At 53.1% G+C, this 57,671-nt stretch carries 42 protein-coding genes and 1 pseudogene; 17 read left to right on the top strand and 26 right to left on the bottom strand.

Features of this window, described 5'->3' with window-relative positions:
* Positions 1-289 precede the first annotated feature (289 nt).
* Together AC2FJ6_RS10995 and AC2FJ6_RS11000 are read left to right on the top strand one after the other, a co-directional pair.
* Positions 290-910, top strand: coding sequence for a DUF1326 domain-containing protein (locus AC2FJ6_RS10995; RefSeq protein ID WP_496669000.1), 621 nt, complete (start codon positions 290-292; stop codon positions 908-910).
* Between the two features lie 28 nt (positions 911-938).
* Positions 939-1,709 carry a DUF2182 domain-containing protein gene (locus tag AC2FJ6_RS11000; RefSeq protein ID WP_496669002.1) on the top strand — a complete coding sequence of 257 codons (771 nt, stop codon included), beginning with the start codon at positions 939-941 and terminating at the stop codon, positions 1,707-1,709.
* 181 nt (positions 1,710-1,890) lie between these two features.
* Here the strand turns inward: AC2FJ6_RS11000 and AC2FJ6_RS11005 are convergent, their stop codons facing one another.
* Both AC2FJ6_RS11005 and AC2FJ6_RS11010 read right to left on the bottom strand, forming a co-directional pair.
* A complete protein-coding gene (locus AC2FJ6_RS11005; protein ID WP_496669241.1) occupies positions 1,891-3,621 on the bottom strand; it encodes an adenylate/guanylate cyclase domain-containing protein in 1,731 nt (576 codons plus the stop codon).
* A gap of 183 nt (positions 3,622-3,804) precedes the next feature.
* On the bottom strand, positions 3,805-4,425 hold the full coding sequence (locus tag AC2FJ6_RS11010) for a class I SAM-dependent methyltransferase (protein WP_170558291.1): 621 nt from the start codon (positions 4,423-4,425) through the stop codon (positions 3,805-3,807).
* A gap of 424 nt (positions 4,426-4,849) precedes the next feature.
* On the opposite strand from AC2FJ6_RS11010, the gene AC2FJ6_RS11015 reads away from it, so the two are divergent.
* Genes AC2FJ6_RS11015 through AC2FJ6_RS11035 form a run of 5 tightly spaced genes read left to right on the top strand, consistent with a single transcriptional unit; the run spans position 4,850 to position 9,357 of the window.
* Complete coding sequence (locus AC2FJ6_RS11015; protein WP_170774081.1) at positions 4,850-5,983, top strand: ABC transporter substrate-binding protein; 1,134 nt, start codon at positions 4,850-4,852, stop codon at positions 5,981-5,983.
* 50 nt (positions 5,984-6,033) lie between these two features.
* Complete coding sequence (locus tag AC2FJ6_RS11020) at positions 6,034-6,954, top strand: branched-chain amino acid ABC transporter permease (RefSeq protein ID WP_170774079.1); 921 nt, start codon at positions 6,034-6,036, stop codon at positions 6,952-6,954.
* Positions 6,951-7,928, top strand: coding sequence for a branched-chain amino acid ABC transporter permease (locus tag AC2FJ6_RS11025; protein ID WP_170774077.1), 978 nt, complete (start codon positions 6,951-6,953; stop codon positions 7,926-7,928). The genes AC2FJ6_RS11020 and AC2FJ6_RS11025 overlap by 4 nt, the downstream gene beginning before the upstream one ends.
* Entirely contained in the window at positions 7,925-8,674 is a 750-nt protein-coding gene (locus AC2FJ6_RS11030) for an ABC transporter ATP-binding protein (RefSeq protein ID WP_170787782.1), read from the top strand. Before AC2FJ6_RS11025 ends, AC2FJ6_RS11030 begins: the two co-directional genes overlap by 4 nt.
* Positions 8,671-9,357: an ABC transporter ATP-binding protein gene (locus tag AC2FJ6_RS11035; RefSeq protein ID WP_170774073.1), complete on the top strand. Its 687-nt coding sequence runs from the start codon at positions 8,671-8,673 to the stop codon at positions 9,355-9,357. Before AC2FJ6_RS11030 ends, AC2FJ6_RS11035 begins: the two co-directional genes overlap by 4 nt.
* Before the next feature lie 349 nt (positions 9,358-9,706).
* On the opposite strand, the gene AC2FJ6_RS11040 is transcribed toward AC2FJ6_RS11035, so the two are convergent.
* Entirely contained in the window at positions 9,707-10,288 is a 582-nt protein-coding gene (locus tag AC2FJ6_RS11040) for a TetR/AcrR family transcriptional regulator (protein ID WP_170774072.1), read from the bottom strand.
* Between the two features lie 111 nt (positions 10,289-10,399).
* On the opposite strand from AC2FJ6_RS11040, the gene AC2FJ6_RS11045 reads away from it, so the two are divergent.
* The 4 genes from AC2FJ6_RS11045 (at position 10,400) to AC2FJ6_RS11060 (ending at position 14,443) form a co-directional block, all read left to right on the top strand.
* Positions 10,400-10,990 (top strand): YceI family protein, encoded by a 591-nt coding sequence (locus tag AC2FJ6_RS11045; RefSeq protein WP_170774070.1) that lies wholly within the window; start codon positions 10,400-10,402, stop codon positions 10,988-10,990.
* Positions 10,991-11,052: 62 nt separating this feature from the next.
* Positions 11,053-11,595, top strand: coding sequence for a luciferase domain-containing protein (locus tag AC2FJ6_RS11050; RefSeq protein WP_237216004.1), 543 nt, complete (start codon positions 11,053-11,055; stop codon positions 11,593-11,595).
* A 476-nt stretch (positions 11,596-12,071) separates the two neighbouring features.
* Positions 12,072-13,154 (top strand): alpha/beta fold hydrolase, encoded by a 1,083-nt coding sequence (locus AC2FJ6_RS11055; protein WP_496669004.1) that lies wholly within the window; start codon positions 12,072-12,074, stop codon positions 13,152-13,154.
* A gap of 851 nt (positions 13,155-14,005) precedes the next feature.
* Positions 14,006-14,443, top strand: coding sequence for a hypothetical protein (locus AC2FJ6_RS11060; RefSeq protein WP_237217286.1), 438 nt, complete (start codon positions 14,006-14,008; stop codon positions 14,441-14,443).
* A gap of 11 nt (positions 14,444-14,454) precedes the next feature.
* Here AC2FJ6_RS11060 and AC2FJ6_RS11065 read toward each other — a convergent pair whose 3' ends face one another.
* The 3 genes and pseudogenes from AC2FJ6_RS11065 to AC2FJ6_RS11075 form a co-directional block, all read right to left on the bottom strand.
* A complete protein-coding gene (locus tag AC2FJ6_RS11065) occupies positions 14,455-17,199 on the bottom strand; it encodes an AsmA family protein (RefSeq protein ID WP_170770720.1) in 2,745 nt (914 codons plus the stop codon).
* Between the two features lie 112 nt (positions 17,200-17,311).
* Positions 17,312-18,937, bottom strand: coding sequence for a L,D-transpeptidase family protein (locus AC2FJ6_RS11070; protein WP_331252090.1), 1,626 nt, complete (start codon positions 18,935-18,937; stop codon positions 17,312-17,314).
* Between the two features lie 129 nt (positions 18,938-19,066).
* Positions 19,067-19,234 (bottom strand): annotated as a pseudogene (locus AC2FJ6_RS11075) (helix-turn-helix domain-containing protein); the annotation flags it as partial.
* 529 nt (positions 19,235-19,763) lie between these two features.
* Between AC2FJ6_RS11075 and AC2FJ6_RS11080 the strand changes: the two are divergent.
* A complete protein-coding gene (locus AC2FJ6_RS11080) occupies positions 19,764-20,948 on the top strand; it encodes an alpha/beta hydrolase (protein ID WP_170770716.1) in 1,185 nt (394 codons plus the stop codon).
* Positions 20,949-21,235: 287 nt separating this feature from the next.
* Here AC2FJ6_RS11080 and AC2FJ6_RS11085 read toward each other — a convergent pair whose 3' ends face one another.
* The 6 genes from AC2FJ6_RS11085 to AC2FJ6_RS11110 all read right to left on the bottom strand — a co-directional run bounded on the left by AC2FJ6_RS11085 (position 21,236) and on the right by AC2FJ6_RS11110 (position 26,920).
* On the bottom strand, positions 21,236-21,781 hold the full coding sequence (locus tag AC2FJ6_RS11085; protein WP_496669006.1) for a hypothetical protein: 546 nt from the start codon (positions 21,779-21,781) through the stop codon (positions 21,236-21,238).
* A gap of 345 nt (positions 21,782-22,126) precedes the next feature.
* Positions 22,127-22,885: an SDR family NAD(P)-dependent oxidoreductase gene (locus tag AC2FJ6_RS11090; RefSeq protein ID WP_496669008.1), complete on the bottom strand. Its 759-nt coding sequence runs from the start codon at positions 22,883-22,885 to the stop codon at positions 22,127-22,129.
* An 18-nt stretch (positions 22,886-22,903) separates the two neighbouring features.
* Positions 22,904-23,725, bottom strand: coding sequence for an ABC transporter permease (locus AC2FJ6_RS11095; protein WP_170774018.1), 822 nt, complete (start codon positions 23,723-23,725; stop codon positions 22,904-22,906).
* Between the two features lie 7 nt (positions 23,726-23,732).
* Complete coding sequence (locus tag AC2FJ6_RS11100; RefSeq protein WP_093962199.1) at positions 23,733-24,584, bottom strand: ABC transporter permease; 852 nt, start codon at positions 24,582-24,584, stop codon at positions 23,733-23,735.
* 37 nt (positions 24,585-24,621) lie between these two features.
* A complete protein-coding gene (locus AC2FJ6_RS11105; RefSeq protein ID WP_093962198.1) occupies positions 24,622-25,785 on the bottom strand; it encodes an ABC transporter substrate-binding protein in 1,164 nt (387 codons plus the stop codon).
* Between the two features lie 34 nt (positions 25,786-25,819).
* Positions 25,820-26,920, bottom strand: coding sequence for an ABC transporter ATP-binding protein (locus AC2FJ6_RS11110; protein ID WP_237216008.1), 1,101 nt, complete (start codon positions 26,918-26,920; stop codon positions 25,820-25,822).
* A 153-nt stretch (positions 26,921-27,073) separates the two neighbouring features.
* Here AC2FJ6_RS11110 and AC2FJ6_RS11115 point away from each other — a divergent pair, with 153 nt between their 5' ends.
* The 3 genes from AC2FJ6_RS11115 to AC2FJ6_RS11125 all read left to right on the top strand — a co-directional run bounded on the left by AC2FJ6_RS11115 (position 27,074) and on the right by AC2FJ6_RS11125 (position 29,319).
* A complete protein-coding gene (locus AC2FJ6_RS11115) occupies positions 27,074-27,841 on the top strand; it encodes a helix-turn-helix transcriptional regulator (protein WP_331252126.1) in 768 nt (255 codons plus the stop codon).
* A complete protein-coding gene (locus AC2FJ6_RS11120) occupies positions 27,825-28,742 on the top strand; it encodes a LysR substrate-binding domain-containing protein (RefSeq protein ID WP_174819476.1) in 918 nt (305 codons plus the stop codon). The genes AC2FJ6_RS11115 and AC2FJ6_RS11120 overlap by 17 nt, the downstream gene beginning before the upstream one ends.
* Before the next feature lie 178 nt (positions 28,743-28,920).
* Positions 28,921-29,319 carry a site-specific integrase gene (locus AC2FJ6_RS11125; RefSeq protein ID WP_170774014.1) on the top strand — a complete coding sequence of 133 codons (399 nt, stop codon included), beginning with the start codon at positions 28,921-28,923 and terminating at the stop codon, positions 29,317-29,319.
* Positions 29,320-30,541: 1,222 nt separating this feature from the next.
* Here AC2FJ6_RS11125 and AC2FJ6_RS11130 read toward each other — a convergent pair.
* From AC2FJ6_RS11130 to AC2FJ6_RS11140, 3 genes are all read right to left on the bottom strand, one after another.
* Entirely contained in the window at positions 30,542-31,780 is a 1,239-nt protein-coding gene (locus AC2FJ6_RS11130; RefSeq protein ID WP_496669010.1) for a hypothetical protein, read from the bottom strand.
* A gap of 255 nt (positions 31,781-32,035) precedes the next feature.
* A complete protein-coding gene (locus AC2FJ6_RS11135; RefSeq protein ID WP_496669012.1) occupies positions 32,036-32,752 on the bottom strand; it encodes a hypothetical protein in 717 nt (238 codons plus the stop codon).
* 192 nt (positions 32,753-32,944) lie between these two features.
* A complete protein-coding gene (locus AC2FJ6_RS11140; protein ID WP_496669015.1) occupies positions 32,945-33,628 on the bottom strand; it encodes a DUF6946 family protein in 684 nt (227 codons plus the stop codon).
* 81 nt (positions 33,629-33,709) lie between these two features.
* Between AC2FJ6_RS11140 and AC2FJ6_RS11145 the strand changes: the two genes are divergently transcribed.
* Entirely contained in the window at positions 33,710-34,186 is a 477-nt protein-coding gene (locus AC2FJ6_RS11145) for a DUF7255 family protein (protein WP_496669017.1), read from the top strand.
* Positions 34,187-34,632: 446 nt separating this feature from the next.
* Here the strand turns inward: AC2FJ6_RS11145 and AC2FJ6_RS11150 are convergent, their stop codons facing one another.
* The 10 genes from AC2FJ6_RS11150 to AC2FJ6_RS11195 form a co-directional block, all read right to left on the bottom strand.
* Positions 34,633-37,245, bottom strand: coding sequence for an ATP-binding domain-containing protein (locus AC2FJ6_RS11150; RefSeq protein ID WP_496669020.1), 2,613 nt, complete (start codon positions 37,243-37,245; stop codon positions 34,633-34,635).
* Positions 37,246-37,489: 244 nt separating this feature from the next.
* The gene (locus AC2FJ6_RS11155) at positions 37,490-40,795 is read right to left on the bottom strand and encodes a TM0106 family RecB-like putative nuclease (protein WP_496669023.1); all 3,306 of its coding nucleotides are present in this window, start codon (positions 40,793-40,795) and stop codon (positions 37,490-37,492) included.
* Complete coding sequence (locus AC2FJ6_RS11160) at positions 40,792-43,401, bottom strand: AAA family ATPase (RefSeq protein WP_496669026.1); 2,610 nt, start codon at positions 43,399-43,401, stop codon at positions 40,792-40,794. Before AC2FJ6_RS11160 ends, AC2FJ6_RS11155 begins: the two co-directional genes overlap by 4 nt.
* Positions 43,402-43,404: 3 nt before the next feature.
* Positions 43,405-44,532: a metallophosphoesterase family protein gene (locus tag AC2FJ6_RS11165; RefSeq protein ID WP_481668117.1), complete on the bottom strand. Its 1,128-nt coding sequence runs from the start codon at positions 44,530-44,532 to the stop codon at positions 43,405-43,407.
* A 143-nt stretch (positions 44,533-44,675) separates the two neighbouring features.
* A complete protein-coding gene (locus AC2FJ6_RS11170) occupies positions 44,676-45,656 on the bottom strand; it encodes a helix-turn-helix transcriptional regulator (RefSeq protein WP_170385636.1) in 981 nt (326 codons plus the stop codon).
* Positions 45,657-45,723: 67 nt separating this feature from the next.
* On the bottom strand, positions 45,724-47,661 hold the full coding sequence (locus AC2FJ6_RS11175) for a DUF262 domain-containing protein (RefSeq protein WP_496669029.1): 1,938 nt from the start codon (positions 47,659-47,661) through the stop codon (positions 45,724-45,726).
* Positions 47,662-47,671: 10 nt separating this feature from the next.
* A complete protein-coding gene (locus AC2FJ6_RS11180; protein WP_481668119.1) occupies positions 47,672-48,940 on the bottom strand; it encodes a Wadjet anti-phage system protein JetD domain-containing protein in 1,269 nt (422 codons plus the stop codon).
* Positions 48,937-52,539, bottom strand: a complete 3,603-nt coding sequence (locus AC2FJ6_RS11185; protein ID WP_496669032.1) for an SbcC/MukB-like Walker B domain-containing protein — start codon at positions 52,537-52,539, stop codon at positions 48,937-48,939. The genes AC2FJ6_RS11180 and AC2FJ6_RS11185 overlap by 4 nt, the downstream gene beginning before the upstream one ends.
* Positions 52,532-53,383: a DUF4194 domain-containing protein gene (locus tag AC2FJ6_RS11190; protein ID WP_496669035.1), complete on the bottom strand. Its 852-nt coding sequence runs from the start codon at positions 53,381-53,383 to the stop codon at positions 52,532-52,534. The genes AC2FJ6_RS11185 and AC2FJ6_RS11190 overlap by 8 nt, the downstream gene beginning before the upstream one ends.
* Positions 53,380-54,720, bottom strand: coding sequence for a Wadjet anti-phage system protein JetA family protein (locus AC2FJ6_RS11195; RefSeq protein ID WP_496669037.1), 1,341 nt, complete (start codon positions 54,718-54,720; stop codon positions 53,380-53,382). The genes AC2FJ6_RS11190 and AC2FJ6_RS11195 overlap by 4 nt, the downstream gene beginning before the upstream one ends.
* A 510-nt stretch (positions 54,721-55,230) precedes the next feature.
* Here AC2FJ6_RS11195 and AC2FJ6_RS11200 point away from each other — a divergent pair.
* The gene (locus AC2FJ6_RS11200; protein ID WP_170385617.1) at positions 55,231-56,817 is read left to right on the top strand and encodes a site-specific integrase; all 1,587 of its coding nucleotides are present in this window, start codon (positions 55,231-55,233) and stop codon (positions 56,815-56,817) included.
* Between the two features lie 326 nt (positions 56,818-57,143).
* Here AC2FJ6_RS11200 and AC2FJ6_RS11205 read toward each other — a convergent pair whose 3' ends face one another.
* Positions 57,144-57,515, bottom strand: coding sequence for a cupin domain-containing protein (locus AC2FJ6_RS11205; protein WP_496669040.1), 372 nt, complete (start codon positions 57,513-57,515; stop codon positions 57,144-57,146).
* Between the last annotated feature and the right edge of the window lie 156 nt (positions 57,516-57,671).

A 57,671-nucleotide genomic window follows, 5' to 3' on the forward strand; every position in this document is an offset into this window, starting at 1 on the left:
TAATCACGCGAACCGGATGAGCCAGATCCTCTCTTAGGTCAGACCGCCAACTGGCCCAAAACCTCTGATGACGGACAACCCAATGATATTTCGGTATGGATCGCTTGGTGACGAATGGCGGCATTGTTGCGAAGGACCGGCTTGGGCTGCCAACCAGCTAATCATGTAAGCTGTAGGGATAGGCAGCTCTGTGCCCTGAGGAGACATAGTTAACCTTCTGGTTGATTGGTGAAAAGCAGCCTTTCTGCTAAAATACAGCCGTGGAAAACGTGGGATGGGAGGAGAAATCATGTCTTGGAATGTTTCAGGTGAACTCGTCGAAACTTGCAATTGCAACATGCTTTGCCCATGCTGGTTCGGACAAGCTGACCTCATGCTCTTGGACCAAGGGTATTGCGCGACTTCCCTGTTGATACGCATTCGCGAGGGCTCTCATGAAGGCGTGGACCTTTCTGGCCAAAACGCGATTGTCTCATTGCATTTCCCCGGGCCGACACTGTTCGACGCCAACGGCACCGGGCGAGTGTACATTGACGAAAACGCCAGCGATGCGCAGGCGGCGGCATTGGAGACTATCTTGCGGGGTGCGTCCGGCGGCGGCATGGAGGTGCCGGCAAGCCTGTTGTCGACCTGGCTTCCGACCAAACGCGCCGGGATCAGCGTGACCGAGGCCGATGGCGAAATAACTGCAAGCGTGGCAGGTGTGGGCGAGATGAAATCCCGTCGTCTGGTCAATGACCTCGGCAACAAGATGAAACTGCAGAACGCCGCGTTCAGCCTGGCCTTCGGGCATGAAGGGCATGAAGGTGATCTGGCCCCCAGTGAAGGAACCACCTGGAACGACGCGGATATGCCCGTGACCTGGGCGGGCCGGTCGGGTGTGGTCGGACAAGTCGCTTGGGCCGGCTGAGGCCGGGCCGGATCGTCAGGCCGTCATAATGAATGCTGTAGGAGTTGCACGACGAGATCGGGCGCTGGTGCTGGCAGCGCTAGCCGCGCTCACGGCGCTGGCGTGGGCCTATACAATTTACCTCGGGCTTGGTTCGTCCTCGATGACGATGGTTGGCGACATGGCCATGCCGATGATGATGCAGTGGTCCGTCGCGGATTTTGTCTTCATGCTTGTCATGTGGGCGGTAATGATGTTCGCGATGATGCTGCCTTCAGTTACACCCGCCGTAATGATCTACGAGCGGGTCCGCGCGAAGCGGGAGGAGGCAGGGCGACCCTTCGTGCCAACGGGCAGCTTCGTGGCGGGGTATCTGTTGGTTTGGCTGGTATTCTCGCTGGCGGCGACGGTATTGAATTGGTGGCTGCACACGGGTGGCGAGCTTTCATCCATGATGGGGAGGGTTGCGCCGACTGTGGGCGGCGTGATGTTGATACTTGCCGGGTTGCATCAATGGACGCCACTCAAGAACGCTTGCCTAGAGCATTGCCGCTCGCCCATGAGTTTTCTGACGGCTCATTGGCACGAGGGAACCCTGGGTGCCGCGAAGATGGGGCTTCACCACGGGGCCTACTGTCTTGGCTGCTGCTGGATTCTGATGGTGCTGTTGTTTGTGTTGGGCGTCATGAACCTGCCGTGGGTTGCCGTACTTACAATCGTAGTGTTGGCGGAAAAGACGTTGCCATTCGGGCGGTTTCTGAGCCGAGGATTGGGCTTGGTTTTGATTGCCTGGGGCGGGTGGCTGATCACGATTGCCTGAGGAAACATTGGTGTATTCACAGGCTGGATAAAGGCCACCGCAGAGCGATCTTCAACACGTCACCGGACAAGCAATTTCTGCGGGAGTTTAAGTCCCGCTCCGAATCCTTTGCGGTCATTCGGCTTGACCTGACGCAAGCATTCAAGACAAGCGGCAAAGCAACGGCCGATCACAGGAAAAATCAGGCGGGGATACCTGCCTTTGCAAGCCCTGCAAGGTAAAGTTCCATTTGATCGTCCCGCTTCAGATAGAACAGCTTATTTTTTGCGAATGACCGCGAGAATTTCGGCTCTTCCACCATTAGGTTATGCACCATCTTGGCCAGATCTTTGTCCCGCCCGAGATTGGCAAGCGCCACGACTGCATGCGCGGTGGCCCAGTATTGGCAATTTGGCACATCGCGAGCCCGCTCTGCCCAGTCCAGAGCTTTCTCGAACTGGTGATCGAAAAGCAGAGTCAGCGCGCCATAGCTCAGAAAGGCCCAAAGCTGTGGATGGTTAGGGCTCATCTCCACGGCTTTCTCGAAATTGGCAATCGCCTCTTCGTATCGTCCCTCATAGGAAAGTGAGTCTCCCAATCCGCAATATGCTGGAGCCAGCGTCGGGTTCAATTTGATTGCAGTTTCATTCTCAGCCAGCGCGCTGCGGTATTCCCGGCGGGCCAGTTGGACTCTGCCCATCAGCATGTAGAGCAGCGCATTCTGGTTATCCATTGAAACGGCGGTGCGTGCGGCAGCCAGCGCTTCGTCCATAAGGGCAGAATCCGGTTCCGTGTCCCAATACACCATCCCGAGAATCGTGGCATAGGCCCACCAGGCATGTGCCTCGGGAAAACTGGGGTCCAGTTCGCGGCTTTGGAGAAACAACCTCTGAGCTTCACGGTTGCTTACGGCAGTAAACTTGTAAAAGTGCGCAAGCCCAAGATGATAGCAGTCCCAGGCATGGGGGTTTCGGCGCGGCGTATCTTCTAACTTGCGCCGGATCGCATTTCCGACCTCGGGTTCCAGTCTGCCAACAATTGTTTCCGTGATCTCGTCCTGAACATCGAAGATGTCTTCCAACTGACGGTCATATTTTTCCGCCCACACGTGGTTGCCAGTCGATGCGTCAATCAGCTGAACCGTGACTCGAATGCGCGCGCCCGCTTTCCTGACCGAGCCTTCGACAACGTAGTCGGCGTCCAAGTCATCGGCGAGCTGCCGAACATTCGGGGATTTTCCCTTGTAGGCAAAGGTCGTGTTGCGCGCGACGACCTCGAGCCAGTGGTGTTTCGACAGAGCCGTAATTATGTCTTCGGACAACCCGTCCGAAAAATATTCCTGTTCAGGGTCGCCTGAAATGTTGTCAAATGGTAATACGGCGATCGCAGTTCCGTCAGGGGACCCGGGCGGTTCAGAATCATAAAGCGGATCTACAGACTCGGCGTCCCCCCACCACCAGACTGGCACCGGTCGATCAATGTTCTTAAGCTCACGGTTTTCTCCGCCTTGGAACGCGCAAGCCGTTTTGCTGTCCAGGCATTCATAGGCGGAGCCGGAGATGAGAACCTGCCCGGCTTCGGCAAGCGCTTCCAAACGAGCGGCGACGTTAACGCCGTTACCAAATACATCATCCTCCTCGAAAACGACTTCACCTGTGTGTATCCCAATTCTCAACTTCAGTGTATTCTCGCTGGCCAAAGAGTTCTGAATGGCGACAGCACAGGTCACAGCGTCAGAGACTGATGGAAACTCGACTATCCAACCATCCCCCATGCATTTCACTAAATTGCCGCGATGCGCGACTACAGAAGGGTCAAAAAGCCCAGATCGAAGCTCTCGCAACGCACTGAGCGTTCCGCTTTGATCCGAGTTCATAAGGCGGGAATACCCAACCAAATCGGCTGCTAGTATGGCGGTCAGCCTGCGTTTCAGAGGTCATCCTCCTCCGAGCAAAGTGCAATTATCAAAGATTATCATGCGCAGGCTTGGAAAGAAACCGAAGGGCGACTTCGTCAGCAAGACGGCCGCCGGATGATTAAAGTTGCAGCGAAGGCATGAGCAAGGCCATTGGACGTCACAGTCGTGCCGAAGCGCATTAGCAGCGCAACAGCAGCGCTACTGGCCCACGCGTAACAAGCTGAATTGGAAGGACTGAGAGCTTCCCCAAGGAGTATGGTGTGTGTGCTTCCGATGCGTGACCAGGGAAATACGATCGCCTAATACCTCACATAGCCCCTCTGGATCATAGCGAACGATTGGCAAACCGCTGCACTTCTTTGGACCGTCGAGCGCAAACGTTGCGATAATCGCATGGCTACCTGGGAGAAGGCAGCGGTACAACTGGTCCCGGTAGGCGGAACGGTCGTCCGCATCGACAAGGAAATGAAATACGGCGCGATCGTGCCATAGATCATAGCTTCTCTCCGGGCTCCAGGTTGTGACATCGGCTGCGATCCATTCAATCTGCTCGCCTACGGCGCCAAGTTGTCCACGAGATCGATCAAGCGCAGCTTTGGATACATCGAGCACAGAAACGTCGCTCAGTCCTCTTTCGATCAGGCGTTCTGCGAAGTGTGAAGTGCCTCCGCCTATGTCTATCACAGAGGAGGCATTATCGACGCCGACCACGTCGCAGAGCTCCAACGAGATCGAGGGATCATCCTGATGCCAACTCAGCTGGGTATCGTCTTTCTCGCGGTAGACCTCCTCCCAGTGGCTCACTCTCTCGTCTGCCATGATGTCTCCACTTGATCCCGTCAGGTGGTGATCATGTAACTTTACGTCAATGACTGCAACGTCCCGCAAGGCAGACATTTAGTTGCGTTCAAGGAACATCTGCATCAAGCTGGCGGGATACTTTTTGACTGTAAAAGTTGTCTCCGTGTGGCTACGCGGAAATTTAGTAAACAGCAACTTACGATCAAGGATCATGGGCTCCAATTTAGCTGCCGCCTCGCAATACGGCCCCAAAATCTGCGAATCTAGGTACTAAAAACCAATTTAAAAGTTAGAGATTCAATGCTTGCACTGGACATTGCCTTTCTGAACAGGAAAGCATCTCAATAAATACTGTTTGCGAAAGCGGTCCTTGCTGTTGCAACTTCAAACACGGCCGGGCAAATGCATCCGGTGTCAGTAGAAAACAACATGGGGGGAACTTATGACGTATAAATCGATTGCCATTGCCGCATCCATCGGGATGCTGGCCACAGGCGCATTCGCTGAGACCAAGATCGGTATGATTACTACTCTGTCTGGTGGCGGAGCCGGCTTGGGGATCGATGTGCGCGACGGTTTCATGCTGGGCATCAAGCAATCCGGGCGGGATGACATCGAAGTTGTCATCGAAGATGATCAGCGAAAACCCGATGTCGCCGTGCAGCTTGCTGACAAGATGATCCAATCCGAGAAAGTGGATATCCTGACGGGCATTATCTGGTCGAACCTCGCAATGGCGGTTGTTCCAGCGGCAACGGCCCAAGGTAAGTTCTATTTGTCGCCGAACGCGGGACCGTCGGCGCTGGCCGGTCAGGGCTGTCATGAAAATTACTTCAACGTCGCCTGGCAGAACGACAACCTGCACGAAGCAGCCGGCGCCTATGCCAATACAGCAGGGTACGGCAACAGCTTCATCCTCGCCCCGAACTATCCGGCAGGTAAGGACGCATTGACTGGGTACAAGCGGTTCTTCCAAGGCAATCTTGCCGGTGAGATTTATACCGAGCTTGGCCAAACGGATTATGCGGCCGAGATTGCTCAAATCCGTGCGTCTGGCGCAGACAGTGTCTTTTTCTTCCTTCCCGGTGGAATGGGGATTTCGTTTCTCAAGCAATACGCGGACAGCGGGGTTGATCTGCCCGTGGTGGGTCCGGCGTTTTCGTTTGATCAGGGCATTCTTCAAGCCGTCGGGCCCGCAGCACTTGGGATTGTTAATACCAGCCAATGGAACAAGGATATCAACAATCCAACAAATTCCGCATTCGTAGAAAGCTTTGTAGCCGAGTACGGGCGGCTTCCGTCTCTCTACGCAAGCCAGGGCTTTGACACGGCGCAGTTGATTGTTTCGGCGCTGGGATCGGCTGATGTCTCGGATCAAGACGCGTTCCGCGATGCATTGCGCGCCGCCGAGTTTGACAGCACGCGAGGCGACTTCGCATTTGGTCCAAACCACCATCCGATTCAGACTATCTATGCGCGCGAAGTCATTCAGGAAGGTGATGTATTCACCAACCGGATCATTGGTGTGGCGTTGGATAACCACTCGGACGCCTACGCGGCAGACTGTAAAATGTAATCGGAGGGCCGCGCCCAACTCCAGAGCGGCGGCCCGTTTTTGCTCGAACCGTGACTTTAATCCTTATTGCCGAGCAGATTCTGAATGGAATACAGTTCGGTTTCATGCTCTTTCTCATGGCAGCCGGCTTGACGCTGATCTTCGGCGTGATGGGCCTGATTAATCTTGCGCACGGATCGCTCTACATGGTCGGTGCTTTTGCGGCTGCGGCGGCCGCTGCGGCGACGGGGTCTTTCCTAGTGGCTGTTGCAGCCGCCATTGCTGCGGCGGCTATGGCCGGGGTCATCGTCGAATTGGCAGTCATTCGTCGGCTCTATGTCCGCGATCATCTCGAGCAAGTGCTTGCGACTTTTGCGCTGATACTGATTTTCTCCGAGGGGACGCGATGGATCTTCGGTTCATTCCCGCTGTTTCTCGATATTCCGAGCTATCTGTCCGGTCCCGTTTCATTGCCAGGCGGCATTCAGTATCCGCTATATCGCCTCGTACTCATCCTTGTAGGGCTTTTGGTGGCGGTTGGACTGTGGCTTTTCATCTCACGGACCCGCATTGGCATTCAGATTCGTGCCGGAGAAAATGACCGCGAAATGATTGCAGCACTCGGCGTTGATATTGGCAGCTTGTACACGTTTGTCTTCGCGCTCGGAGCGGCGCTCGCCGGATTAGCGGGCGCACTTGTAGGTGCCATCCAATCGGTCCAGATCGGAATGGGAGAGCCGATCCTGATCCTTGCTTTCGTCGTCATAGTGATCGGGGGCATCGGGTCCATTCGGGGGGCGCTTATCGGCAGTTTGCTGGTTGGACTGACCGATACCCTGGGCGGCATCTTCCTGCCAGAACTGTTCAAACTGCTCGTGGCGCCGGATGTTGCGACGTCGACTGGGTCGGCATTGGCTTCGATGTCAATTTACGTTCTTATGGCTGGCGTGCTGATCTGGAGACCCACCGGGTTGTTCGGGGCGCGCGCATGATCTCGGAAAAAGCACTAAACGCCATTCTCATGAGCCTGCTTTTTTGCGTGCCGCTTTGGGCTTGGGTCTCGGACGAACCCTTCACAATTACATTGGCGACCCGCGCGGTCATCTTCGCTCTGGCTGCGGTTGGTCTCAATGTCGCGCTTGGGCTAGGAGGACTCGTGAGCCTCGGACACGCGGTCTTCTTTGGGATTGGCGGCTATGCGATGGGTATTCTGGCGTTTCACGCGCAGACGTATTCGCCATTGATGGAATGGCCGTTCACGATTTCTGGAACCAAGCTCATGCCTGTGATCTGGTTGATGGCAATACTGTTTTCAGGTGCTGCCGCCTTTATTATCGGGCTTCTGTCGCTTCGAACTACCGGCGTTTATTTCATCATGATCACTCTGGCCTTCGGGCAGATGTTTTTTTTCTTCGCAATCAGCTGGCCCGCCTATGGCGGAGAAGACGGCCTTTCTATCTACATTCGAAATTCGTTCCCGGGGATGAACACGCTTGATCCCATTCAGTTCTTCGGAATCTGTTTTGCAATTCTGAGCCTAGTCCTTTTGCTAAACGTTCGGCTCGTAAAATCGCCCTTTGGGCTTGCGTTAAACGCTGCGCGGCAAAGTTCCGAGCGGGTGGAGGCCGTCGGGCTTGATCCGTTTCGGCTGAGACTCATCGCATTGGTGATTTCTGGCATGATCTGTGGGTTGGCGGGGGCGCTTTTTGCCGATCTTAATCGCTTCGTCAGTCCGACGATGTTCAGCTGGCAGATGTCGGGTGAACTGATCGTTTTCATAGTCCTCGGAGGGCTGGGCCGGACGTTTGGGCCGGTCGCGGGCGCGACTCTGTTCGTCGTACTCGAGCATGCGCTTGGAGGCATTGGCGAATACTTCCTATTCTTTCTTGGTTTGCTTTTGTTGGTGGTCGTCCTTTTCGCCCGCGGCGGCCTTTACGGCGTCATAACGGGAAGGGCCGACCGATGATGCGGCCCGTGTTGCAAGTTGAAGGTCTCACTCGACGCTTTGGCGCCCTGATTGCAAACGACGACGTGACGTTGGACCTGAGGCCCCGAGAAGTTCACGCCGTGATCGGCCCGAACGGGGCTGGTAAATCAACACTCATTGCTCAGATCTGCGGCGGCCTGAAGTCTGACGCGGGCTCGATTCGCCTTCTGGGCCAGGATATCACGCACGAGACTACGAAAAACCGGGCAAGGCTGGGGCTCGGACGCACCTTCCAGATTTCCTCTCTTGCGTCAGAGGACACCGTTTTGCAGAATGCCATGCTGGGCGCGCTTGGGGCCAAAAGCCGACCCTGGCAATTCTTCCTACCCGTTCTTGGCGACAAAAACCTGCGCGATCACGCAGAGAATGCTTTGCGTCGCGTGGACCTGATCGACTTTGCAGACAAGCGAACAGGTGAACTCAGCCATGGTCAGCGCCGCCAACTGGAAGTCGCAGTTGCGCTGACCCTTGAACCAAAGGTGTTCATACTGGACGAGCCAATGGCCGGTTTAAGCGCGGAAGGCACGCAGCTACTCACGGACCTGCTGCGCGACTTGCGAAATCAGGCCCCAATACTGCTTGTGGAACATGACATGGATGTCGTCTTCAAATTGGCTGACCGAATTACGGTTCTTGATTACGGGCGTGTGATTGCCACCGGTTCAGTCGAAGATATTCGCAAAAATCCAATAGTTCAGCGCGCTTATCTTGGAGAGAACCTATGAGCCTTCTTTCCATCTCCGGCCTAGTCGCAAGCTATGGCAAAAGCCAAGCCCTCTTTGGCGTTGATCTGACGATCGAAGCGGGCCAAGTCGTCGCTCTTATGGGGCGTAATGGCATGGGCAAGACAACCACCGTACGCGCTATTTGCAGAATGATCGGAAGCAAAGGCTCTATGGTTTTTGCCGGCACCGACATTCGCAGACTGGCGAGCCACCAAGTGGCAAGGTTGGGCATCGGCCTTGTCCCCGAAGGCCGACGCGCATTTCGCGATCTGACGGTGCGTGAGAATCTCATAGCTGTGTCCCGGCCTGGCCATTGGGATATAGACAAGGTCGTTGCGCTTTTCCCGCGTCTCAGCGAACGCGCCGACCAGCTTGCGGGCTCATTGTCAGGCGGGGAGCAGCAAATGCTGGTCATCGGGCGCGCGTTAGTTACCAATCCGCGCTTGCTCATTTTGGATGAGGCAACTGAGGGGCTTGCGCCAAACATCAGGCGTGAAATCTGGGTGACCGTGGAGCAATTAAAACGTGAATCTGGTCTTTCAATTCTGGTAATCGACAAATCGCTTAGCGAATTGCGAGCGGTCTGTGATCGAGCGACAATCCTTGAACGAGGCAGATCGATCTGGTCAGGCGCAATGGGCGATCTGGATAGTGAAGTCAGCCATCGGCATCTCGGCGTCTAGTTGGTACAAATACCCAAGCCTTGATGGCTAACACGCGGCCACCAAATCATTTTTGATGGCTCGACGCGAAATCAGAACAGTTGTCAAAAAGCGAACCGCATTACTTTCGTCGGGATGAGATGGCTGCTTTGTCCGCAGAGCGGTCATTGCTGCACCGTGCATCACTGTCGACAGTGCGCAGAATGCTGACTTTTCAAACTTCGGCGGACCATCATAGCAATCGTTTACCGAGACCTTTTGGAGCAACCGCTACTAGGAACCGGCTGGACAGGCTATTGATAATAACTTGCTGTCCTGTCGAAATCTCGCGCCAGTTGCAGGTCGCTTTGATTTCAAAGTCAGGCGATGGTCACTGTCCCGAATTGGTTTTCGCGATACTGCAAAGCAGATCGACATGTTTGTCCAACCATTCTTCGTTCAGCGCCTCGTGACGTATGAGCTTGCGGAAATAAGGTACTGCGACAGCTAGTTCTAAAAGCTGTTCAACCGGAACATCTGCGGCAATCTCACCTCGGTCTATTGCGGCTGCAAATACTGCTTCAACACTTGCGAACCTGTCTTTCATGAATTCAGTGATCACCAACCGCGCTTCTGCATCGGTGGACGCAGCAGCGACTACCTGAGGTGCAATTTGACCCCATGGTGTGTCATTCAAGGCTCCCATCAGTACGCTGAGTAACCAACGCAGGTCAGATCGCAGCGGGCCATCGGTTTTGGGCGGTATGTTCGGTGGTGTTGCGATGCGCCGGAATGCTGCATCACGCAGACTACGCGCATCTGGCCAGTGCCTGTAAAGAGTACTGCGCGAAATGCCCGTTGCCTTTGAAACTGCGCCATGAGTTACGTGCAGCACGCCTTCATCCATAAGTATCTTTTGCGCCGCATCAAGCGCCGCCTGTCGTGTGGCGATCAGCCTAGGATCTTCTTTCAATCACCTCTCCTATAGAACATTTTGTTGCATAGTAGAACTATTTGCTCTAAAAGCTTGGGCGGTCAAAACCTAAATCCCACAAACACGTCTTGTCAAAACGGGAGCGTATCAATGTTCAAAGTGGCAGCAACCCCGCTGGCGGTACTCTTATCGATGGGCGCGACAAACGCATTGTCCGAGAGTGGCACCTATGAGCTGGATCCTGGACATAGCCAGGTATTGTTCAGCTACGACCACATCGGTTTTTCAGAAACATTTGGAATGTTCTCAGGTTTTAGCGGTGAGATAGAGTTCAACGAAGATGATCCGTCATCATCATCTGTCTTAGTGTCTATGCCTGTAAAATCCATGATCACGGGCTGGGATGCCCGTTTGCAACACTTCATGTCCGATGACTTTTTTAGCGCGACTGACGGTGACGTGGTAACATTCGCCTCGACCAGCATTGAAGTCACCGGGGACAATACCGCGAATATTTCTGGCGACCTGACCATGAATGGCATCACCAAACCTGTTGTTTTGGAAACAACGCTTAACAAGTCAGCTCCATACCCGTTTGGCCCAAAAGAGGGCACGCCGACCCTAGGCCTGGCAGCCACGGCGACCATCGTGCGGTCTGAATTCGGACTTGGGGCATTTGCGCCAGCGGTGAGCGACGAGATAGAGCTCTTGATCAATATCGAAGCGTTAAAGGCTGAATGATGTGTGCAAGGGCACCGATACTGCGCTGAACGCTCATTCCTTGATTTTGGCGGATGGTCAACATGATGAATGAAATCCTGAGAGCATTGGCGGTTGCTGCAACGGCGGTGGCATTGACGTGCCCGTTGGCATCCGCACAAGAGCGCCCCTTGCCGGAGCGCACCTCACCCCGTCCTGAAACGACAAGCGGCGTACCGCATACTCAGATTGGTGTCGAAATTGATACCGACTTGGCCAAGCTATTGCTGGAGCGTGTTGCGCAACTCCCAGGGGTCACACTTGGCCCGACACGCATATCGCTACCCGGCGCGATTGGTTTTCAGCTTGATCCCGACATGCTGCTGTCTCAACCGAACTCTATCGTGGGTGGGTTTGAGTTTGCGCATATGCATCCTGATGGCAGCTTGCACGCGTCTCTGCATCCGGCAATCGCGCGACGGGCAATTGAGGCCGGCTGGGCCGTAGCTCACCCTTGGGCCAGGCAACGTCCTGGGTGGGGTGGCTTTGTCATGATATATACACCGACCACACCAGAAGAGTTGGATGTCGTCATCGATCTGGTAGAAAGCTCGTACACCTTCATCACCGGCAACACCTTGGGCTAAGCTCGAATTGCGCGAAAGTGTGCGGGGACGCCTGCTTCCTGTCAGAGAGCAGTTTCAGCCACCTAGTTTCTCGCAGTCATTTTTTTAAATAGTCGCCGTGGCGAAGCGCTCGATACCTTCAAGCCATTCACACTAATGGTAGCTGCCGTCCGCTTGTTAGATTTTGCAAAGCTCAGAGTCGAAGTTCCGCTTCGGGCTGCCGTCGGTCACAGATGAGAAGAACTACGGACTGACACCTTTAGAATTGATATTTCGAAGTGAACCTTAGTTAGCATCGCGAAATGCGTTAATCATTCACCTTAATTCTAGGTTTCGCCAGCCAGTAAGACATTTTGCTCGGCTGTGTGTTTCAACGCAAGTTTGGGAACTTGCAGGCTTTGCAAAATGTCCAGGCACAAGTTTTGGTCACAAAAATCTATTCGTCTGTTAATTTTGGTTCAGAGGAATTGGTTTAGCCATAAGGATCACATCGACTGATGAAGCGGAAAATTGCTGCGATCCTAAGCCTCGATGTCGTCGATTATACCAAGCGCATGTCAGAGGATGCTGAGACCACGCTGAACACTCTACAACGCATTTTGGACGATGTGATCAGACCATTGGTCCATGAAAACAAAGGACGAATATTCAAGCTGATGGGAGATGGTGCTTTGGTTGAGTTTGTTGCAGCCACAGATGCAATTAATGCTGCCAGCCAGATTTTCAATCAGATGAGAGATGAAGACGTAACACTTCGAGGAGGTCTCCACGTTGGTGACGTAATGCCAAATGGCACAGACTTGTTCGGAGAGGCCGTGAATGTTGCGTCGCGCCTTCAGTCCAGCGCGCATATTGGAAGTTGTCTCATCAGCAAGACAGCTGCTGAAGTTGCGGGAACTTCGCTGGCGGTTGCTTTGCGACCAGAAAGCTCGATACGGTTGAAGGGAATTCCAAATCCAGTGGAAGCCTACTCTATTGATTTAGATGGTGACAAAAGACGCGCAAAGAACAAGCTGCTGGCTAGCTCTCAAGACGTCCGCTTTGCAAAATCAAAAGACGGTACAACGCTTGCCTGGACATCCACTGGAAGTGGTAGAAAGTTGCTGGTCACACCAAACTGGCTTAGGCATCTGGAATACGATTGGACGATGAACACCATCGCCGGGTGGTTGCCGCTGCTTTCTGAAAATCACTGCCTTTATCGGTTTGATGGTAGAAACAATGGCTTGTCCCAGAGGGGCGTGCAGGATGTGTCTTTGAATCGGATCGTCGAAGATGTTGAGGCCGTACTGGACGCAGCCGGGATCGAAAAAGTTTCATTGTTTGGCGTTTCTTTTGGGGCAACCATTGCCGCGGCTTTTGCCGCAAATAATCCTGACCGTGTTTCGGGGTTGGTTCTACTAGGCGGATTTGCACAAGGAGTCGCGGTGCGTTCACAGCCCGGAATTGCCGCGCTTGGGCAAGCAATGATGGATATGAGTCTTGAAGGCTGGAACGATGAATACCCTTGTGCAAGAGACTTTATGGCGCAATCATTTGCTCCAACTGCAAGTCCGCATGACCAGCGCACTTATGCATAATTTATGAAAGTCGCAATGGACCATCAGGATTGGCTCAAGATTGGACCACTGGTCGCAGGGGTCGACGTAACCGATCTACTTCTGCGGATCACCTGTCCGGCTCTGGTTATGCACGCTAATCGAGACAGGATGCACAGTGTTGAACAAGGTAGGATTTTCGCCTCTGGCATCCAGAAGGCGCGCTTTATTGGCCTTGAGACAGCAAACAATACGATGCCAGAGTATGATCCTGCCTGGCCTAAAGCCCTAGTGGAAATAGAGTTTTTTTGAATTCAATTTGAGCAGTGTACGTTGTTCATCGCCAAAACTTTATTGTTCGAAGGTAAGTGGATGCCGTGCGCCCTTCGATTTTCGATACTGGAATTTAAAAACTCTAGGCTTCTTGTCATCGACCGCTTTGTCCTGATCTCGGAAATTGCAAAGTGTTGTTACGAATGTCCGGTTTGGGCAGACTGCGGTCCTTTGGAGTAAGAATGCGGATGGTTGCACAGTCCGCGTAGCAGTCATTCAAGCCGAGTGTTGCGAATAGCTGCTTTGAGCCCATTTTGACCGCTGCCGCGCGATGTCCCAATGACAGCAATGCGCAGAAAGCGGACTTTGCAAAGTGCAGCAGACTGTTCAAACCGGGCATTCCTTCCAATAGCAGCGTATACGGCTATGAGCAGGAAGCAGACTTCACTGTTGCGCACCAACAACTTGTGACCTGATTAAGCTTCTTCTGTATCGTTTGATTGATCTTCCTTGATCGGTAGGATGGGTAAACCTTCAAAACTAATCTGGGGTCAAAAATGTACAGGTATGTGCTGGGAACATTGGCTTTGTTTTGTGCAAGCTTACTTCATGCCGCCGGTATGGAACGATGGGGTGAATCCGGGGACTGGACAATCCTGATTGATCCCGAAAAGGGAAACGGCTGTCTCGCGTGGAAGCCCTTTGAAAATGACATGACCGTAGAAATCGGCGCAGCACCCAATCAGGCCGGCGGCTTTTTTGCCGCTTTTAATCCGGCCTGGGTTCATATCGAGGACGGTGCGACGGGCATCGTAAGGTTCGACTTTGGTGATGCGAAATTCGAAGGAGAAGCCGTGGGTGTCTACAAGAATGGAGTTCCCGGTGGCTACGCCTTTTTCGACAACCCGGCGTTTGTAACCGAGTTTGGAAAACGCCAGAGTGTTACGATTATTGGTGAAAGTGGGGCCGAGGTTGAACTCGATCTCAGCGGGTCTGCCAAAGCCATTGAGGCCGTTCTGACGTGTCAGGCCGAACAGCCGGAACCACTGAAAAACTAGGTAGCGTCCAATTATTGCAATTGATTGATGTCCGGCACACAAGGTTGCCTGTCGACAGGCATAGCATCAGCGCCTTCCGAAGCCTTGTTTCTGGACCCGCCCACATCTAGCTTGAACTTTGGCGACGAAAGCTGGCCAGTCACGTCAAAGGGCCAGGCGCTTCGGGATAGGGGTTTGCCGACGCGCCGCGGCTCAGCTCTGATCGCAATGCTATCGTTCAGCCAATCCACTTGTCCCCTGGCCACCAATTGAACTGATCCTGTTTCAATGACGATAGAGTTTGAACTGACCCGCCCAGCCTGAATATCAACCGGTGCAACCACGCAAGTGATATCGGTGTAACCTTGTCTGAACTCTTCTGAAAACAGCCACGGGAATATACCCAGCCCGGCCAACTCCAGCAGACTGGTGCTAATGTAACCTTGCGACATCGACAAAGACGCGTTGCCGCGCATCGAGTTGATGAAGGCCTTGCCCGAGGTGGTACTGCCAGAGACGTTAAAGTCACCGCTCAAACGGCCATAGGCATCAATACCTATTCCCAATTCATCAAGGATCTCACCGAACTCCCATCCTGAGGTCGATCCCGACAATGAAAGCCAATCAGGTGAGTCAATCAGATCCATGACCGCCCGCACGCTGAAGTTTCCGTCGCCATAAGTCATCTGAAGAGGTCCGAAATCCACGGTTCCTTCTTTGGCAGACAATTGGCTGGAAACTGATGTTATGCCTTGCTGGCCAACAATCTCCTTGAATTCGATCTGCACCTCGACGTCAGCTTCTCGTAGCACGCGTTGCACATCCAGAAGATCGGAAGGCTTCCCTTTTTCCTTTGGCAACACCAGGGGCTGAACGTCTGTTTCCTTCGGCAAAACCAAAGGCTGAACTTCGGCTTCAGGTTCTTTTGATGCTTCGCCTACCAGGCCTTTCAGTTGGTCCAGCACGGCGGTCAGGCTCTTAAGGTCGTTGAGATCGAGCGTCTCGCTCGTAATGTTGCCACGGACGACGGATGCACCTTCGGGAAACCGCGCATCCAAAGCCGCCAGAAGATCGGAAGACCCGGCTTTGAACCGGATTGCGGCATCAAAGTCTTCGCCCTGCCTGGAGGTTTCAGCATCGATAGCTAACGCTCCGATTTCGACAGGTTGCAAGTTGAGCGCGGTCAGAAACTGGGCACCGTCGTCGACATCCAGTTCCACGTCGAAATCGAGACCGGCTAGCCCTTTTAGCTCATTGACAGAAAGTGCGAGATCGAGTGCCCAGAGATCGGTGTCGTAAGTAGTCGCGTTAAATCTGTTGAGTGAAACCGGCCCGCCCGCATTGGATATGTTGAAATCTGCTTTGATGCCGCCGAACTGGTCAACATAATCTTCATCGAGGTTGGGCAAAATCAACTTGGCGGGCCCTTTTAGCAAACCATCGAAAGTCACGTCCTGAAGCTGAAGCAGATCGAGGATTTCACCTTCGGCTTTCAGGACAGGCTCGTCAATTGGCCCGGCTTGTAGCGCGATTCCCAGCATGGCGAGCCGGCCATCTGGCATGCGGCGAATGCTTTCGATTGAGGCTGGGCCGATTACGTCTAACCCCTGGTCGAACGCATTGGTCTGGAACAGCAACTTCTCGAATTCGAAGGAAGCCAGGGATCCGACCATATGCATTTCAAAGCCAGTAAACTTCAGTTCTTGGATACTTTTTGCTGCTGGCGGCGGCTGTCCTTCCGGATGAAGCCGTGCGTTGAAAAGCAGATCAACGCCCTGAGCGGTGTAGAGGTCATCTATTGAACCTTCAGCTTCGAGTTTTTGTCCATCCTCCAGGCTTACGGTAGTTGTAAACGCCTCGATCTTCAGGGCGTCCTGAGACACGAGCTCAGCCTGCAACTGGCCATTCCCTTCCAAAACGCGTTCCAACCCAATGACATCTAGAAAATCACCGAATTCACCGGTGTCCATCTCCAACACAGCTCGATAGCCACCACCTTCGTCTTCCGTGAAGGGCTCGCCATCATAGCTCACGGTCATTTCTCCAAAACTCGCTCGCGTCTTAAATGGCGCGTCATGGGGGTAGTCGCCTTCGATTTCGAAACCCTGACCGTTAACGGAGCCGGAACCAGAGACCTTTGTTCTTTGTCCATTATCTACTTGTTCGAGCGCGAGTGACTGAAGGTCAAACACAAACGAGAAGCCCGAGACCTTGTCGTCGATGTTTAACCCGATTGACGTGAAACTGACGTTCTTGTCGCTCAGGAAGTTCAAGATCCCACTGCTTTCGGTGTCGCTTTCATCGATACTATCAACGCTAGCGACGTCTTTTTGATCATCCGCTGATACAGGTTCCTCGGACACGGGCCTGGGTGTTGGCCTGCCTTTTCGCCAACTTGTCGTGCCGTCTGCGGCTGTAAGAAGATTTGCTTGGAGCCCTTTCACGACGAGGTTGTCAAAATACAGACGACCGTTGGTCAAGGCGACAATGTCCAGCTCCAGTTCCAGCAGGTTCAACTCTACAAGAGGTGACTCTGGCATTGTCTGGCTCGGGATAACCACGCCACCGACGTGAATGTAACTCGTGCGGCCAAGCGCGACGCTTACATCATCGTTGACAAGAAGTGGCCGACCAATTTGTTCCGAAAGAACTCTTTCCACAAGGCCGCGCCGCGTGTCCGAGAACATCGGAGCGGCAAGCAACAACCAGACAAAAGCGACGGCAGCGAAGGCTAGAAATGCAACAAGCCCAACTATTCTTACGAGCCAAACCCTCATGTGCTCCCCTATTGCAGCTCACACTGCTTCGAATTTCCGCCAATTGGAAGTCACCAATCCTACTGGCAATTTAGCACACTCAGAATTGCGTATCTCTTTGAGAATGACGTGTTCATCGGTCCAAAGCTTCAAGTATTCGAGCATCTCGTTCGTATGGATCCTCACGAAAATGTACGGCCCCATCTTCGACCCACGCAGTCCAATAGGTCAAAAGGACCGGCATGGGCTCGGGTAGGTTAACTCGCGTTGTCTTCCCGCTATCGAGAATGGATTGCATCTTTTGCCGGCTCCAGCCCGGCTCTCCCTCCATCAAAAGGCTGGCAAATTCGAACGGATACTCAAGACGCACGCAGCCGGAACTTAGGTTCCGCTCATTTCGGTCGAAAAGGCTGCGGTCGTTGGTATCATGCAAGTACACTGCGTATTTATTGGGAAACATGAACTTGACTAAACCTAACGCATTGTCTGGGCCCGGCTGCTGAACCAAAGTGACGCCGGGATTCTTTGCCCCCCAGTTCACAGCGTTGGCAGGAATTGTGTGACCGTCTTTGTTCCGAACTAAGTAGTTGTTGCGCGCCAGATAGGCAGGATCCTTGCGGATGCGCGAAAGCTTGTCTTTCCGAAAAATCGAGGCGGGAACGGTCCAAGTCGGATTGAATTCCATGTATTCAATCTCATCTCGGAACACTGGGGTTTTGCGGTAGGCTGAACCTGTGATTGATCGGGTGGTCCAAAGCGTCCCGCCAGATGTGACCAAGTAAGTACGAGCGCCTGCAATATTTACCAGCACGAACTCTTCGTCGATTTCCCGCATGAGCCAACGGCCTCGTTCCAGGCTGAGGCGCAACTTGTTTATGCGATCTTCGACAGGTTTGTTGAGAGACGCGAAAGTCTTACCACCAACGACGCCATCTGCTTCCAAGCCATGACGATTTTGAAAGGATTTAACCAACTGCACCAAGTAATCGTCATAAACCCAAGCTGGATCTATGCCGTTTTGCCTGATTTCTGGAAATTCATTTGTTCCATCGTAGCCTTCTGTCGCTAGCCTTTTTCGCAGTTCGGCGACGGCAGGATCCACCATTTCCGGCTTCAGAACTGTTTCTTCGGGGACTTTGTTCCAGCCTCCCTTTGATGCAATAGCTCTGTATTTGCGCAATGCATCAACGAGCATCGTATATTGCGCATTGTCGATATCGATGCGTTCAATCAAAGCGCTGAAGCCTTCACCTTGAAGAAATTGGTTCAATACAATGGAAGGGTCTTGTTGAATTACTGGTTTTGAGAAGTTCCAATCGTCGTCCAATGCGTTTGGATCGACTTTTCCAAAAACCAAATGATGCACGAGTTTTACTGCGGCGTCGGTTGCCAAAATGTCGAACAGGGCTTTATTTGAGGCATCGCCAGCCTGTGAGTCTTTGAAAGCGGATCGAAGCTCTTCTAGCTTGAAATCACTCGGCGTAAAGCCCTGATCAATTGCTCCATCCAACTCCTGAAATAGTTCGTCGACCAATTCAAAACTTGTCCAAGCTGGCGCAAATTCTCTGTCTGTATAGAAACGAGGCACAAGGATTCCTGCGTCCAAACTCTTACTGTTAGAAAGTGTGCCACTCGCATTCGTATTTGACCGTAGCAGCGCTTCTATCTGCTCCGAGACTTGGTCTGCTGCGCCTAAATTGGGGCATGTCATCAGCGTTGCAGTCAGTACAGTTGTTACCGCTGATCTAAGAACTTTCACCGTCCCCTCCTAAACAGCCAATCTATATGTGGGTGCTTTGAAAAAGGATACTCCAACATTTTGTATAATCAAATCGTAGTTTGTTGTTGTCAGGTTTTGCTGGCAAAGCGGACATACTTCACGGGCAAATCATCGACCATCTAGGTCGTGCCTTAACCGGCAAGGCGACGATCCAAACCAACGGCGACACGTTCGTGTAAACGCACTTAGGTTTTTGTAGCCCAAGTTCTTTCCAATCTTTGTTATGGAAAGGCGCCCCTCGGTCAACCATTGCTCCGCCTGACGCATTTTCGCGCTGCCTACGAGTTCTGCCCTGTGGTGTCGTGTCTTGTAAGTTCTCTTTGCAGCGTTTTAGAATGCAAACCGATGAATTTTGCAAACCCGTCCAAGCCGGGCCATGCGGAGTAGTCAATCACAGAGAATAAGTAGGCCAAGTCGAGCACTTTTTGAATGGGACTGTCCGCTTCCGTCGCCTCGTTTCGTTCAAATTTTGATTGCTGCATCAACCAAAACGCGGGGAACGACATACTAACCTATTATTGCGTTCTGTTGTCTTGGGTTTTTTTGGCTAAATGGCGAAGTCGAATGAACACTGAACGGACGGCGGCAAATATGTAATCGCACTGCTGGCTGCGACCGAATGCACAATCAGATCCGATTTGGCGAAGGTCAGGCATTTGAGAACTAGGGGTTGGCATGTGTTTGTTCCTTGTGTGACGTGAACACTGTGCCTTCGCAGGCGGGCGAATACTTGAAGAGAGCATCCAGATTTTCTTGAGAAAAATTAGGCCTTCTCGGATTGCCCACATTGAGTCATGCTTAGTCTATGAAGGTCACTTTCGGAGATTGCGCGGTCGATACTGATCGGCAGATGTTTTGGAAGTCAGGTAAATCCGTACGTCTTGAGCCGCAGGTTTTCGGCGTGTTGGAATACTTCTTGCGGAATCCAGAAATAGTAGTCTCGCGCGACGATCTTGTCGAAAATGTCTGGGATGGCAGGATTGTCTCAGATTCAACTATTTCAACCAGGATCAATGCGGTCAGACGGGCCATCGGCGACAACGATCGTGCGAACCGCATGCTCGAAACGCTGAGTAAGCGGGGGTATCGGTTCTCTGTTGAAGTCTCCAGCGTCGCGCGGACAAGCCCTGATACACCTAAACCACGCTCTGATCGCCAGATCAGCAAAGTTGCTCGATCCGCGGATGGCACTGTCATCGCCTACGCTACTAGCGGCGAAGGTCCACCTTTGATGAGGGCTGGGCAATTCCTGACGCATCTGAATATGGATTGGGAGAGTGAAGTCAGGCGACCGACGCTTGATCGCCTTGGCGCACATTTTTCTCTTACGCGATACGATCAAAGGGGCACCGGGCTTTCGGGAGCCTCCGCGACGGACTTCGCGCTTGAACGGCTGGTCGAGGACATGCTTGCTGTGGCCGAAGACGCTGGACTCGAACGCTTTCCGATCTGGGCGACTTCACAGGGGGTGCCTGTGTCGCTGGCATTCGCGGCCGCCTATCCTGAGCGCGTAAGCCGAATGGTTCTGTACGGTGGTTTTGTTCAGGGCCGCGCTGTCCGTGAGCCCGAACCCAACTCTGTTCAGGCGGATACCTTTCTTGACCTCATATCAGAAGGTTGGGGCAAGCCAAGCGGTGCATTTGGCAAGGCTTATGCGACGTTATTTATGCCCGAAGCATCGGCGGTACAGATTGATGACATGTGCAAGATGCAGTTGGCCTCTGCATCACCGGACACAGCGATCGAACTCAGGCGTTCGATAGACACCTTCGACGTATCAAACATCCTCGACCAAGTACGGGTGCCGGTCCTTGTAGTTCACACAACTGAAGACTCCGTCAATCCAGTAAGCCAATCTAGCTTGCTGGCCTCTTTGCTGCGAGATGCACAGTTGAGAATCGTGGAAGGTAGAAATCACGTACCTCTGCCAGGAACAGACGCATGGGAAACGATTATGCATGTATCGCTCGATTTCCTAAGGTCTGCTTAGTCCGCTTAGCAGACATTGAACGGAATCCTATGAATATCCACGTCAAGCCCAAAGCGACCATTGCTGAACCACGAGCCAAGGTCGGCTTGTCGGTAAGTAGGCAGAGACCAATGTATGACCTATGCCTCATCCCCTTTTGGGAAGGCTGATTTTCGCCGCCCTTCGACGCCCAGATTGAACCAATAATGCTAAGAGCCTTGGGGCGCCGGAAGCGGTGGGACGAGTTGTTTCATGGGTGGCGATATAACAATCACAAGATACGCCTGATGAAGCCGCGCTGTGGACACCTATTCTTCGATAATTCCCACAGTAAGACCTTCCGTGAATCTTAGAGCTACTCTGTCTCCCGGGCTAAGTTGCTCAACAAACTCACGGCCAACTTCTGTTTCAACCTCGATCATTTGTTCTGTGCCGCTGCTGTCCGTCACAGTAGCGATTGAATTCGCGGCGTCGAAGGAAACAAAAGTCAGAATTAACGTGACCATCGTTCCAGCGGCTACGCCCGGTGTTGATCCCTCTGCCGCCCGGCCTTCCAATTCAACCATACTGTCGACCTCGCCAGGGAATGCCATATTTGCAGCTACCCCCAGTGTGTAAACCGCTTTGACCTTGTCGCCTTCTTCAATTTGGTCGAAGTTTACGACTTCCGCTCCTGCAACAATGGTCTCTTCTTCGCCTGTCTCTGAGTTTTGCAGCACTATAAGCCGAGTGTCCGGGTCAACCGACTTAACTGTCGCATCGGCTTCGATGGTCACGCTGCGCTCAGCTGTTTGAGCAAAACTGAACGCAGGCATAATCAAGAAAAATGCAGAAACAAGAAGTTTAGTTAGCATGTCTTCTCCTAACGGGATTCATGGTGGAAGTCTGCAATTCAGCACACAGTTTTGCAGGATTGCCAAACGTTGCCACACCGCTACGCAGTTTCAATGATGTTTGTCGGTCAGTGTCACCGAAGACTGAAGTGCTCGAGCATCAGATTTCCGCCGGATAGCACACACGCATTTTAGAGTGATTGAGCGGAGAACGCTTATTCGACGGTGGCGACGTCTGTTTGGTCCGCAGAGCAGAAATTCGCCCAAACTCTACGAGCGACCGCTTCGAGCCCAAAGCGAACTTAAACGCGCTCGCAAAAAATGAAGTGCGGCGATAGACATTCTCTTCAGCGGTCTAACCCATCACTAAATGCATTCACCGCCATCGATAACCAAGGCCTGCCCCGTCATAAAAGCGGATTCATCTGAAGCTAAATAGACGATCCCGTGGCCAATCTCTTCAACTGTCGCCCACCGACTCATAGGGATCGCCTGCTCGATGTAGCTTTCCAGTTTGGCACGGCCACCCATCTGCTTTTCGAAGCCTGCATTGAAAGAGGTGTCTACAAATCCTGGACAAAGGGCATTAAAACGGATTGCGTGGACAGCGTAGTCGGCTGCCATCTGCCGGACCATCGCAACAGCTGCGTGCTTTGTAGTCGCATATGCAATCATACCCCGGTCGTATTGAACCCCAGAATTGGAGGCCGTGACGATCACGCTGCCTCCACCTTGTGATTTCATATGGGGGACGGCCGCACGCGCGGCAATGAAGTGAGCGCGGACATTCAATGCCCAAGAAGCATCCATTCCATCTGGTTCTACTTCTTCCAGCGTTCCTTCGATCTGCAACCCAGCATGAGAGTGCAACACGTCGAGCCGACCGAAGTTTTTTACTGCTTCGTCTATGGTTTTGGTAAGGGCATCGTCATCGGTTACATCAAGCTGTATGGCAGATGCTTGATTTCCCTGCGCAACGATCGCGGCCACTGTGGCTTCAGCAAGTGTTGCATCGCGATCCGTTACCATTACATGCGCACCCTCTTGTGCCATCGCCATTGAACCCGCCCGACCAATTCCTGATCCCGCGCCCGTCACGAGCGCGACTTTACCTGCAAGCCGCATGTCACTAGGCTCCTTTATTTAACTATTCGATTTTGAGGCGCCTTGGCGCAAAAGCAGTTGCGCTGCAACGAGCAACAAGAGCGACGCGCCCATAACCATAGTGCCGATGGCATTGATCTCGGGCGTTACGCCACGCCGGATGGATGAGAATATGTAGATTGGCAGGGTTGTTTCTGAGCCAGCTACGAAAAACGCGATGATGAAATCATCAAATGAGAAAGTGAAGCTGAGCAGGAAGCCCGCCAAAATTGCCGGTGCTATCAACGGCAGTGTCACCTGCCGAAAGGTGCCCCAGGGCGTCGCAAAGAGGTCCGCCGAAGCTTCCATCAGGGCACGGTCCATACCCGATAGCCTTGCACGTACGATGATTATGACCAGCGCCATTGTGAACATGGTGTGTGCGGCGACAAGCGTGGGCATCCCCATGGAAAGTTGCGGGGGATTTGCTCCATCGGGCCATAGGCTCGCGAGAAGCGGGTTTAGCCAGCCGAATACGGTAACTAGGGCAATGAGTGTCGCGATACCGATGACGATACCGGGTATCATTATCGCAACGTAAATCATCCCATCGAACAAAGTTCGGAGCCATCCCTTAACCCCTTGTAAAGCGATGGCCGCCATGGTTCCGAGAGTTGATGCAAGGCAAGCAGTTATGAATGCCGCAAGCAGACTGGTCTCGAGCGCGTCCATAACAAATGGGTTGTTGAGCGCCTTGCCATACCATTGGGTCGAGAAACCCATGAACTGGCTTGCGTGTCGCCCGGCATTGAAGCTGAAAAGCGCGATGATGCCGATTGGAATATATAGAAAAAGGTAGACGCAAATTGCGTATAAGCGCATCGGATCCTCACATCAGCGAGACATCTTCGCGCTGGCCACCCAGGCGCGAGATGAATTTCATGTAAATTGAGACAGTGACAAGCATTACGACAACCAGGGTCATTGCGACCGCCGATCCATACGCCCAGTTCCGAGACTGCAGGAACAGGTCCACTAACGCATTTCCGACGAAAAAGACCTTTCCGCCGCCCAAGATCGCTGGGATCAGAAATTCGCCCATCAGCAAGATGAAGACCAGCATGCAGCCAGTTGCGATACCAGGTACCGACAAAGGAAGTGTCACCTGACGGAACGTACGCCATGGGGTAGATCCGAGATCAGCCGATGCTTCCAGAAGGCGTTTATCCAGTTTGTCCAAACTTACAAAAATCGGGAAAACCATCAAAGGTAGATACCCATAGACAATACCGACAAGCACAGCGAACGGCGTATTTATCAGGCGGATATCATCTATGCCAATCGACTCCAGTAAAGCGGGCAAGCCACGCCCCCCAAGGATGAAAATCCAAGCGTATGACCGGATCAGGATCGATGTCCAGAACGGCACGATCACTAGGATCAACAGCGAAGTTCTCCACTTTGGTGAACAACGCACTGCAAGAAAGTAGGCGAGCGGGTAGGCAATTACCAACGCAGCGATAGTCCCCAGAGGTGCAAGGATCAAAGTGTTCTTAAACGCCGTCCATCGCGCAGGAAGGTTGGCATATTGTTCCAACGTGAACGCTGGAACGTAGCCTCCGGCGGCACCCCGTTCGCCAAAGGAAAAGACGAAGACGACCAGCAGAGGAAGGGCTAGCATTACCAAAAGCCATATTCCTGCTGGAGCCAGCAACAGTGCTTTTCTGCCTCGTTCGGTCATTTTGTCCTCGTCTTTCCGATATTGGCGGCCTTGCCGCTTAGGCCGACTTGAAGCGGGCGAGCAACTCGGCACGGTTTGGATCGGTTAGTGTAGCCGCCGCGCCGAACTCGAGTGCATTCAGAAGGTCAGCTGCCGGATAAAGGATCGGATCTTCCAGTAGTTCCTTCGGCAGCAACGCATTGGTGCGAGCATCAGCCGATGGATAGCCGTGAGCGAGGACTTCTTTCGCATTAACTTCCGGGTTCAGCAGGAAGTCGATCAAGGCATAAGCGGCATCCATATGGGGTGCGCCCTTAGGAATAGCGTAGTAGTCGGACCAGAGTTCACCGCCCTCAGTTCCCAGAACGTAGGCGATTTCAGGCATGTCGACATTCATCTGCTTGCCGTCACCTGTCCAGCACATCGTCATCCAGGCGTCACCGTTACGCATCGGTGGCTGATAATCCGACGAGATTGCAAACAGATGCGGTTTGGCATCCAGCAACAATTTCTCGGCATCCGCCAGTTCCTTCTCGTCGACCGAGTTGAAGGAGTAGCCGAAGTATTTCAGTGCATTACCGATGGTGGTGAGTTGGTAATCATGCACCATTGTCCGGCCTGAGTAACCTTCCATAGTAAGGTCCCAGAACTCTTTCCATGTGGTTGGAGTCGGAGCGCCGTCAAGCTTGCTGGTGTTCACTGCAAAGCCAGTCGTGCCCCAGTTTTTTGGGACCGCGTAAAGCTGGCCATCGACAGAACCGGCATCGGAAAAGCGCTGTTCGAATGAACCTGCGTCGTAGTTTGGCAGTTTGGACGTATCGAGCGGGATGATCAGATCTTCACCCACATACGTAGTGATCGTGTAGTTGGTTGGAACGAAAACGTCCCAGCCAGACCCTCCAGCCTGAAGTTTTGCCAACATCTCTTCGTTCGAGCCAAAAACATTGACCTGAACATGGGCGCCAGTGGCTTCCGTGAAGGCTTCGAAGTTCATCTCGTCATGGTAGTTCGGCCATGTGGCGAGGATCACTCGGTCGCCAATGTCCCCGGCAGCAAATGCCGGGCGTGGACGCAACCCAGGAATGGCCGTGCCCAGAACGGCCGTTGCCATCCCAAGACCTGTCACGCCTAAGAAATGTCGCCGTGTAACCGAACCCTTTTGGTACCGGCGAAGCTCTTCCATGAACTTTTGCTTGGAAATAGTCCCATTATCCTTGGTCATTGTGAACCTCTCTGTTGTTGGATTGCGGGATTTGTTATTTTTCCAGGATCAGCAGTGCGCCTTCGCCCCATGAAACAAAGGCCTGCTCTCCTGCATTGAACGTCCCCTCGTTCAATTCCGCTTGCCTTGGCACAAGTACATGGAAATCACCCAGTGCTTCATTGCGCGCAAGGTATTCTGTGTGCTCCCCAAGGAAGATCCGATTTTGAATGGTAACTGGCAGAGCGATTTCAGCTGTGGGTAGCGCGCGGGTCAGCGTGATCTGTTCAGGACGGATACTAACGCACACTTCCTGCCCTGCATCTATTGGAATCTCCGGAGTTCCGTGCACCTTTTGGCCACTCGCTAAACGCACAGTGATTTGGTCGGCTGCTGAGTCAGTCACAGTTGCATCAAAGAAATTAGAGGTGCCTACAAATCCAGCCACGTAGCGGCTGCGGGGCATGTCATAGAGTTCGCGTGGGCTGCCAACCTGCACAATACTGCCGCCTTCCATCACACAAATTCGGTCGGACATTGAAAGCGCTTCTTCTTGGTCGTGCGTGACGAGGACAAAAGTTATTCCCAGTTGTCGTTGCAGGTTCTGCAGTTCAAACTGCATTTCTTTTCGAAGCTTTCGATCCAGAGCAGCCATTGGTTCATCAAGCAGCAAAAGCTTGGGCTCGTTTACGATCGCACGCGCCAAAGCGACGCGTTGCTGCTGACCACCAGACATCTCCCAGATGCGACGTGGGCCAAACCCACCAAGACGGACAGTTTCCAGCGCTTGCTCAACCTTTGTCGCGATTGTTTGTTTGTCTACGCGTGGTCGTTGTTGGCGCAGGCCGTACGCGATGTTGTCGAACACGCTTAGGTGAGGAAAAAGAGCATAGTGCTGAAACACCATGTTGACTGGGCGATGGTGCGCATCCAAGTCGTTGACGACTTCTCCATCGAGCAACACCTGACCTTCGGTAGGCTTCTCGAAACCTGCCAACATTCTAAGCGCAGTGGTTTTGCCGCAACCAGATGGGCCTAAGAACGACAGGAACTCTCCTTTCCCAATGGAAAGATTCAGGTCTTTGGCGGCGACCACATTCCCGAAGGTCTTGGTCACTCCTCGGAGTTCCGCAATCGTCTGCATGGTGACGCTCATGTCAAAGCTCATATACTGCCGTATTCCTTTTGCTTGATTTTTTGGCATTTGTTGGCATACCACTCAAACAAGGAAAAAGTAACAATAACTCGGAATAACTGTATATACCACAATTGGGGTATAGAGGTGCTTTTCGAAAATCTGGAGCGGCGTGTGTACGATTGGATGGAAGAGGCCGGCAGGGTCGTGGAGAAGATCGGAACCCCAGAATTTCCATGTGCTTTGGCAGATGGCTTACGGCAGGTCGCACCATTTGATTTTACGGTGGTGTTTGGCCATGTCGGAACCGAAGCACCAATAGACCTTCACGACGATTTCCCCAAAAGCAAACGGCGTATTTTTGTTGAGGACTACCAAGCCGGGCCCTACGTACTTGATCCATTTTTTTTGGCCGCGACAAAACCAACAACACCGGGTCTGTACCGCATGCGCGATATCGCACCGGACAGGTTCTATCAGGGCGAATACTATCGCAGCTATTACAAAAGGACTGGGTTAGCAGAGGAGATTGGCTACTTTATCGATATCCCAGGCGCTGGGATGGTTGTGGTCTCGCTCATGCGAGCAGAGAAGCCTTTTTCCGCCAAGGAAATTCGGCATTTGCACGCTCTATGGCCGCTCGTTCGGGCAGCCTGTTGCAAACATTGGAGTGACTTTCCAACGATGGCCCGCGGCGCCGCAGCGAATGGCGTTAGTCGTCGCGTTGATCTAGCATTCCAGGCATTTGGCGATGGCGTTCTGACGCCACGAGAACGAGAAGTCGTTGAGTTCACATTGAAGGGCCATTCGGCAGAAGCTGTTGGCACAATTCTCGGCATCTCTCCAGGCACAGTCCGCATCCACAGACGCAACATTTACGCGAAACTTAGGATCAATTCGCAGGGTGAGCTTTTTTCAAAGTTCATTGAAAAGGCACTTTAAAAGGATCCGCCAATTGGAAGCGCTCATGGCAGTTTCTACAAATGGGTCGGTCACCGCTGCAGCTACGGATCTGGGGATAAGCCAGCCTGCGGTCAGCCGACTGCTTTCTGATCTGGAAAAATCGCTTGGCTTTCAACTTTTTGATCGCCGTGAAGGTCGCTTAGTGCCTTCGCAGGAAGTGCGTTATCTGCAACCCAGCGTAGAGCGTGTTTTGGAATTGATGAAGCAAATCTCGGATGTCAGTCAGGACATAACGAAGCGCAAAGCGGGACACATCCGCATCGCATGTTTGCCTGGGTTCGCCACCAGTCACCTTCCCAACGTCATCGCCGAGTTTTTAGAACATCGGCCAGGTGTAACAATGACGATCGAACCAGACAGACCGGAACGCATTCTCGAGTGGATGATCGGTGAGCAATATGATTTCGGAATCACAGATAGTTTTAACGGGCATCCGGCCGTCGAAAGCAGAGACATCGATGTCCGTACAGTTTGCGTGTTTCCTACCGGACATGAATTGGAAGAACTCTCCGAGGTGTCACCTACGGATCTTGCGAATGCCAAGATTATTCACACAAGGCGCGACAGCGACTTTTTTGGGAAACTTTCAAAAGCGTTTCAAAGCGCCAACGTCAAACTCAATTCCCACATCGAAGTCTGGCAGTTCGCGGCGGCTTGCGAATTAGCTGTAAAGGGTGTTGGGATTTCCGTGGTCAGCGAATTGGACGCCGTCCAATACGCAGACAACGGGTTGAGATACCGACCGTTCAAACCGCTCTTGTCACATACGCTTTCCCTTGTGCGTCCGATTTTGAAGCAACCGTCATTGGTGACGCTAGAGTTCATCGAGCAGTTCCAAGAGAGCTTAGCCCCATTCAAGGTAGGTAAACTCCATCACTGACTGTAGGGCGGCAAACGCCGATGTTCGCTACCAGTAAGCCGTACTTTTTCGATCTTCAAAGCTTGAAACCAATACTTGAGCATTTGGAATAACCCCCGAGATCGATCTCGGATTAACAATCAAAAACGGCGAAAAGCCGCGCCCGAAAAATCGGCCCTATGCCAACCGGCCTTGGACGGTGGAAGAACGCGCAGTTGTGCTGGATCGGGCCGCCCCGCACGTTCGAGTGGCGGTGGCGTTGATTATGAACACCGGCCTTGATCCGTCCGATGCGCTTAAGCTGGCCCGTCGCCAGATAGACGGCGACACGATCTGGGGCGTCAGGGGCAAGACGGGCCAGGAAGTTGCCGTTCCAATCGGTCAGACGCTGCAAGCGGCTCTGGATGCTGCGCCCAAGCACGACGCCGTGACCATCCTTGCCTCATCAAACAGAAAGCCTTGGACCTACAACGGCTTTTCGACGGTCTGGTACCGCTTCAAGAAAAAGCTGGAAGCTGAGGGCGCTGTGCAACCCGGCCTGACACTCAAGGGGGCTGCGGCATACCGTGGCCACGACACTGCGAGAAGCAGGGCTTGAGGAACGCCAGGTTGCGGACCTGCTGGGGCAAAAGACCCCATCTATGGCCCGTCACTATTCCGGGTCCGCCAACCTCGCGGACCGCAACCGGATCACGATGGAAGCACTAGAAAAGGAGAACGAACGCAGATCAAGAGTTGTCAAACCCTTCAAGAAAACTGTCAAACCCTGAAAGGTTCAAAATTGAATATTGAGAAAAATCAAGATCTTGAATGGTGCCGGGGGCGGAATCGAACCACCGACACGAGGATTTTCAATCCAATTACCTTGAATTCACTGTTCGTGCCCATGCCCCATGATTTATTGGCTGCATTACAAGTAACAATTTGAATTTAATAAGCTTTTAATGGAACCCTCCTTTCCTAGAGTGCCTACTTAGTGAAGAAAATTCGAGAAACTGCGACCGTGTCAACTTTTTTGTAAGTGGTACAGAAGTGGTACAGGATATCAGTCCGACAAACCAAATTGATCCTCGCTAGTGTTTGCAAACAACCAGTTTCCGAAACTGCACCAAATCACAGGGGGCGTTTCCCAGAAGTGGCGAAGGCGCAGCAAGCGAATGCCATCTGGTTTCTCCTTTGTGACACGATACATGGTCAATGGAGTGGCACAATCCTGTTGCAGGTTAATGAAGGCATTATCTCAATGAGAGCGAAAACCAGAGTGAAGCGTAGTGTCATGATCCACTCGAAATGGATGAGCCAACCACTTTGTTTTACTACTTCTGTTTTCAGCCGGCTTTAGACGCAACACTTCTCAAGCCACCCTTACGATCCAGGTTCGAGATCTGAATGCACACAATGATGTTGGATTCGTGTTAATACCCCCAATAGCACCCCCAGATTCAATTGCTAAAAATTTCAATAACTTAGCTCAAAAGTATGATTCCGCTTTTGGGAATCCAACCAAAGCGCCTGAAGTCAAAGTGTCCGAGCACAGCGTCTCAAATCAGATAAACCCAAACTTTGCTTCGGATATGGCGTCCGATCAATTTCGAGGGAAACGGTCGCTCAAAGGACCGAACTTTGTCGACATATTTTGCGATAGTACAGAAGTGGTACAGAAAGATGAGTTCGAATTTTCTGACGACTTCACCACTTACTCACGCTTCAGAAGCTAGGGTAAGGACCCATTGAATTCGGGTGCACTTCATGATTCTTCGCCCGAACACTGCGCCTTGAGACACTTTCTGCGCCCGCCGCTCTTCGTGCGGAATCAAATTTCAGTTGTGAATGCTCAGTGCTATATCCAAATCGTTAGCCATTATTTTTCCGTCAGCGATCAGAAACCTTAGGATTCGACACGACTTAACTGCGTGGTAGTCGTGATACTCGGCATATCGATCATTGCTCAGAATGAATGTCTGTTTGTCTTGCCCTGCCATCTTTAGGATATATTCATCTGCGGCTGTCCGCGTCGGAGCGGAGTGAGCAGTCACAGAAGACCCCAACTTCCCTTTGATCCCTTGGGTGTCGGTCCTAAGCATCGAACGAATTGATGCGTCGAAGACGACCGTAACTCTGATGCGATCACTCAACGCCGAAATTAGCGTCGAGATCGCCCGCAGACCTATAAAGGCTTGGCCTTCATAACAGACGTTATTTCCATCAATCAGCAGGTGACTTATTACGCGTTCAGATTTCTGGAGTTCTCCCCGGATCCGCCGTTCAAGTTTTGGAATATTATTCTCAAGACGGCGGATCTTCCAGTTGCGGTCACTGATGATCTTCCTTGGACTGCCTGCGCCGAACCTACTCTGACATTCCTCGTGGATCATTGCACGTTCGTAGCTATTGGGGGCCTTACTGAGTTCTTCGTCCAAATCCTGCGCAGCTACAACATCAGATTTCGCCGAGGCAAGATCAGACATCAAACGATCATACTCTTGTTTGTGGGGATGGATCTTCTCTTCAAGCTTCACAAGTTCTTCTTGAAGAGCTTCCCGATCTTCCTTGGCGCGTCTGATTTCTGCCTCGGCGCTTGAAAACCGTTGGCTGGCGACCAAGAGATCAAAGGCTTCGTGCCACGAAATCTGTGTCTTGGTAGTATCTATTTCGTTCCTAATCCTGATCAGTGAGTCCCGATTGAACTTTAATCGCACTTCGACTGCGCAGAGCTCTTTTTTCAGTCTCTTCGTTTCACTTCGTAGCTCTCTTTGCCCGTGACGAAAATACCCCCAGAAAACCACAGGGCTGACTTGTGTCGCGGAAATATTTTCGATTTTGCGTTCGAGTTTTTTCCTTTCTTCGTCGACGGTTGCTATCTGATGCGATAGTTTCGGAACTTTTGCTTCAAGATCTTGAAGCTTCTGTTTTTCGACTAATGGTATGAATGCCTCGTAGTCTTCTATTTCGCGCGCTATGGCTTGCTGCATATCTCGCAGGGTCTTCAGTTTATTCCCCAGATTGGAAATTCGGGCTCGACGTATTTCCAAGGGTTGAAACAGATCGTCTTGCTTCATGCCCCTTCCTTCAATCACGAGTTTGTTAGTGTACCAGGTAACGATGCGACGGAGACTGAGAAAGCTCAAGCGCTCAAAAAAATGGACGAAGCGTATGCATCATGCTGGAGACTACGAGTCTTCGACCCGGCGGATCGACTCGTGTGGGCTGAGGGCAAAGGCCAGCCTCGACTCTCCCAAGACGCTAGCTATGCCGCAATGCGCGAAACGGAATGCACAGCACTAAACACACATCGAAAAAAGGGCAGGACGGACCTACGCTGGCAGCCCATCATCGGTTCCGGGCGCGGCTTTCACCAGCAGAACACGCTTCTTGCGACCTAAACGGGTCACAAATACAACCTCCTCCGATCCGTCCTGGTTAACGACATACTTCAGGCGGCGGATCGAAAAGATCTGGCCGTCAACCGAAACTTCCATGCCGTCGTTTGATAGGGAGACGTTGCTTAACTCCTTTTCCAAATGCGCGAGGATTGTTTTCAAGGATTGCACTTCGAGTAGCCTTACCTCTTCCACAATTTGTGCGAGGGTGATTGGCTCAAGCCCGCCTTTCTCTCGCTCTTCGTTGAGCCTCCGCATTGTCTTCCGTGTAAAATAGTAGCCAAGCGTGGCGGTGATAGTCGCTGTGGCACCGGCAATCGCCCATCCCACTGGCGTCAGGCCAAGAAATGTTACTGCCGGCGCAATGCCCAAAGTACCTGCGACCCCGCCAAGGCCAACGGCAGTTAATGCCGATCCGACCCCGAGCGCTGCACTGGACGATAACGCGGTCAAAGTTCCCGTCGCCCCCAGAATACCCGCTGCTGATATAAGCCCAAGACTGCCCAGTAGTGTGCTATTGCCGAATACAAACGCTCCGATCCAAGTGCTGGAAATAGTACCTGCCAAGTACCCCGCCGCTCCAGTAGAAGCGATCCAAGCGCCTGAGGAATGAAGAACTGGTATTGCTACGGCGAAAACAGGCAAAGGCATGTGCGGCTCCAATTTTTTCTAACAATATTGAGAAGATGGGTATGCGCAGGCTGATGTTCAAGTTTTCGTGAAGTGCCTTCTCCAACTATGGCATGCGCTCCTCGTGCGGCGCAGATTTGGCGTTGCTCTCGTCAGCATGGTCGCTGAGGCGGCGCAAACCGCTTTTGGCCCAAGGCCGAGCACCAGCTAATCTTACTCGCTAAGAGCCGGTCTGTCAGCGCACCAACCCAAGAAAAGATCGACATCGGGTAGGTGTACTGGATCGGACAAAATACCAGGTTTCGCACACGGGACACCTAACCATTCTGAGAACGCTTCAAAGTCTTCAAACCATGCGTGGCGCGGATCGAACGAATGGACAAGCATGATGGCCTTCGAGACGCCGAAATTTCTGGCTTCGAGCAGCGCCGAAGCAGACCTGTGCAGGAGTTGGTAGCGCAGATTCCCAATAGCGGTGAAATCACCGCCAAGAAGGTCGACAAGACCCTCCAATCGAACCTGACGGTTCGGAGTGCCGTTGTTCCAATCCGAAACCACGTCGCCGAGAGTTTCATCGACTTTTCCCTCAACCCCCAAAATAAAGCTACCCCCCTCGGCTTTACAGAGGGCTAACAAGTCTGTTTGACTGGCTTTGCCGCGGCCAGGTATCTTGGTCTCGCGCTCAAAGTGCCCATCGACAAGCTTTGGATTTCTGAAGTCTTTTTGCGTCTCAAGTACGTTTCGAACTTGGTTCGGTATACCGTTGACATCCATCCAGCTGTGAGCCAATTCGTACGCCGAGCGCCCCTTTCGCCAGTGTTTTTCACCACCACCAAGGAATGGAATAATTTCTCCGGGCTTCTTTATAGCCGAGCCATTACAAAAGAATAAAGTCATGTGCCCATTTGGAATGTTGGTTGCCTTGCTTTGCAAGGGAAAATTTGACTAGGGTCGTTTATACCCAAAAGAGAAAATGCGTTGAAAGAAGCGCTTTCAAGCCAAGGCTCTGTTGGCAGGCGCAAACTGCGACACCTAACCGAAGAAGACATTTATGGTTCGGCTTACTTCGAGGTTGCTATAGACTCTTATCGGAGACTGGGTGGCGTAAATGCGGAATTTCCAGTCAACCCGCGGGCGACTTGGGATATTGAATTTGAAGGCGTTGCAATCGAACTCGACGAGCAGCTTCACTTCAACCGCTATCGTGCTCTGACCCTTTCTGAAGGTGTATATGGTGAACTAGAAAACTTTCCTTTAACCTCCTACCTGTCCTTCTGCTCGCGGCACGAAGAAGAATGCCTGCGCGCTGGCAAGCATGGAAAGAGATGGACAAACATGAGTTGCGAAAAGCAATTTAGTGCCTCGCCACCCAGGAGCTGTTTGAACGGCGCAGGGCCTGCACGATGGCGGCAGCGTGCTTTCAGCGGCGCTCGCATCTTCTGTTGCCTTGGCTAGGATGCCCTCTAGCGCGGGAATATCAGCGGATGCTCCAAGATTGTCGATTTTTAATTGAATCTCGACTAGATCCTCCGTGCAATCCTCTGTCGACCTCGATGGCTGGGCTAAACGAACTTTACAATACAAGTCCGCGGTCAAGATCCTCCCACCCTCCCTCCGTCAAAAGAAAGGGCAAAGACGGACGACTTTTGCGCCGCCCACAGCAGGTTCATCCCGCCGCTACTGTGGTCGACTTTCTCTCCGCCGTTCTCAGACATAGCGGTCGTAGTTCCGCTCACCTGTTAGCTCGCACTCGACTGCTTTGCCGCGAAGGTAGTTCACCATCCAACGTCGTGCCTTAACAATTTCCTGATACGTCCACATGTTCAACCGATTTCGCCATCGGTCCACGCGCATAGACAACAGCCTCCAGGTCAACGCCGGTCAGCGAAAAAGAAATTGGTCTAGTCCTTCCAAGTCGAAACGAAGCTGTCTCGCAGGTCCATAATCTCAGATGGCATTTTGTTGTTAGCCGCAAACCCCAGGAACGTTGCTGCTCGCGTGGAGCCGACGTAAAGATACCGTTGGAAAAGTTCAGGGACATCGTGGCGAAGTTGATCAACTCCGACAAAGAACGCGGCCTCAAACTCGAGGCCTTTGACATGATGCACTGGAAACACTCTCACTTCTTCATCACGGCCTAAATTTCCAGCTTCTTCATGAGCCGAGACAGGAATGCTATCCAGAAGCCCTTCAAGTCGCTCTGCCAAAGGTTTTACATCATCAGCGCGCGGCACTAAGACCGCTACAGATGGAAGCCGTTCATTCATTCGGTCAATTTCTTGAATGCGATCAGCGATCCAACTCGCTTGTGCGTCTAAGTCTCCCTTTGCTTCAAACATGGCTGGTTCGAAGCCATCATGAAGACCAAAGGTCGGCGCTGCTGAATTCGGTTCCGCGCCCAACCATCTACGTCGCATCAAATCAACAAAACCTTTAAGCTTTCTTGACTGCCGATATCCAATCTCCACCTCACGGGTTGAAACACCTGGAACAGCACGGTGCAGAGCTTGAGAGTCTTTTATACCCCGCTCAGTTAGGCGCTGATCAAAGTCACCACTCATGAAAAAAGAACGCACTTGAGGGTGCGCGAGGTGGTACATTGCTGCGAGTTGAATCTCCGAAAAGTCGGTCGCTTCATCCACATATACTTGATTTCGTAGTTTATCTGCAAAGGGCCGAAGTGCGGACCAAAACCTTACGTCGGTATCTGCCCGAGGCAGCAATGCGCGCACAGCTCTCAACTTAGTGAGTATTAGGGCGTCAAACTCATCTCGATCAATTTTTTCTCGGGCCACTTCTTCTTCGCTGTACCATTCAGGTTCCTGCCTGCGAAAAGACCTGTAACGAGAACCCATAGAGCTAAAGTAAACCGTACACGCACGGCTTATGCGAGATGCACCGCTCAGAATTTCTAAGTCGCCTCCAAGTTCACCGAACTGTTCTTTGCCCAACACCTCTTCACCAAGAAAGCCCATTAGGGCTTCGTATCTACGCGGCGGTTTACGTTTGCTGTGCAAACTGCGAGCTTGTGCATTCAGTGCCTGCCTGATCACCGCGAAAACACGGTCTTTTCTTGTTCGCGACGTCGGACTTTCCTCTAACTCCAGATCGTCTTCCTCATCGACCTCTTCCTCATTTGCAGCGGAGCTAGAAGCTTTTTCGATATCCTTAACCAGCGCGTCTAACTTCCTGATATTGTCACTGTCCAACCGGCCAAATCGATCAATTCTCCGGTCAAGCAAGTCTCTCCACTTTGTACGAAGGGTGCCTCGAATCTGCTCCAGCTCGCCACTAAGGGAGGACAGTTCTTCAAGAACAAAGAACATACTGACGGCGCTTTCATCGTTCGTGATGTCTGAAATGCGTCTTGATAGTAAAATCACTTCTGTCTGCCGTGACGTCTGAAGTCTGGTCGCCGCGTTCTTCAGTTCCTTCAAGTGTTCTTCAGCTAGCCACTCTTCAAACTTGGCCATCCATTCAGTGGGTGCAGCATGTACCTTGGGCGCCAAATGGCGAGCTTGCTCGTCAAGAACAAATCCTGACCGGTTATTCGATTTGCGAAGGAGACGTGCCTCCTCACGCCCGAAATCCACACTAAACTGAGACCAAGTCCAAACGCGATCTTTGGGTGCTGGAACACCCTCTCTGTTAAATGCCTCCGACAGATATCCCTCCAAAAGTTCTGTTGGGGTAAACATGATCCATGACTCTGCATGGTGTTTATCTGGGCTGGCGGCTCTTTGAACAACGGCCTGCTCTTCTGGCGTTAGAAATGAAATTTCGTTCTTTTGAGCCATCCGACGAATTAGCGTCGTGGTCTTTCCTGAACCCGGAGGACCGGAAATCATCAACTGACTTGAAAGGGGAAGCCTGAAGATTTCATCTTGGACTTTGTCCAATACAGCCTGGTCTCGGAGACCTGTTCCTCTCAAAGCACCGCGAGTTGACCTTGGCTGGGTTTCCAGCTCACCTTCTAGAGCCTCCCAGCCATCTGATTGCACCTGCTCAAAGTTTAGGTGATCAAGCAGTGATGACAGAGATTTCGGCGTTTCCTCATCCCAAAAAATGTGTGCCGGTCGTGAATCCCACACTTCTGAGAGATACTGAGGCGTAACAACAAACTTTGAAACGACGGTGAGTGTTTGGCCATTCGGGAGATCATACTCGTCTCCTGGCTCATAGGTCGCGAGATGCCCGATTGGAGACATGGAATGAGTAAAGTAACGTGCGATACCATCCAGTTGTGCCCTTCGGGCGAAATAATAAACTCTTCTTTCCCCTTCCTCAGTTTCCGCGAGCAGCGCAACCACCAGCGGCTCTTTCGAAAGTTGCCTGTATTCTTCAGACTTACGCGTCCATTCACGTTTTGCGTCCCTAGCCGCCAGTGGATGGTTAAAGTCTTCTGCCGGGATGAGAACTCCTGGATCCGATATTCTTTCTTTGGCTGCGTCTGAAATGAGCTGCAACTTGTCTAGTACTTCGAAGCCAGCATCCCGCTCTGATTGCCACCCCATTTATATCGTCCTTTCCGTCTCCCTCAGTGGGTGAATTTAGGCATCCTGATGTAATCATACAATGCTGAATTATAATGAAAATTTGACCATGTAGGGAATGCGTACCGTCGCGTGGATTAAACAAATTGGTTCGCTGATATCTAACTGGGACAGTCTGTGTGCGACTGAGCACTTGTCTCGCAGGACAAAAGCTCCGACAGGGCGTGACCTTAAGATTTGTTACCTTTAGTTCCTTTATTCGGCTTCATGTAGACCATACACGCAGCCCCGCCAACGTGTTGACCAACCTCATTTGTTCCAATGTTGTACATGGCGTCTCAACCAGTCTTGGGGAGGCAAAGACAAGGCTCAGGCCCTTTGCCCGGCTCACGGCAACATTCAGACGTTCCCTCGAGAGAAGAAAGTCTAGTCCGCGCTGTGTTTCCTCGGCGGAAGAGGCGGTCATCGATACAAGCGCAATTGGCGCTTCTTGGCCTTGAAACTTGTCCACTGTGCCCACCCGGACACCGGGCAATGCCTCTGAGAGTGCATTGACTTGTGCGTTGTAGGGTGCAACTACGATGATATCGTGACGCTGGATTTCGCGCGTATTCCCAACCTTGTCAGTCCAACTGCCTTCCAGAAGCCGCTCGACCATAGCGGAGATGGCAGCGACCTCCTCTTCGGCTTCCTGCGCGCGCCCTTCATGTGCGATGGGCACCAGAAACGCTCCAGCATGCGGTAGCCCGTCTACGTCGACCTTTTGCCGCGTCGTTTCCTCGTGTGCTTGCAGCGTACCTTCGTAAATCTGCTCCGAGATGTATTTGCAGAGATCTGGGTGCATACGTCGCGTTGTATCGAGATAGACCCCACAGTCCTCTGAAACGACAGCCTGGTCCCCGATAATCCAATCGAGGCAAGACAGGTGTGCCGGGGAAGGATGCGACCCTTGGATGACTTGCGGCAATTGTCTGGGGTCTCCCACTAGAACCAGATTGTCCGCTGCTCGCGTCATGGCAAGCGCATTGGCTAAGCTGACCTGTCCCGCCTCGTCCACAAAGAGGTAGTCGAAACTCTTTTCCAAGTCCGTGCGTGAGAACAACCAAGCTGTCCCGCCAACGATATTGGCACCTCTATGGCGACTGTCGTCGGGCTTTGAAGACACCTGAATAGCCTCATAGCCTTCAGGAAAAGGGTCACTCCCAGCCTTCCCCTTATAAACAATCTCAACACCATCGCCGTCTAGGTTGCTATCTTCCAACGCCTCGACACACCCCATTAAGACGTTCTTGATTGCCTCGTGGCTGTTGGACGCTACACCGATCCGCTTGCCCTTTCGCACCAGGTGCAAAATCGCGCGTGCCGTTACATAGGTTTTGCCTGTGCCAGGTGGCCCTTGCACCGGCAGTACCGTATTATCCATGGCATCAACGGCAGCACAAAGCCGCTGCACTGGATCACCTGATGCAACCAGCGGTGAAACCCCACGAAAACGTGGCGTTGAACGGGTTAAAAGATCTGTTGCTGAGTGATTGATCCTATCGCTGCATTGATCATCGATCACAGCGGCAATTGCCTCTTCAATCGCCTTGGTCTGAAGTGCGAAGGCTGGCAGCAAGTCCAACTGTTCAGGCAGGTCAAACCCTTGCCTCAAAGACACCTTAACCGTGACTTCACGCCGTTTTTTGTCAATCGCAGTGATTGTAAGGCCAACTACCGTACCATCTCCACGCGCAGCAGAAACACTGTTTCCCTTGCGCAGTTTCGTGGCCTGATAGGGGTATTTGTAGAGCCGTTCAGTAGACTGTTTGATAATGTGACCTGGCGCTTGAGCCCGTAAACCAGCAAGACACTCCAGATCATCCGCCAGTTCGTCAAAAGTTTTTTTGACGGAATCAAACACCGCCCAGGCAGCAGGTTTTTTCTCCCGTGGATGAAACCGGCCCAAATCAAAGAGAACCTTTTGGCGATCCTCCGGCAGGTCGCTTGCCGCTAGCTGCGCTTTAAGGCTTTCCTCTTCCGGGTCGTAAGGGTCTGTCTCTTGTTCTAATTTGGGCGCAGATAGAGAGTTCCATATCGCATCACCCGGCCGTTGCACCAAAAGCCAATCCCGAAGCTCCTGTGTCGAGATGCAATCGATGCGGTTGTAATCCTCAATCTCGTCCAGAATTTTCTGATCATTGCTCTCCCGCCATTCTTCATAGGCTACCACTGACCCGCCGGCCGTGGTTACCTCACCGCTCCGTTCCACGGCGTAAAAAGCCTCCATGTCCTTGATCGAATAGCTTTTCTCCGACGCTACAATCCCGCCGCGTACCACAGCGTATAAGTCCACGAAGCGCCCCTCACGGAGCCATTGATCTAACAGCGCCTCACCCACGCCGTAGCGCGTGCAAAGCTTCCTTAGCGCGGTAATCTCATATGGGGCGTAGTGGTAAATCCGCGCCAGCGGATATGCTGCAAGCCGGTCAGTGAAATAGGCAAACAGGTCTATCAGGGCCTGCCTTTCCTGCGCATGATCATGGGCCCAGAAGGCCGTGAAAACCCGCCCGTCCCAGATGCCGTGCAGATACTCTAGACCGTCAGCCTGTCCCTCGCGATAGAACGGGTCACCTTCGATATCATAGTATAGATCGCCCTCCTGAGCCTCCGGCAACAGGTCAAATCCTTTGCCTTCAACCCGTGGACGCAGTTCCGCTCGCGGCTCACCCGATTTGCGCGCCTCTTGCAATCGCGCTTGCGCACGCAACGCACCCAGCGTCTCGGCAGCGATGTTCGGCACATGTCCATCGCTTTCGGCCAAGCCCCGCATGGTATTGATCCCAGCACTTTCCAGCCTTTTGACCTGCTGTTTTGAAATCCCTGCCACTCGGAACAGACTGTCTTCAGTCTCCCAAACCTCGGCACAATGCTCGCGCCACCGACATAAACCACAACTGCTGCACGGCACAGGCCGTGTCGCACTCGGTTCGGCGACAAACCTCTCCAGCCTTCGCCGCGCCGCCCGCGCATAGGCTGAATACTCACTCAACCGAAAACTGAACCGTTCCCCTGTGCCAAGTTCCACATGCGCTCGGTCAGGCGCACGACCCTGCATCGTTGCTATCAAATCGGAATAAAGAACCAGTTGAAGAACATGCCCTGGCGCGGGTTTGCGCTTCAACTTGGTATCCGTCACTTCATAGGAGAATGATCCCAACTCGGATGGCAGGTCGACTCGTTCCAAAAAGTCTGAATACCCACCCCACATCCCGCCTTCCAAGGCACCTTGAAACACAACCTCAGACCCTTCGGCCAGGGCTGCAAGTGTCGCTTCCACGGCTTGACTAAACGGCACGCCTTCGGTTGCGACTTCAATGATCGCCCGGCCTTGAGACCGCAACCGGTCCAGATGCGCGGCCTCATGAGCATCGCCATGAGCTTGCAATAATGCGGCATCGGCACTGTCTTGAACTGGCTCCGCCCCCCCGCCCTGCAAATACGCCAAATCCAGGGCGCTTGCATGCGCGCAGCCCATGAACCGCATCAGGTCCGAGGCCGACAGCCGTATGTCCGCTCCGTCCCGCTTCAAGCCGCATCGTCCGCCTGGTTGATCGACAATAGATCACCGCCCAATCCGCGGAACGCCCGTTGCCGACAAGAAAACACGATGATCTGCAAATTGCTCGACCGCAACGTCAATGCGTTGAACATCTGCTCAATGCGGTCGTCATCCGTATAAACTATTGCATCATCGAGGATGAGTGGCGCTGGCCGACCCTGCTTGGCAAGGATATTGGCGAATGCCAGTCGCACCATTAGAGAGATTTGCTCTCGCGTACCGCCCGAAAGCACCTCAAAGTCCTCTTCCACGCTGCGTCGGGTGATCCGGATTATTGTGCCGCTTTCCGCATCAATCTCGGGTTCTGCGTCCGGCCACAGCATCCTTAACAGCGGTTGCAATTCATCTGTCACCGGTTTGACATGAGCCTCCAACGCCGCTTTACGCGCCGCATCTAACGCCGCCTTGAGGCGCCGGTTCACTTCCACTTCAAACTCAATTTCGGCTAACCGCGCCTCGGCAGTTTCCAACTGGCCCTCGACGAAAGCGAGTTCCTCCTCCGGCGCATCCGAACTGGACAACCGGATTCGTTCAGTCAGTCCGGCGAGCTCACGCTCCAATTTCTCGCCAAGGATGCGGCTGTTTTCGATAACGCTTCTGGCGCGATCAACGGCAACCTTTGCAGCGTCCAGGTCGATGACAGCCTCCCGCAAAGTGGCCAAACCATCCCGCGCCTCGGTCAGCTCTCCGACGAGCTTTTGTAGCGTCTCATCTTGACTGGCAATCTCAGCCTCCGGGTCCTTCACACCACCCAGCGCCGTTTGTGCCGCCTGCATGAGCGCTTCGGCCGATGCCGCCTCCCTCTGTTCAGACTCTAGCGTATCTCGGAGGGTATCGAATGCTTCTTCCGCGGCGCTCAATTCTACAGCGGCGCCGTGCAGCGCCTCTTTGGTCTCAGCTTCCGCTTTCTCCGCATCCGCGAGGACCGGCAAGTCAACATCAGTTTCTATGGCATCCGGCAGTTCCGCCAGAGCTGCACGCAACCTTTCGACACCTTTCGGCGCAATCGCTTTGAACTCGGCCTCCTTCGTGCGCAGTTGCTCCTCCCTTGCCGTCCTGATTTGTGCCGATGCGCGCGCCGCTTCGACGGTGGGATATCCGGAGCTGGCCAAAGCTTGATCCAGTGCCTTCTGCGCAGCACCGACCCCACCGCCTTCAGTGCTGTCACTGGGCGTTATCGACATACGCCCGACGCCCGAAATCTGAAGGTTAGTGACTTCAGTGATGGGATGATCGCGATCCCCCTCAACGGCTTCTCCACGCCACAGAACTTTACCTGCATCTGCCCCGTCGTATGTGACGCGCAAAATCGGCGCCGCAGCTTCTCGCGCCCGTTCTGCCACTGAAAGCGCAGTTGCAAGCCCTTCCAGCTGTTGCAGCCCCGTGGTCGAAATCTCCTGACCAATTTCGGCTTTCAAGGTTTCGATCTCACCGCGCAGCGTCTCGGCATCGGCAATCTGGCGCGTCAGTTCCTCGCGCCGAGCGACAGCCCCGGCTGAAGCCTCGGACTGCATGACCAACTTCAGCTGTTCTGTCGCCGTGTTGTGCGCTGCCTGAGCCTCGCTCTGGGCCGTCTTGGCCTTTTCCCGACGGCCCCGCGCCGTGTCAAATGCCCTCTGCGCTTTCTCTGTTCGCTCGGCGGTTCTTTTGACAGAACTTTGGGCTTTGGCCAGTCCTACAACGTCCAACCGCAACTTTTCGACCTTCTCTCGCGCTCGGGTCTCCTTGGCCTCGAGGGTATCGACTCGGCCTTGTGCAAGCTGCACATCCGCGTCCTGTTTTTTCGCCTCAGAGAGGCGCTTTTCGGCCTCTTTCAACCGGCCCAATCGTGCTGTTGTCTCTTCTTCGTCCCGAAGCTCCGCCAGCTCCGCTCTCACAGCACGACGGCGTTTTAGTGCCTCCTCCAACGCAGTTACCCGCTCCAGCACAACATTGCGATGGCTGGTAAGGCCGGCGACAGTCTCGGACGCCATTTGCAACGGCCCGCCGGTTTTAGGCTTACCAGTTGCGGTTACATTCGCCTTCAGAACCTCCTCGCAAGCCTTGGCAGCCCTGTCCATTCGCCGCCCGACCGTCATGGACTCCACTTCGCCGGTGACCAGCTTCATGATATCCTGACGGGCGGTGTTTTCTGCACTGTCGCTCGACACTTCAACCACGCCCTGGCGGACCCAAAGCAAGGCTGCCGGACCACCTTCTTTTGGCGCAGCGACCATGCTGGCCAGGGTATCCTCAGCCTGCTCACCCTGCGCAACCAAGACCCCGTCTTTCGTAAGGCTCGCTTGCTTGCGCTTGCCAGAGGAACTCCACCGCTTGAACAGCGTCCAAGAGGCGCCATCCAGATCGAAACAGATTGTCACCTCCGGATCCCCCCCCACCCTCGGGGTCAGCCCCTTGATCCGTTGGTTTTGCGACCGGTGACTTTCAAAAAATCCGGCCTGTAACGCATCGAAGAACGTCGATTTTCCGCTCTCGTTTGGAGCCGACAACACGTTTAGCCCCGGTCCAATGTTGTCGATGGTCACAGGTTCAACAAAGCGGCGCACATTTCGTAAGGATATGGATGTAATCATCATAACTCAGCCCTGCCGAACCAGTGACCACAGCCGGTTCAGTGCCGCCTGCGCCACGCGCGCATCGTGCTCTGACACTCCCTGACCTTCTGCTTCGACTTGCAATTCCTCGGCCGCAACTCGGAGCGCCCCACCGGTTGCAATAAGGTCCAAGTCACCGGCCTGGTACTCCGTCGCGAGTTCGTCATCGAGCAACACAAATCGCCCGAAATCGGGTGCGACTTTGGCCGCCGCATCCTCCAGCGCTGCACGCTCTTCCATGTGCAAGTAGCCTTGTGCTTCGATCCGCAATAGTTGGTCGCGCCGCTGTGCCGTTTCGGGATCAAGCAATGCTTCAAAAGCTCCCACGACGTCCATGTTGGGCATCAGGCTCAATTGTTTGGCGCTCCAATAGAACCGTCCTGTTTCCACCCGTTTAATCGAAGGTACAGCCCCTGAGCCTGCAATCGTCACGACATGGCATGACCCGCGCCCTTCATGTCGGTACGAGTCTCGTTCCGGTGTGCCGGAAAACTGGGTGCGCGGGTTCACGTCAACAACGCCGTGCCAATCCCCCAACGCCAGGTAATCCAGCTGTGCACTCTCGGCTCGGTTCGGCGGGATTAAAGTGGATGCGTCGTAATCGTCGCCAAAATCAGTGATTCCGCCATGCGCCAATCCAATGCGCAGCGCATTTTCGGGGGTCTCGGCCTCAGGCATCCAAGCAGTCAGGTCTTGGCCAGGAAACTGCCGCGGCCATGGTGAAGGCAGCACCCAAACGCCCGCCTCGACTTCTACGGGTTCGGCCTCACGTAGGACATGAACATTTGGCCCCGCCTCCTCCCCAAAGAGCCGCCAAAGTTCTTCGGCGGCTAACGAGTCATGGTTGCCAGGAATGATCCACCAATGCACATCGCCATCCGCCGACATCTCTGTCGCCGCCTGACGACGCACCCCATCGCTCGGCCCGGTTGTGTCAAATGTATCCCCAGCGACCAGAATATGCCGCGCTTCATGGTTCCGCGCCGCTTGCACCAAACGCGACAACACCTCGTGACGTGCCTCAATCAGTCGCCCTCGTAATTCTTCGGGCATCGTCCCGAAACCGCTTCCCAAGTGCAGATCGGACGTATGAACAAATGTAAAACCAACCATCTCTTACCCTCATCGAATCGAATTGACGTGGCCTCTCCCCAAACACCCAACTTATTTGACACCTAGGGGCGTCAAAAGCTGTCATGCCCTCGCGACTGAACTTAAACCAAGAACTTGACGCGCCGAACAAATTAGGAACAAACTTACGGTAGCGCCTCGAAATCAGAACGCCGCGCGACATGGACCAGATCCCGCAACGCCTTTGGTGAGACCACCTCGACCTCATCCCCCCATTGATAGAGATGCCACGCCATTTCGAGCCACCCTCCTGCTCGAAACCGCACTTCGAGCCGACCATCGCCGAGCCGTTTTACGACTTGTTTGGGATGAAACTGCCAGTTTGCTGCTCGGTCCGCCGCTGCCTTGCTGAAGATCCAAACCACTTCAGTAACCTGATCAGGATTGTGATAGGAGCCAAACGCCGCCTCTGCATAACTCGAAAGGTCGAAATCAGGTGCTCGTTCGAACCAATCCTTCGTCACTTCAGCATCTTCGATCCGGTCCAGCCTAAAATGACGTAGATTGTTACCTTTAGCCGGTTGTCGCGCCACGAGATATCGGCGCGCTCCCAAAAGAACGCCGTATGGCTCCACCAACCGCACTTCTCCACCATATACGATACGCATCACGTTGAAGCCCCGGATCGCCTTTGCTATCGCTTCGACAACCTCACGATCTGCATATGCAACAGGCCCCGGCCTGGCAGCCATGCCAAAGGCCTCGAGCGCCGCCTCGGCGTCTGTCTCCGCTATTCTCGCCTTTGCAGATGGCAACGCCGCCAACAACCGATCTCGCAGCGCTTGCAAAGCCTGCCTTTGCCTTACGTCCCCCGGTTCGTCTAACCGCGACAAAGCGACTTCAATCGCCTCTAGTTCCTCGGCCCCATTCAAGTGCAACCCGGCTAAAGCTGATGAAGTTATCTTCCATCGTCGTATTCTGTCGGGATCGGCGTCATTGACCGATACGCTATCGCCAAAAATCTCATGTAGCGCCTGCGTCATTCGCTGCGCCGTTCGCTTTGCGACACCAAATTCTTCTTCAATCTCCCTCAGGCTAACACCCATGTGTCGGGACATTGCCATGTCCGCCAATCGCAAGATATCCCGCGCCTTTTCAAAAGACATTTGCCCTCCTCATGAGTGAAACAGGAGCATTAGTGGAAGCGCGCAGCGCGGTTAAGCGACTGGAGTACTAGTTCGGTGCCGGCCAGATTTCAGTCGCCAGATTCGCGAGATACTCACCTCTCGAGCGAATTTCTTCTTCGTCCCAAGACGCTTTCTCCGCCACTTTTCGATTAAGCGTTAAATTGGAGTGCTCTACAAGTTTCAGGGCTTTTTCTTCAAATCCAAGGTTACCGAGCGATTGGTTCAGTCTGTCCGTTGTGATCGTCAAGTTCCCAAGTGTTTGGATAGCCTCTTCACGCTCAAAATACCCCGGCACATCACTGTCCAACTCAGCGACGAAATGGCCGTCCAGCGGCCAGTTCGGTTCCCAAGTTTGCGGCATGATGTGTTCGACCCACAACGATTGCGGTCGCATTGTTTCTTCAGTCATTGATGTGCGGCTTGCCAGCTCTAGTGACCAAAGAATATCCGTGAGAATACGAGACGGCACGCGACCGTAAGCGCGTTTTTCAAGAATACTGCTTACTAGTTCCGCGTCACCTGGGAACCTCGTTGTATCCATGGTCATCCCTACAAAAAATTCTCGCATGACCTCGACTGAGACTCCTTCCCGATGGAACGCGTCAGCTAACCTTGCGAACAGCTGATTGAGGTTCTTGGCCGTCAAGTCGCATAGGATCCGACGAACCAAAAAACTGTCCAACCATTTTGCAACCTGCCAACGTTCGTCTGAATCTAGATCAGAAGCGGCGATCTGAAACGCGATTGGGTATGCTGTCGTGTTTTGCCAAAGACGTAGCCGCTCGCCGAGCCATGCAACGTCTTCAGCTCCTTCACACCGATCTTCCAAAGTTTCATAGGTTGGTACGTGCTTCTGTAGGACGGCCAGTTCTTCTTCAACTCTCTCATACCGGGGTCGTCTATTGGGCGCGGCCCAGGCTCTGTACTCGGCGTAAAGCTCACGGACAGTTATCCTGTTTCCGGTCTCAGCTGTCAGAACCCCTGCGAGGAAGTGGTCAATGCGTGGGCGAGCCGGGCGCGCATTTGGAGCGTTCTCTCGCCACCATCCATCGTCAAATGGCCTCCAAACCTGATTATATAACGCTTCGGCAAGTTCGCGGGCATTATCTTTGCCACGGTTTTGAGCCTCAGCCCGGTGAAAAATGTTGTTCCTAACTAGGTCCATAGCCAGGAGTGGCTGACCTTTAGAGTTCAAGGTTTCGAAGATTACTTGTGCATCGTCCTCTGGACCCAGCGTGATCACAATGAGCTTGAGGTGGAACACGAGCGCCTCCAGGAGCGCATCGAGTCTTCTTTTTTCTTCCTCTGGACCCGCTTCGTCGCCTTCAAAGGCAGCTTCACTCTCGTTCTCTTCATCTATGTCTACTTCGAAATCATCTCCCGCTCCGCTCGCGGCGAACTCTTCAATTTGCGCGATAAAATACTCATAAGCCCGAAGTGCGCGGACGGGAGTATTTTGTGGCACGCTTCCTCGCCAGTAGTACCCGTGATGTTCGTTTCTCACATCCGGGTAGGGCATTTCTAGAATGCCCAAAAAGACCAAACGATCTACTGGAGTTGGTGTCAGCTTGAAACGCGCAAGGGGATCCGTATCCGCTCTACCGGTCTGATTAAAAAGGTACTTTTCAATTTGATCGATGAGCGCGACATATCCTTTATTGCGAGCGACCTCGCGCATTGCAGAGAGCAAAATCAGAAAGGTGGTCAAACGTTGTTGACCGTCCACAACCTGCACGGTCGGCGTGGCTCCAAAAGATCTTGCCGTGGCGTCAGGTGCCAACAGCAACGCGCCCATGTAATGGTCAAACCTCGCATGTCCCTCCAAGACCTCAGTGGCCTTGGCCACTACGTCCAACCAAAATGCGCTGGTTCTACCATCGTAGTTCTTATGGTCGTGCCATTGATATTGCCTTTGATAGAGCGGAACAACAAACCGTTCATTTCGGCTCAACACATCTGTCACTTTAAATTCGCGTGCATCCATTGCTGGCCCACTACCTCTCGTTCACACCAAGGCTACTCGCCTTACTAAAACCTATATTGGGTTCGTTGACTTCCATTGAAGGAATTGAAACCGTCGCTATGTGGCAAACCGGCACTGGATCCAGCTCTTCTTGTTCCAAGGTGAAGGCATCCTCGCTAGCAAGCCACGCGATCAGCTCCCGCGCCGGGGAGTTCTCGGAAACTGAGATTGCCTTGGCGGAGCGGGGTTTTCCATGTTTGCGCGCCAGATCAGGTGACATTTGATGCAGAGAAACAGGAGCTTTTGAACAGCATGCAACAGCATCTGCAATTGCAGCGCCAGCCATGTCGATATCCCCCCAATGAAACACGCCTTGGGTGACATGTTCTGAAAGCTTCGCGATCAGCTGCTTCTCTCCGAATCCCGGCCAGCCGCCCGTATAGAGTACTGCTGTATTAGGGGTGAGGGCTTCTGCGACATAACGATTGAAGCTTGCGTAGTTTTCAATGGTCACGAGCGCGCGTAGTGGGCTGACCTCAAGCGTGTCGATCATTGAAGGGTGAATGCCCAAATGCAGCTTTCTGTCGAAGTGCGACTGCGCAAAGGGAATATCCGCAGTAAACTGAACGAGGTGTGCGAACTTTTCTAAACCCAGATCTGAGTGGATCATTTCGTCTTTGACATCAACGCCGTAGAGATCGATTGCGCGGAGCTCTGCAAGGATTCTCGTCAAATGGCGCTCAATCAGTTTCGAGTCTCCGCATTCCACTCGGGAATACGTTCGTAAGTCTCGACCGTCGGTCACATCTTTCGAGAGCGCCGCCCCATAGGCCTTGAGGTATTCTTTCACGGGCTGAAGGTCATCTTCACTCATACGGTGAGGGCGCTTGTTCAATTCCCATTGCTCCAATAGTCGCTCCATGGCCTCTGACGCATTTCCTCGGTGTTTTTCGGGCAATGTTTTCAGAAATCTCTCCAGAGTGCTCCTGGCCCCTGCCAGCTTGCCTGCTTTAGGTGTCCGGCCTGTCATATTGTAAAGAACATCCGCGTCAGCCAATACGACGCGCTTCATCAGGTGCGATAGGTCACCCTTGTCCATCTCGACATGGACAGCCCCTATACGCTGAGCATGCTGGATAGCCTCTTGAAACTGTCTCTGCTTGTCGGGGTCCCGGAAGGCCTGGAAAACAAACTCTCCGATCTTGGGACCTAGTCGGCCATCCCGCTCAGCCGCCTCATGACGGTCGAGCAGTTTGGCAAACAGTTCCCCTGCAACCCGGTGTCGCTTCCTGGCGCTCATTCAGCTGCCTCTGTCGCCGCGTTGAGAGTGGGAAGGCGACCGATATGTCCGGACTGCACCTGCTGGCGGAAACCATCGATCCCAAGATGCTCGGGATTGGCTTGTCGAAGTTCCTTCTTGGTCCGGTTTCCAATCTTCTCCACGTCAATGAAGAGTTCCGGAACGCCCGGGGCCTTGGAAATGGTGACGATGGTGTCGGCCACTTCCATGAAGCTGGTCCGCTTTTCTTCGGGTGCTGCAATCAGGATTTGCAGATTTAGGTCACGATAGAGGCGAATAAGTTCCTGTGTGCTGCGGATATCAAGTTTATTGAATGCCTCGTCGAAGCATACGAGACCCATCCCCATGCTCTCGCCCGGACGCGCATTTGGGTAGTAGGCTGCGGCCATGGAGGCGGCGATAGCCACGTAGTAGGGGGTCTGCTTCTGTCCGCCTGAACCCTTGCCGATCCGGTCTGTCAGATTTCCGGTCACGGCAATGTCTGTTTTCAGGCCATCCACACCCTGGTTGTCGATATCAACGTCAGTGACCTCATCCCGGGTCATGACGAGTTCGAACTCGAAATACTGGCGATAGTCCTCGAACTTGGCGGCACCTTCTTCGGATCTGAAAATCTCCCGAATAATGTCGACGGCCTGGTTCAGGATTTCGTCTCCGCCTTCCATCAGTAGGGTTTCCGCTTTGTCAGCCTCTTCCGAGACGCGTTGGGCCATCTGGTAGAGAGGTTTCATGGTGGGGTCGATCTTCCAGTCGAAGACATAGGTCATACCTTCAAACTTGTGGCGCCGGATCCGCTTGTTAAGTTTGCGCATCTCTGAGAGTGCGCCTTTGAGGTTATCATTGAGCTTGGTCATGAAGACCTCACGCACCTCAAGGCGGGTCACCTCCCGGAATTCGCTGATCTGCTTCTGATATTTCAAAAGCTCGTTGTCCTCCATGTAGAGAACATGGGTCACCAACCAGTTCAGAATGTCTGGTTCTGATTTCTTGGCGAGCTCGATATCTTCATCAAAATCCGCCAGGTAGGAGGCAATGCCCCGCATCCGGCGAGCCCGGCGCCCAGCGGCTTCACTGTTGGCATCAAGCTCCTCACGCTTCTCCTTGCGAAGCCTTTCTACATTGTCGATATGCCAAGCTTCGTCTTGCTCCGAGATCCTGTCGAGTCGCGCCTTCAACGAAGAAATTGAGCGGCCCTTCGCATGGTGATCCATGTGGTAAAGGGCATGTCTCCACCGCATATTCTCTGAGCCCTTGTCGATCTCGGCAATTTCATCGCATTCCGCCTGATGGCGAGCGCGCGTGTCGTCCTCTTCTCTTGCCTTCTCACTGGCTTTGGTTTGCTGTCTGATCAGCTTGTTCTTGCGATCTTCCAGCTCTCCCTCCCGATAGACCTTCAGCTTGTTGATGTTCTCGCCATGTGCCTTGATATCTGCGATCAGCTCACGGACGTCATCAGACACTTCTTCATCCCGCCGACGCTCGAGGTCTTTGAGGGTATTCAGACCTTCTTCGATTTCAGCCACACGTGCGCTGGCTTCCTGGGTATCGAGTTGCCCAACAGCCTGAAAGAGTGCCACGCCGTTCTGAAGTCTCTTCATGTCGGCTTTACGGCGATCAATCTCTGATGTGAAATCCTGAACTTGGGTCTGAAGCTCGTGGACAAGGCTCTCCTGAGCGACCCGTCCGAGAATAGGAGATCCCATCCGGTTCACACGAACGGAGAACCCCTGGCTTTGTGAGCCATCTTTCATGATTGCGTCAGAGTGCTGCTTCAGCTCGTCAAGGGTGTCGACCATGACCGTGCCGCCGAACTGTGAGTCCAGGAACTTTCTGATCAGATCGTTGTCTGTCTCCAGGACCGACACGATGGCATTTGGTGCTGCATTACGCAGACCCTTTCCACGAGCGAGTTTTTGCGTGTTGATCAGTCGCACTTTCCAGTTGCGATGCTCGCGCTCATAGCCCTGACCTGTTGCCTGCTTTCGGTCTCGAAGCACTCTGTAGGCTTCATCAAAATTTTTCGGATCGACATAGATCGCCTCCTTAAAGGCGCCCAGGCGGGTCTCGAGAGCACGAACCCAATCTTCCATGCCGGGGACGACATCAACCATCATCGGCAGGGCCTCGGCGACAATACCTTCACTCACCAGGTATTCGATGAAGTCCTGCACCTGTCCGTCCAGGCCTTTGCCACCCCGTTCGCGAGACCGAAGCTGGCGAAGCTTTTCTGTCCGCTTCTCCTCAGCCTGCCGCTGCTGATAGACCATGTCTTCATACTGCGTGTTCAGCGAGACAACGACGCCTTCAGTATCTTTGACGGTCGCAATCAACCGTGAAATTTCGGCAGTATCTTCAGGGAATTTTCCGCTACCGGTAAATTCCCGGCGGATCTCCTCCAGGCGTTCGGCGGCAATCTTCATGTTGCCCGTCGACATCGGAAGGAAGCGTTTCAGGTCATCCGTATGGCGCAGAGAGGATCCCAGTTTAAGAATGTCGTTGAGCTTGCCGGCAGAGGTTTTGATAACCAGCTCCTGGCTGCCAATCTTCTCCTGCATGAGGGCTTGCGACTGAGAATAGCCGGAAGCCATCTGCTGTTCTTTCTTGGTCTCTCGCAGGCGTTCTTCACGTTCGATCTGCTGATCTACCCGAGTCCGCTCCTGGGTCAATTCCGCCAAATCAACCTCAGCTTGGCGAGTTTTGTCACTGGCTTCTGCGCTGTGGATGGCAGCGATCTGAGCCTTAGACCAGGCGGTCTGGAAGGCGTTTTCCTGAGCCGTAAAAAGCCATTCGGCGTGGCTGGCATAGGCTGCACGAAGGGAGCGCGCCTCTCCGATCTTCTTTTTCAGTGTTTCAATAGACGCAGAGATTTCATCCCAAGTTTGAAGATTGGCACGCAGTCGGTCGGTCTGGATGGGATCTTCATCCAGCACGAAGGTTCGAACGAACTCGGTCGGGTCCTTGATTTCCTGGAAGGCGATGGCATTACGAAAGCGGCGGATGTAGTCATCTGCGTTCGGCGTCGCCCCTTTCGGGCGCATCGCTCTGAGGTAGTTTTCGATAAACCCGCGGGCGGAGTTGTTGTGAACCGAATATCCGCGGCCAGATTTCTCCCGTACGCGTTCCAAAATGATTTCCGGGCTGCCGACGACGAGGGTTCCGTCAGGCTCCCGATCTGCGAATTCCTCAAAAGAGAACATAGTGCCTTCCGCGATGAAACGGCAGGTCGTGTGTTCCCGGGGCTCATCCTTGTCGGCATAGATCGTGAGACCAACGGCGCATTCGGCATTTAGGGTGTCGTCCCGGTAGCTAAGGACCAGTATGCTGTGACACGCGTCCCGCGTCAGGCCGAGGCGGATGGTGTCTTCCGTCACTCCAAGGCAATATTCTTTTACTGACCGGGTAGATTTGATCGAACTTGCGGCACGGTTCAGACTCAACTTTGAAACCTGGTTGCCCGTTTTGACGGTTTGAATGGCGTCCAGAAGCGTCGATTTTCCGGATCCCATCATCCCGATGATGGCAGTGATCCCATCAATTTCGATATCCTCCAGCTCCAGGAGGTTCCAGTTCATTGCACTGATGCGTTTCAGTTCAAACATCGGGCAGCTCCTCGGCAACCTTGGAGTTGCTCGTCACGGGGTCTTTGAGGTCTTCTTTTTCAGTCACGTCAGCATGCAGACCGTCAAAGAAATTGGTTTCTTCAGCGTCTTCTTTTCTTGAGGCATCCAGAGCTTGCTGTCGGGCAGCCTCTTCAGCTTCAACACGGTTTTTCTCGATATTGGCGAACACGTCGCTCTCTGGATCTTCGGCATCCAAGAAAGCTTCGATCTCCTTCACGAGATCTGGTGTCACCAGGTGCTTGATTGCCGGCATGATCGTGACGGGAATAATCTCTTCTTCGCGATCTTCCTCGCCAACTCGGACAAACCCTTTAGCCCGCCAGAGATCCAGCATCTCTTTCAAACGGCTTTTGCTCGGTGTATCCCCACCCCCAAGGGCGGTCAGACGATCAAGAAGGGCGTCTGTATCGATCAAAATACGACCTAGGTCGTCCATTTCGCCATCTCGTGAGCTTTCCTCCCACATGATGCGCAGGGTCAAAAGAAGAAGGCTCTCATCCTTTTTCAGTTTCCCGCGGCGCGTGGCGCCATCTATATTGCCGGGCATCACGATGATGTATTCGTAGATTGAATCGATCAGCAGAACATAACCCAAACCGTGCATCAGCCGGTCGAAATAGGGCTCATGCCGGCAGATGAGCCGGTAGACACTTTTCATGCGGTCGTCAGCGTGCAGGACCTGCTTTTCGATGAGTTGACGGGCAGCTTTCTGGAACTGATCAACAATCATGTCGTCATCATCTCGTGAGACACCGTCGCCTTCGATCTGGCGATATTTGATTTCGCGATCCAAGGCGCGCTCGAAGTCGTCCAACATCATCATTTTGAAATCTCCAGTGTTTCGGCGCGTTTTTTGATTTCGAAGTCGGAACAGCTGATCCATTCGTTCTCAAGAGACGTCGGAAGCCTCGTTATTTCCACATCATTCAGGTCATCAGGGAAGATCGTCTTGATGATCATCAAGCGCTCGAAAATGAAGAACTCATCCAGCGAAACGATTTCGATGTCGGAAGCCCTGATGGAGATCTTCTGACCCATTTTGGTATCCAAAAAGCTTCGAACGCGCTCGGGATTGACCCGTATGCGATCAATGTAATGTCGTTTGGCTGCCTCATAGGCTACCAGTGCGGGGTCTTTAAGGCGCTTTCTGGCGACAACGGGTGGCGGCGCCTTGCGCGGCGGCCGCGATTTGTGGAGGGAGCCGCGATCAAAATGTGCATGGACATCCAAAACGTCGTATTTGACTGGAAATTTACTGTCGCTGGCGAGTTTGGATCGCCCCAGGCGTTTGGCAGCATCAATATACTGGCCGGTTTGGTCATCTCCCATGCGGCTCAGGAAGCGGTTGATGTTAAGCACGCGCCGCTCGATCCGCGAGTTTGTCGCCTCGATCATATCGATGTGGCTGTCGATACTGCTGAAGACATCTGAAATCGTGCTGAGTGAGCTGATGATGTTGTGCTCAGCCTCTTCCAGAGAAGGGGCCCGGCCTTCACGGACAAAAGCTGTGGCCAGCACATTGACTAGAACGGCATCCTCCATCATGGCGCGTACATCCTCGACGAGATCGTGGCGGAATCGGTAGGGGCTGTTTTCACCGCGCAGCTTTCTGTAGTCGGCGATATAATTGTCGGTGATGTAATTGTGGAAAAATGTGTCCATCATGCCGGCCACACTGGATTGCCCTTTCATGCTTTGCTCGACTTTGCGTAAAGCACCCACGATGGCCCGCAGGTTTGTCATAAAACGTTCTGCATGGGCCCCGGCCCAAGTCAGATTTTCTGATGCGCTTTCAGGGTCGCGACGCACGGCGTCGACCAGGGTTTTCACTTGAAGCACTTCCCCACCAAAGGAGCGCACCTTTCCGGATTTGATGTCCAGCAACGCTTGGAGCAGCAGTCGCGCTTCACTGTTGAGATCGACAACGGTTCTCAGACCGTCTCTGCTTTCTTCCAGCCATTTGGATTTCACTAGATGGCTATAGACCGCGTAGTGCACAGGGCCGTCACGGAGACCTTCTTCTCCAGTCAGGCTGGCTTGCCATTCCCGAGCCAGGATGAAGTCTTCGATTGCGCGTTGAACCTGCTTCTTCCGCATAGTTTCCGCCGCATAGCGAAATACCTCGGTCGCCAGATGTTCGACCAGGTCGGCATAAAACATCGCGTTCTCGGTACTGAAGAGCCTGAACTGGCTTGGCTCCAAGGAACCGAATATTGAATTAACCATCAATTGGCCTCATCGAATCGAAGTGACGTTGCCTGTTGCCAAGCGCTCGACTTATTTGACATTTCAGGGTGTCAAAAACTGTCACACCCCACCGGCTGAACTTGAACCTAAACCTTGACAATTAGAACAAATTGGGAACGAATTCGCATTCGCGCCGTAAAATCAGAATTCAGGGTGATGTCGACCATGTGATGTCAGCAACTTGTTCCGAAATGACCTGCCAGTTGAAAAATACCCGCCGTCAGAGGTATCAAAGCGAGCCCAGATATCAACCTCTGCTAGAAATTCTATTCCATAACAAATCCAGAACGTCAGAGAACGGGTGTTATGTGAAGCGCCCTACAGTTGAGTGATTGGCTACAGCCAGCTTGACCGGCCGTGCCTTCCTGCCAGAAATCGACAGCCGTTAACCAGCCTTAAACGACATAGGCCCTGGAGCATGCAATGCCCTTCACATCATTATTTGAGGGACAAATCATGCCGACAGAAGCGTGCGAAATTGACAGACGCATTGTAAATAGAGCCGAGAAGATGGCTGAAGTCGGATACAACGGCACCTACACATTCAAAGACTACGGTAAGCTGGGCTTGCTGTTGCGCGTGCGAGGCCATCGCGCCGTTTGGCTGGCAAAATACAAGCAAAGCACCAAAACCATCGGGCAGCTTTACCCGCGTCCCACAGAACGGCCGATCACCAGCGTGAAAGTTGCCCGGGAGAGAGCGGCCAACGCGAGGTCTGTACTCATGTCTCAGCCAGACAAATTTGATGAGTACATGACACATCGAGATCAAGGGCACGATCACGAGGCAGCGGTGTCAAAGCTGGTGGAAGTTCCATCAGGATGGACCTTGCGACAGTGCTTTGAAGCAACTCTGGAAGACAAGCAATCTCTAAACGGCAAAAAACAGATCAAGTTCTCAACCGTCAAAGATATCAGATCTATGATGTCACGCCCCACCTGGGGAAACATCTTGGACCAGGAAGTCACCCGCCTCACCCAGGGCGATCTTGAGAAAGTCAGGGATGATACCCGAAGAGCTCACGGTGTTTCCACCTCGCTTAAAGTCGTGACTTATACAAGAGAAGCTCTCACTTGGTGTGCCAGGGAGCACAACGGCGCAAGCGGTCTTGGAGAAGTAAACCGTTGGTGGCCCAACTTGTCATCGCCAGTGATTGTGAATCCCAAAACTCGGATGCCGGCACTGGACAAAGCGGTGAGAACCCTATGGATCGCCGAGCAGTTTCTGAACCATCCATTGCCCAAACGCCAATGTAGGAAAAATGGCGTACACCCTTGGACGCTTGCCGCCTTGTGGTGGGCCGTACTGACCTGTCAAAGAACTGGAGCGGCCTTCTCGCCGCTGAAAAGCGACCTCCTGACGGACATCCATGCGCCGGAGAAATGGCAACTGGCGTCCTGGGATGTGGACAAGGTTAAAGGAAAGCAACGCGTCATCCTGCCTGTACCGAAACAAGCCGTTGACCACCTGAACAGGTTCTTGAGGATGTCCAAACATTACGATGGCTCCGCAGTGTTTCTGCCTTCCGCGCAAGACCTGACCAAAAACGTCACTGGGTCAGGGGCGTATCAAATCCTGTCCCGCCTGGCCGGCAGAGACCGAAACAAGCCCGAGACCGATAGACGGGTGAGCCCGAAAAGAGAGCCCTGGCCGGATTTGCTGACGGAAGAAGGGATCGATTGGTGGTCGCCACATGACATCAGGCGAACCCTTTCGGACTTTCTCAGCGACGCAGGATATCCCGGTGGCGCCTCAGCAGTTCTGACACATTCCATCAAAGATCCCGCGATCCTCGCTTTCAGCCAAAACGACCAGCGTGTTTTTGATCGAATGAGGCAAAGCCCGGCAAATGTAACCGAGAAGTCATATGGTGCGCATTCAGCTTACATGGAACTGAAGAAAGACTCGATGGAACTCTGGGTCAATGCCGTCTTGCAAACCTACGAGGAGCAGAAGCAAATTCCATGGAAAGGGACGTCTCTAAAGAAGATGCAGAAATCCCGAAAATAGAGACCACGTGACCTAAGAAACTCTTTCAGTGCTGTCGTATGGGTTGCAAGGTGTCGCCCAGATCCAATTTAAGAACCAAGTGTAACTCCCTTTGGCCATCGCGAGAGGAGCCTTGATTGAAGACCAAACTTGACCAGGTCAGTCGAGATGCATACCGGCGCGTTTCGCAAAGGACCGTTTGAAGGCTTTTTGTTTGAGTTGGTCCTAGAGATCCGTTGCTTTCTGCAAATTTCAACGTGAGAAGCGCCGCCAGCAAAAAGGGAAAACGCCAAAATTGGGGTAATCATTGGTCTGATGGCGAAACTCGATCATATTCGATGTGCGCCTCAATACCCATCCGTTTTATGTCCGAAGAATACCTTTGTCACATCCTCGATAATGTGCCAGGTAACACGGCTTCCATCCCGAACGAAAAGACTGTCTCCCGGTTCGAGCACACTGACCTGACCGCTCTGCATATCAATCAAACGACAGCTCCCGGATAAGATGGTCATCAATTCATCCCCCTGTTCCGTGCACTCAAAAGAACCCTTTGTGCATCGCCAAATACCGGCACGGGTCGCATGTCCAGGACCTCCAGCATCCACACGACCTGAAGCACGTGGCTGGCCTTCCTTGATTTGATAGTCACTAAGAGGGTTATCGAAGGGCCAGTCATCTAGGTGCCCCACATCATCCCCGGGTTTGTATTCAAACATCTCTAAACCCAATCGTCCTCATGTCCTGCTCCGGATATCCAATGTAAGTTGCACTAGGTCGCGCACTTCGTTGTCGGTTAACAATGGTCTTGTTTGTCTGTGACAGTGGCGTTACGTGCTTCGGCCAAATGAGCGCTCCCCACGGCGCGCTTGCAC

The sequence above is a fragment of the Ruegeria sp. CDSA089 genome (genome assembly GCF_059612205.1).

Excerpts from the sequence above, each read along its gene's own strand:
- AC2FJ6_RS10995 (WP_496669000.1), top strand. The coding sequence starts at position 290 with ATGTCTTGGAATGTTTCAGGTGAACTCGTCGAAACTTGCAATTGCAAC.
- AC2FJ6_RS11000 (WP_496669002.1), top strand. The coding sequence starts at position 939 with ATGAATGCTGTAGGAGTTGCACGACGAGATCGGGCGCTGGTGCTGGCA.
- AC2FJ6_RS11010 (WP_170558291.1), bottom strand. The coding sequence starts at position 4,425 with ATGGCAGACGAGAGAGTGAGCCACTGGGAGGAGGTCTACCGCGAGAAA.
- AC2FJ6_RS11015 (WP_170774081.1), top strand. The coding sequence starts at position 4,850 with ATGACGTATAAATCGATTGCCATTGCCGCATCCATCGGGATGCTGGCC.
- AC2FJ6_RS11025 (WP_170774077.1), top strand. The coding sequence starts at position 6,951 with ATGATCTCGGAAAAAGCACTAAACGCCATTCTCATGAGCCTGCTTTTT.
- AC2FJ6_RS11030 (WP_170787782.1), top strand. The coding sequence starts at position 7,925 with ATGATGCGGCCCGTGTTGCAAGTTGAAGGTCTCACTCGACGCTTTGGC.
- AC2FJ6_RS11035 (WP_170774073.1), top strand. The coding sequence starts at position 8,671 with ATGAGCCTTCTTTCCATCTCCGGCCTAGTCGCAAGCTATGGCAAAAGC.
- AC2FJ6_RS11045 (WP_170774070.1), top strand. The coding sequence starts at position 10,400 with ATGTTCAAAGTGGCAGCAACCCCGCTGGCGGTACTCTTATCGATGGGC.
- AC2FJ6_RS11050 (WP_237216004.1), top strand. The coding sequence starts at position 11,053 with ATGATGAATGAAATCCTGAGAGCATTGGCGGTTGCTGCAACGGCGGTG.
- AC2FJ6_RS11055 (WP_496669004.1), top strand. The coding sequence starts at position 12,072 with ATGAAGCGGAAAATTGCTGCGATCCTAAGCCTCGATGTCGTCGATTAT.
- AC2FJ6_RS11060 (WP_237217286.1), top strand. The coding sequence starts at position 14,006 with ATGGAACGATGGGGTGAATCCGGGGACTGGACAATCCTGATTGATCCC.
- AC2FJ6_RS11065 (WP_170770720.1), bottom strand. The coding sequence starts at position 17,199 with ATGAGGGTTTGGCTCGTAAGAATAGTTGGGCTTGTTGCATTTCTAGCC.
- AC2FJ6_RS11080 (WP_170770716.1), top strand. The coding sequence starts at position 19,764 with ATGAAGGTCACTTTCGGAGATTGCGCGGTCGATACTGATCGGCAGATG.
- AC2FJ6_RS11085 (WP_496669006.1), bottom strand. The coding sequence starts at position 21,781 with ATGCTAACTAAACTTCTTGTTTCTGCATTTTTCTTGATTATGCCTGCG.
- AC2FJ6_RS11090 (WP_496669008.1), bottom strand. The coding sequence starts at position 22,885 with ATGCGGCTTGCAGGTAAAGTCGCGCTCGTGACGGGCGCGGGATCAGGA.
- AC2FJ6_RS11095 (WP_170774018.1), bottom strand. The coding sequence starts at position 23,725 with ATGCGCTTATACGCAATTTGCGTCTACCTTTTTCTATATATTCCAATC.
- AC2FJ6_RS11100 (WP_093962199.1), bottom strand. The coding sequence starts at position 24,584 with ATGACCGAACGAGGCAGAAAAGCACTGTTGCTGGCTCCAGCAGGAATA.
- AC2FJ6_RS11105 (WP_093962198.1), bottom strand. The coding sequence starts at position 25,785 with ATGACCAAGGATAATGGGACTATTTCCAAGCAAAAGTTCATGGAAGAG.
- AC2FJ6_RS11110 (WP_237216008.1), bottom strand. The coding sequence starts at position 26,920 with ATGAGCGTCACCATGCAGACGATTGCGGAACTCCGAGGAGTGACCAAG.
- AC2FJ6_RS11130 (WP_496669010.1), bottom strand. The coding sequence starts at position 31,780 with ATGAAGCAAGACGATCTGTTTCAACCCTTGGAAATACGTCGAGCCCGA.
- AC2FJ6_RS11135 (WP_496669012.1), bottom strand. The coding sequence starts at position 32,752 with ATGCCTTTGCCTGTTTTCGCCGTAGCAATACCAGTTCTTCATTCCTCA.
- AC2FJ6_RS11140 (WP_496669015.1), bottom strand. The coding sequence starts at position 33,628 with ATGACTTTATTCTTTTGTAATGGCTCGGCTATAAAGAAGCCCGGAGAA.
- AC2FJ6_RS11150 (WP_496669020.1), bottom strand. The coding sequence starts at position 37,245 with ATGGGGTGGCAATCAGAGCGGGATGCTGGCTTCGAAGTACTAGACAAG.
- AC2FJ6_RS11160 (WP_496669026.1), bottom strand. The coding sequence starts at position 43,401 with ATGATGATTACATCCATATCCTTACGAAATGTGCGCCGCTTTGTTGAA.
- AC2FJ6_RS11165 (WP_481668117.1), bottom strand. The coding sequence starts at position 44,532 with ATGGTTGGTTTTACATTTGTTCATACGTCCGATCTGCACTTGGGAAGC.
- AC2FJ6_RS11170 (WP_170385636.1), bottom strand. The coding sequence starts at position 45,656 with ATGTCTTTTGAAAAGGCGCGGGATATCTTGCGATTGGCGGACATGGCA.
- AC2FJ6_RS11175 (WP_496669029.1), bottom strand. The coding sequence starts at position 47,661 with ATGGATGCACGCGAATTTAAAGTGACAGATGTGTTGAGCCGAAATGAA.
- AC2FJ6_RS11180 (WP_481668119.1), bottom strand. The coding sequence starts at position 48,940 with ATGAGCGCCAGGAAGCGACACCGGGTTGCAGGGGAACTGTTTGCCAAA.
- AC2FJ6_RS11185 (WP_496669032.1), bottom strand. The coding sequence starts at position 52,539 with ATGTTTGAACTGAAACGCATCAGTGCAATGAACTGGAACCTCCTGGAG.
- AC2FJ6_RS11190 (WP_496669035.1), bottom strand. The coding sequence starts at position 53,383 with ATGATGATGTTGGACGACTTCGAGCGCGCCTTGGATCGCGAAATCAAA.
- AC2FJ6_RS11195 (WP_496669037.1), bottom strand. The coding sequence starts at position 54,720 with ATGTTTTATGCCGACCTGGTCGAACATCTGGCGACCGAGGTATTTCGC.
- AC2FJ6_RS11200 (WP_170385617.1), top strand. The coding sequence starts at position 55,231 with ATGCCCTTCACATCATTATTTGAGGGACAAATCATGCCGACAGAAGCG.
- AC2FJ6_RS11205 (WP_496669040.1), bottom strand. The coding sequence starts at position 57,515 with ATGTTTGAATACAAACCCGGGGATGATGTGGGGCACCTAGATGACTGG.